The organism is Brucella sp. NBRC 12950 (genome assembly GCF_030268145.1).
Lineage (GTDB): Bacteria > Pseudomonadota > Alphaproteobacteria > Rhizobiales > Rhizobiaceae > Brucella.
Map to the genome: position 1 here is coordinate 343714 of NZ_BSQC01000001.1, position 56915 is coordinate 400628.

Below are 56915 nucleotides of genomic sequence, written 5' to 3' on the forward strand. Positions count from 1 at the left end.
TGGAGTTATCAGATTTGCTGACTGCGCGTGTCGCAATCGCATAAATTGCAAACATGGTTGTTGCAGCCATGGGAAACAGCAAGTTCAGGTCGAATTTTACATGAGTTGGATTGATGATGAGAAGAACACCGAACAAACCCACCACAATCGCGGTCCAGCGACGCCAGCCTACTTTTTCGCCAAGGAAGGGCACTGAGAGCATCGTGACGAGTAATGGGCCTACCTGAAAGATTGACTGCGCCATGGCCATGCCGACCCGGCTAAGGCCGAATACGAAGATAACGATTTCCGTTGCCAGCAAGACGCCGCGGAAGATCTGCAAAAATGGACGCTTAGTCGAAGCAGCGCGTGCAATTCCCCCGGCGCGCATCGCAAGTAGAATCACGAAAACGGCAAACGCCCAATAACGCACCATCGTTATGAAGATGGGCGAGTAATGTGATCCGAGATACTTCGAGATGCCATCTTGTGCCGCAAAAATGGCAACGGCTAGAAGTGTGAATGTGTAACCAAGGCTCTTGGGCGTCATGTGGCACACTCATAGTACCACCTTATTGGTTTCGCCATGCCTATTTGCGCACTTAGGCTGCAATATTGCTGGATATTTACAAGTAGCAAGGAAGAAGATTTTTAACGCAATTGAAACTTGAGCCGGTTCGTCCGGCTATCGTGTAATCAGCGGTAACTCTTTGAAAGAAGAGGAGAAAATGGTGGGTGATGTAGGGATCGAACCTACGACCCGCTGATTAAGAGTCAGCTGCTCTACCAACTGAGCTAATCACCCACTCGCTTCTCCGAGGCAGCGGCCCCGGTGAGGTGAGCGGTTCTATAAAGGCCGCTTTTCTGTCTGTCTAGCCTTCAGTGATAAAAAAATGAAAAAAAGTTGCGGAGATTTCAAAAAGCCCGGAAATGCGGAGTTCTTAATTAAATACTCAATGCACCTATTCCGCGTATAAGTGAAAACTAATCGTTTTGATTGCTAAAATAAATTTCTGCCAGTGGAATCATTCTTGTCATGATTCTGATTTTGAATCATTTTTTCCAAATGACGTTGTAAGTGGACGCAGGAATTTCCATATTCGCAACGCTCGATTTGGACTTGCTAATGCTTCGCTCAAGAGGGGACTGGCATTATTCGTTCGAGCTAAATGATTTGCGCAGCAAAATTCGCAGCCATGTCATCAATTTTTGATGCTTGTCTGAGATGGTTCGGCATATAAAAGACTTGATAGGCAAATAAGTTCTTTGCCATTGAGAGAATGCTGCAAGCGTTTGTTACGCGCAGGCAGGCGAGGGGTTCACGCACCGGATTGTCCTCGTTTAAGAAAACCCGAAGTCACCCCACGGTTGGGGTCTGACTTCAGAATCCGGTTCGCGGCATTTTGAGGACGGAATGGAAAGCATAATTAGCGATCTCGGACAGTTCATTTCCGATCATCGGGTATGGGCGGGTCCTATCGTAGGCATTATAGCCTTCGGCGAGTCTCTCGCTATTATCGGAATGTTCATTCCTGCCACACCTATCATGCTCGCCATTGGCGGTCTGGTGGGCGCCGGAATCGTGGAGCCTTGGCCAATTATCATCGGCGCCATCATCGGCGCGGTCATCGGCGATATCGTTTCTTATTTGCTTGGCTGGTGGCTTGGTCGCAGCATTATTCACAAGTGGCCGCTCAATAAGCACCGCACCGGCATTGCGCGGGCACGATTGCTATTTCGCCGCTATGGCTTCTCGGCTGTTTTCCTTGGTCGCTTCTTTGGGCCGGTCCGTTGTACCGTTCCGATGGTTGCAGGCATGATGTCGATGGATCAAAAGCGCTTCCAGACCGCAAACGTGCTTTCTGCGGTGGTCTGGGCGCCGCTCATGTTCCTACCAGGCTGGCTCGCTGGTCGCGGCATAGGCGTATTTGCGAAGATGGATGGCGATCACATGTTCTGGTCCGTGATAGGCATTACGGCCTTGACGATCGTGGTAACGGTGATCGGTATGCGTTATTTCAAAGGTCGTCCACGTCGTGAGCGCAAGCGCGGCGTGCATGTTTCTCCGGCTGAATAGTATATGGTCTTGCGCGTAAGCCGCGCGTCTGCATAATGCAGCCGTTCTGGAGCAGACAAAGGGTCTGCTTCGTGTCTCTTTAAAAGGTTCATCGCGCTTTATGCCCGACGACAGTTCTGACGATTCGTCTTCACGAAGTCCCGCTCCCTGTATGGGAGCATTGGACTTAAAAGGCTTTGAGCTTTCTCACGCCGTTTGCAATTCCTTCTGGCCGATCCGCTTTTCTGTGGTTCGGGAGGGAAACGCAGGCGGCGTTTTTTCTGTTTCCTCTTTTCTCTGATTTTACAGGAGCCGACAAATCATGGATTGGTCCATGGACTGGATTGCCGACCCCAATGCCTGGGTAGGACTCGTGACATTGGTGGTGCTAGAAATTGTTCTCGGCATCGACAATCTCGTCTTTATCGCCATTCTGGCCGATAAACTTCCGCCTCATCAGCGTAATCGTGCGCGTATAATCGGTCTTTCATTGGCCTTGATAATGCGTCTCGCATTGCTGGCTTCGATCTCGTGGATCGTGACGCTGCGCGAACCGTTGATTGCCGTGATGGGACTTTCCTTCTCCGGTCGCGATCTCATAATGCTGGTTGGTGGTCTGTTCCTTCTCGCTAAGGGTACGATGGAGTTGCATGAGCGCCTTGAAGGTGCGCATGGACCTAAGAACACGCGCGTTGCCCATGCGATCTTCTGGCAGGTTATCGTTCAGATCGTCGTGCTTGATGCGGTCTTCTCGCTCGATAGCGTGATCACGGCTGTTGGTATGGTGCAGCATCTGCCGGTTATGATGATCGCGGTCATTATTGCGATTGCAGTCATGATGCTGGCTTCGCGTCCGCTGATGGACTTCGTCAACAAGCATCCAACAGTGGTTATCCTCTGCCTTGGCTTCCTGATGATGATCGGCTTCAGCCTTGTCGTTGAAGGCTTCGGCTTCCATATTCCGAAGGGCTATCTCTATGCCGCTATCGGCTTCTCGGTATTGATCGAGGCGGCCAATCAGATGGCGCGTAAGAATCGCGAAAAGCTCGTGACCACAAACGATCTTCGTGAACGCACAGCGGGCGCTGTTCTGCGCCTGCTCGGTGGCCATCGCGGCGATAACCCACTTTCGGACACAGTTGACGTGATTGCGCAGCAGACGGCTGCCAGTGACGTCTTCCTGCCGGAAGAAAAGGAAATGATCCGAGGCGTACTGGATCTTGCCGATCGCCCGGTTCGTTCCATCATGTCGCCGCGTAATGAGATCGAATGGCTTGATTTGGATGAGGATGAAGCTGAGCTTCATGAAGCGATCCGTAAGCTTTCGCATTCTCGCGTAATTGTTGCCCGTCGTCAGGTTGATGAGTTTGTCGGTGTCGCTTCGGTCAAGGATCTGCTGCTTGATATGACCGACAAGAAGCAGATCAACTGGGATGAAGTGGTCAAGCAGCCGCTGGTGGTTCATGAAAATGCGAATGTGCTTCGCGTCATGGAACAGCTTCGTGTTTCGCCGGTGCAGCTTGCTGTGGTGGTGGATGAGCATGGCTCGTTTGAAGGCGTAGTCACACCGACCGACGTGCTTGAAGCCATTGCCGGTGAGTTCCCGGATGAAGACGAAGAGGCTGCTGTTGCAGAATCAGACGGACAGGGTGGCTATCTGGTTGATGGTTTCACTGATATTCGCCGTCTCAGCAGCATCCTGCAGCGCGATCTGGTGGATGATAGCGATCGTTACACAACGCTTGCGGGCTATGTGCTTTGGCACCTCGGCCATCTGCCGGTGGGCGGTGAAAGCTTTGTCGAGGATGGATACCAATTCACCATCGAAGCGATGAGTGGTCGTCATGTTGAAAAGGTCCGGATCAGGCCCGTCGACGACTACGAAGTGTAAAATAGAATAATTTTGCGAGCATCCACATGGTTGCTCGCAAAATATTTCGCGATGTTAACTCCCATAAAATAAGTGGGATATTGACTTTATCGCAGAAGCCTTCAAAATTAACACATCGTTCATTGCTGCGGCGAAAGCGTGGCCCAAATTGGGCTTCAGATTGCAGCTTGAGTGGTGAGCGTGAAATGGAGGCTCTTATGAACCGTAAAATTCAATTGCTGGCGCAAAGCATAAAAGATGCTGTGCTGCGCATGACGGCCTATCTGGAGCAGCCTTGGCGCGGCATGAAGCTAAGCGCTGATGAAATTGCAGAGCGTCGTCGTAATCGCTTGGAGCGTGGCGAGCAAAATTTTCTCTGGTGCTGGCAGCACCGTGGGTTTTGGTAACATCTAAGCAATGAAAAAAGTTTCGAAAGCCGGGAGCGAAAGCTTCCGGCTTTCTCGTTTTTATTGCGCGTTTCTGCCTGTCTTTGGAAAAATATTCTCAGACCAATTTTTCCGTTAGGCGAGGTTTCCAAGAATGGTTATGAAAGTAGTTTATATATTTAAATCAATGATTTAGATTGATTCTTGCTTGTCTCTCTGTAGATTTGTTTCCCAACAGAAGTCGATTTACGGGCGCTTTGCGCAAGCAAAGTGAGAAGGGTGCGATCTATGAAGAAAATTATTCTATATGCGGCTGTTGCTCTCGGTTTGGGCGTAGCTCCGGTCAGCGCGCAGGAGCCAAAGGAAATCCTCAACGTTTCCTATGACATCGCACGCGAGCTTTACGAGCAGGTCAACAAGGCATTCATCGCGGATTGGAAAGCCAAGACTGGAGAAGACCTCACTGTCAATCAGTCCCATGCCGGTTCATCCAAGCAGGCTCGTTCCATTCTCGAAGGTCTGGAAGCTGATGTTGTAACCTTTAACCAGGTGACGGATGTTCAGGTGTTGCACGATAAGGGCGACCTTATTCCTGCTGATTGGCAGAAGCGCCTGCCAAACAATTCTTCGCCTTATTACTCGTTCCCGGCTTTCCTTGTGCGTGAAGGCAATCCAAAGGGCATCAAGAACTGGGATGATCTCGCTCGTGACGACGTGAAGGTTGTTTTCCCGAACCCTAAGACCTCTGGTAATGCGCGCTATACCTATTTAGCAGCGACGGCTTATGCCAACGAAGCTTTCAAGGGCGATCAGGAAAAGGTTCACGAGTTCATCGGTAAGATTTTCAAGAACGTACCAGTGTTCGATACAGGCGGTCGTGGTGCAACGACGACCTTTGCTGAACGCGGTATCGGCGACGTTCTGGTAACGTTTGAAGCGGAAACGCGCGGTACAGCCAAGGTGCTCGGCGAAGACAAATATGACGTGGTTGTTCCAGAAGTCAGCCTTCTGGCTGAATTCCCGGTTACTGTCGTTGATAAGGTTGTCGACAAGCGCGGCTCCCGCAAGATTGCCGAAGCTTATCTAAACTATCTCTACGCGCCTGAAGGTCAGGAAATCCTCGCACAGAATTTCAATCGCGTGCACGACAAGGACGTGATTGCAAAGCATAAGGATATCTATCCAGATGTGCGCCTTGTAACAGTCGAAGATGCTTTTGGCGGCTGGGAAAAGGTTCAGAAAGAGCATTTTGCCGAAGGCGGCGTACTTGATAAGCTCTTTACTGCTAAGTAAACAAGACTACCCGGCGGGAGCACCCAGCTCTCGCCTTTCTTTTGGAAAAATCCAGTGTCGCTTCTGAGCATGAAACGCAATTCGGTGCTGCCGGGGTTCGGACTGACCCTTGGCTGCACTTTGCTTTATCTGGCGGTCATTGTCGCCTTGCCTCTACTGGCAATGATCCTGAAAACCGCCAGTCTTGGATGGAGCGATTTCTGGAACATCGTAACTTCGGATCGTGCATTGGCGACGTTTCGCATTACAATCAGTGCCGCAGCCGTAGCTACGGTGTTCAACGGTCTGTTTGGGCTTCTGCTTGCATGGGTTCTGTCCCGCTATCAGTTCCCTGGAAAGCGACTGATCGATGCGGCAGTCGATCTGCCTTTTGCTTTGCCTACTGCGATAGCCGGTCTGGCACTGGTGACGCTGTTCGCACCCAATGGCTGGTTTGGTCGCTTTCTTGAGCCGATTGGTATCAAGGTTGCTTATGCGCCACTTGGCATTATGATTGCGATGTTTTTTACCAGTATTCCCTTTGTCATCCGCACCGTACAGCCGGTGCTGGAAGATATGAGTGCTGATGTGGAAGAGGCTGCGCGCAGCCTGGGTGCTAGCCCCTGGCAGGTTTTCTCGCATATTATCTGGCCGACAATCTTCCCGGCGTTCCTGGCTGGCGCTTCGTTGTCCTTTGCCCGCAGTCTCGGTGAGTTCGGCTCCATCGTTTTCATCTCCGGCAATCTGCCGTTTGAAACGGAAGTCACATCACTTCTGGTTTTCATCAGGCTGGATGAATATGATTATCCAGCTGCTGCAGCACTCGCTTTCATGATGCTGCTCATGGCGTTCTTTATGCTTCTTGTGACTAATATCATTCAGGCAAGGCGGCTTCGTTATGCAGAGCGCTAGTGCAAGCGCGCAGGCGCGCAACAAGCCGGGCTCTGTGCGTAGCCTGCTGATCGGAATGGCTGCCATTTTGTCAGCAATCTGCATTGGCGCGCCGCTGGCCGTCATCTTCTCCTATGCCTTCAGCAAAGGGGTGGATGTCTTCTTTGGAGAAATTCTCAAGCCTGATACGCTTCATGCGGTGTGGCTGACGATCCTGACCGCGATTGTGGTTGTGCCGATCAATATGGCATTTGGCATTTGTGTGGCGTGGCTGGTCACAAAATTTCGCTTTCCGGGTCGCCGACTGTTGATCACATTCGTCGAAATTCCGTTCTCGGTCTCTCCGATCGTCGCTGGTGTTACGTATCTTTTCCTGTATGGCTCGCAGGGACTGCTCGGACCGTTGCTTGAGAGCTACGACGTCAAGGTCATGTTCACGGTTCCCGCGATCTTTCTGGTGAGCCTGTTCGTGACGTCGCCTTTTGTGGCACGCGAGCTGATTCCACTGATGGAAGTGCAGGGCAGCGATGAGGAAGAAGCGGCTCTTACGCTTGGAGCGAATGCCTGGCAGACATTTTTTTATGTCACGCTGCCCAATATCAAATGGGCGCTGCTTTACGGTGCTGTGCTTTGTAATGCCCGCGTGATGGGCGAGTTTGGCGCGGTGTCCGTTGTGTCAGGCGCTATTCGTGGCAAGACCAATACATTGCCGCTGCAGGTTGAGCTCTTGTTCAACGATTACAATGTCGCGGGTGCTTTTGCTGCCGCTTCGACACTGGCTGGCTTAGCGTTGCTGACGCTTGTTCTAAAAATCTGGCTTGAGCGGAAACAGCACGGCTAAAAAGAAACCGCCTGCTTTTTGAGAGGCAGGCGGCTAGCGGTCACGCTGCTTGGGAGAGCGTGTGTGTTATTGGTTCGCGTTGCAGGGATGAGGCGAGGATTGCGCCTTCCGGCCAATGCGTGAAGCCACTTGCCACGTTGATATGGCCTGCATGGCCGACGTCGACAAAGCCAGAACCCCAGACATTCGCAATGGCTTCTGCCTTGGCAAAGCGCATATATTCGTCATCGCGGCTGGCAACGACGATGGATGGAAAAGCCAATTCATGCCGAGGCAAGGGTGCAAAGCTCGCAAAGCGGCTATCGCGACGCGACATAGTTTCAACGTCTGCCGGGGCGACCAGAAGTGCGCCAGCAACGTGAGCCGCAGCCGGACGGCTTGCGAGATGCGAAACAAGAATACAACCAAGACTATGGGCAACCAGAACCGCACCGGGATTTTCGGCGAGTTTGGCTTCAAGCGCGTGCATCCAGTCGGATAGCACCGGATAGTGCCAGTCATCTTGTTCGACGAGCACTGCTGACGGATCGTCATGCAACCATTGGCGCTGCCAGTGGCCTGCTTCCGATCCCTTGTAACCGGGGATGATCAATGTCGCAGGCATGCGTTAGTTCCTCTTGGAATGTGCCTTGGGAGGCGTTTCTGCTCTGCATCGGGAGGATATGCGAAGCAATTTCCAAGATAGGGGCTATTTCATATCAATTTAAGGAATATAAATTCAAATTGAGGCGGGTGTGTAAAAATTAATCCCGCCTCAGATTGATTACTTCTTTTGTTTGTCGTTCCAGCGCAGCACAAATTGCGATTTCTCGAAAACTAGAACCACGATCAGCGACATGGCAAATGGAATGAGAAGATAAAGCAGGCGGAAGACGATAAGTGCCGCCAGAACGTCAGCCTGATCCATATCCGGCAGGCCGGTGAGGAAAACCAGCTCAAGCACACCAAGGCCGCCCGGAGCGTGCGATATAAGTGCTGCCGAGAACGATACCAGGAAGATACCGAGAATAATCAGGAAGCCCGGATTGCCTGCTTCTGGCAGTGCGAAATAGATGATGCCTGCGGCACCAATCAGTTCTAGCGGGGCTACAATCAGCTGCTGTGTAACAACTGGCAAACGCGGATATTCGAGGCGGAATTTGCCGATCTGAAGTGGGCGTAATTGCAACCAGCTGCCGAAGATATAAAGCAGTACAAAAGCCAGCATCAACAACGCGATGACTATCGACACAGTCGGCGTCAAGTCCGAGTTGAACCGCATCAAAATATGCGGTTCCAGCAGCAGGACAATGCTGGAGGTGATGATTACGCCGAGAATGAATGTGAATGAGCAGAAAGCGATAAGGACAGCGATTTCACTGCCTGGCATTCCTTGCGAGGAATATGCGCGATAACGCACCACTGCACCTGAAACGACCGACGCGCCGATATTGTGCGACAATGCGTAGGTCGTAAACGAGCAGAGGGCGATGAAGAGCCAGGAAATTTTGCGACGCAAATGGAGAAGCGCAATGCGATCATATCCGGCCAGCGAGCTATAGGCGAGGAGCGCTGCTGCTGTTGCCAGCAACCAATGATGCGCGCGGATCGCGTAAAGACTATCCAGAACGTCTTCAAGCGAGATACTGCGCAGCTCCCGATAAAGAAGCCAGGCTGAAACAATGACTGCTAGAATGCCTATTACCGGCCAGATGTAATCCTTGAACTTCATTAACCGATCACCGCACCTTCAACTCGCATCTAATTCCCCTTTATCGATCTCTCCGGTTCTTGCATCAGGTTGCTTCCGGTTCGATCCCCTTCAAATCAACCATGGTCTCGGACGAAGGGCGATGTTGCTGAAAACCCTCGTTTCGTCTCTCGTTTATAATTGCTCTCTCCATTGCTCCGGCGATTTCGGCTTCGCCCAGGATAACGGAGTCTGCACCTAGATCGTGCAGGTATTGTGCTTCAGCTGGCGAACAGGCTCGCACGATGATGCGCAGGCCCGGATTTGCAGCCCGGGCAAGTGATGTTGCGCGCCCGGCTTCAAATGCATTCGGGATAGCAATCACCAGATTGATTGCTTTCTCAGGATTCGCCGCCTCCCATATTTCAGCATCAGAGGCATTGCCCGCAATAGCTTCAATGCCGATTTCTTTCAATCTGAAATAAATCTTGGGCGAATTTTCGATCACAAGGAAAGGCATTTGCTTTTCCTGCAAGGCCGAAGCCACTCGTTTACCGATTTGGCCATAGCCCACAATGATTGTGTGAGCTATCAATTTGGTGCGCGGTAGCGGTTCGGGTTCCGAGATATCGAGGCTTGTTTCACCCAAATCATTGGTTGAGCCTTCAACGCCCAGACGCTTTTCGATCCAAGGTCGTAGTCGCTCGGCAACAATGAACATGACCGGGTTGAGGAAGATCGAAAGAATTGCACCGGCGAGGATCAGATCGCGCCCTTCAGGCGGGAGAAGGTTGAGGCCTACTCCCAACCCTGCGAGGATGAATGAGAACTCGCCGATCTGAGCAAGACTTGCGGAAATGGTAAGAGCTGTTCCAACGGGACGTTTAAATGCGCGGACAATGAAGAATGCTGCAACCGATTTGCCGACCAGAATAATCAGGAGTGTCGCAATCAGGGGCAGGGGATCACGGATGAGACTCATCGGATCAAACAACATGCCCACGGAAATGAAGAACAGAACCGCGAAAGCGTCGCGCAACGGCAGCGATTCCTCTGCGGCGCGATGGCTTAGCTCAGATTCGCTCATCACCATGCCAGCAAAGAATGCACCAAGCGCGAAAGATACGCCGAACAGATGGGCGGCGCCAAAGGCAACACCAAGCGCTATAGCCAGAACGCCAAGGCGGAACAGTTCACGCGAGCCTGTCTGAACAATGACGTTCAGAAGCCATGGGATCACCTTTCGCCCCACCACCAGCATAAGCGCTACAAAAACTGCAACCTTGGCAATGGTCAGAAGAATGATGCCGCCAATGCCTAGCCCCAGCCACTCGGCGATAGGATCGTTGGCTGCGGCATGTCCAGCTTCAGTGCCGACACTGGCTAGAGCCGGCAGAAGCACCAGCGCCATGACCATGGCGAGGTCTTCAACTATCAGCCATCCGATGGCGATGCGGCCGCGATCTGTATCGATAAGTCGCAGATCCTGCATCGCACGCAGGAGAACGACGGTACTGGCCGTTGAAAGTGCCAGCCCGAAGACAAGACCGGCTTTTACGTCCCAGCCAAGTGCAAGACCGAGAGCTGTGCCGAGTGCTGCTGCTGTCGCGATCTGTGCCAGCGCGCCGGGAACAGCAATAGCTTTCACAGAAAGCAGGTCTTTGAGAGAGAAGTGCAGACCAACGCCGAACATCAGCAGGATAACGCCGATTTCCGCGAGCTGGAGAATGAGGTCTTGATCGGCAACAAAACCTGGCGTGTGCGGGCCAGCGATGACACCAGCAAGCAGATAACCGACGAGGGGGGAGATTTTGAGACGGGTGGCAATCGCGCCGAAGATAAACGCCAGACATAACCCGATGACGATTGTCGCAATCAAAGGCGTGTCATGGGGCATAGGGGTGCCTTCCCGTTCTTCAGTCTTATAAAATTTTTATGGAGAGCCGGGCATGATCGTAACCATGCCCGGCAATGGAGTTATTTTTGTGCAGCCGTGTTGTCTTCAAGCGCCTGATGCGCTTCCCGACGATGCTGCCACCAGTTGCCCAGCAACAGCAGGATCGGTGCAGCGATGAAGATCGACGACGTCGTTGCGATGAAGATACCGAACAGCATAGGCACGGCAAAATTATGAACGGCGCTGCCGCCCCAGATTGCCATTGGCAGAAGGCAGAGGAACGTCACAACCGATGTATAGATACAGCGGACGAGTACCTGATTGATACTCATATCGACGATCTCACGCAGAGGCTTCGTTTTGTAGAGACGCATGTTTTCACGCATACGATCATAAACAACTACCTTATCGTTTACCGAGTAACCGATAGCGGTCAGAAGCGCTGCAATGGCGGTCAGGTTGAAGTCGAGCTGAAGCAGCGCGAAGAAGCCAACCATCTTGGTGGTATCGAGTATCAGTGTGATAATCGCGCCCACTGCGAAGAACCACTCGAAACGCCACCAAAGATAGATGAGCATACCGAGAGCCGAAAGCACAACCGCTATGAAGCCAGAACGGGCCAGTTCGCCGGAGACCTTTGGTCCCACAACTTCGGTACGTTCAATCTTCACACCCGGATCGATTTCAGTCACAGCGTCGCGCATCTTGTTGACCGCAACCGTTTGTGCTTCTTCGCCGCCATCCTGACGCTGAATACGGATCAGCACATCATTCGGGCTGCCAGCAGACTGCAGGGCAACTTCACCAAGGCCAAGTCCGCCGAGCTTCTCGCGCAATTGCGCCAGATCAGCAGGTTGCGACGTGGTGATTTCGGCTTGAATGCCGCCCTTGAAGTCGATGCCGTAATTCAGCCCCGGCTTGAAGAAGAGCGCGATCGAAGCAATCGATAGGACGATAGAAACGCCGATGCCGAAGAAGCGCGCATTCATAAAGCGGAAGTTAGGGTTTTCAGGCGCGATCCTTACCAGTGGCTCAATGCGAAGCACCTTGAGCTTGCGACGACGCACATACCAACCCATCGCCATGCGAACCAGCGTCACGTCGGTAAACATCGAGATCACGATACCGAGCATCATGGCAACAGCAAAGCCGCGTACCGGGCCTGTACCGAACATAAAGAGAAGCAGGGTCGAAATCAGCGAGGTAACGTTGGAGTCAACGATTGTAGCGAAAGCGCTATGGAAGCCTCGGTCGAGGGCTGCCATGGCACCAAGGCCTCTTTTGGTTTCTTCTCGAATACGTTCGTTGATGAGAATGTTCGCGTCAACCGCGATACCGATACCCAGAATAATACCGGCGATACCGGGCAGCGTCAGTGTCGCGCCGATAAGGCTCAGTGCTGCGAAGGTCAGCAACGTGTGGAGTAGAAGCGCTACGTTGGCAATCAGACCCCAGACGCCATAAAGGAGCTGGATGAAGATCGCGACGAGGATAAAGCCAGCGATACCGGTGATCAGACCCATCTTGATGGCGTCGCCACCAAGGTCAGGACCAACCGTACGTTCTTCGATAACCGTCAGCGGGGCAGGGAGAGCACCTGCACGCAGCAGTGCTGAGAGAACAACACTGTCCTGAACCGTGAAGCTGCCGCTGATCTGGCCGTTACCACCGGTAATCGGCTCACGGATGACCGGCGCGCTCAGCACCTTGCCGTCGAGAACGATAGCAAATGGGCGATTGACGTTCTTGGTGGTGATGTCAGCAAACTGACGGGCCCCGAGGCTGTCGAAGCGGAACGAAACGATTGGTTCGTTGGTGCGCTGATCAAATCCTGCACGCGCATCGGTAAGACGCTCACCGGACAGGGCAACCTGGTCTTCAATTGGGTATTTGATGTTTGGATCTTTGGAATCCGGCAGGATGCTGACACCCGGAGGCGGTGCATCATTCGGATTCGCGTCAGCCACCATGTGGAAGCTCATCTTCGCGGTGCTTCCGAGAAGCTGGCGAAGCTGTGCTGGGTCCTGAAGGCCCGGAAGCTGAACAACGATACGGTCGGAACCAACGCGCTGGATGGAAGGCTCGGCAACGCCGACCTGGTCAACACGCTGGCGAATGATTTCAAGGCTCTGCTGAAGCGCTGAATCAAGGCGATAGGTGAAACCAGCCTGTGTCAGTGTCAGACGAATCTGATTGTCGCTGGACGTGACGTCGATATCGTTGATCGCCGCGCCGAAGCCGCTCGTGTTAACCTGAGAAATCAGGGTTTTGAGCGCGGTATCGGCCTTTGCACGCTGATCGGCGTCAGGGATCGTCACGATGACGGAATCACCAACGGCGCGGATCGATTGTGGCTGAATGCGTTCAGCGCGCAGCTTGCCGCGCGCATCATCAAGCAGCGCACGCATACGATCTTTTTTGAGACCAGCTGCATCCACTTCAAGAACAAGGTAGGAGCCGCCACGCAGATCGAGGCCGAGCGTTACCTGTCGTTTAGGGAACCACGACGGCATCGCGTCGAGATGCTGCTGTGTGAAGAAATTGGGCAGGGCGATAATGACGCCGATCAGAACGATCAGGCCATATAGCACAGCGACCCATTTAGAAGTACGCATGAGTTGAAGTTCCGGATATTGAGCGCATTCAAATTTCGTAATGAATACAAAAATTTAAGGCGCATTTCTTCGTAAGTGATTCAGGATTGGCTATGACCAATCTCAATGACGACTTTCAGGCGCTCCTTGGTGGCGCGCGTACGGGAGCATATGTGCTCCGCGAAAGTCTCAAAATCGCGTTTGTCCTTGCGGATTCGACTGGTTTTGCGTCGAAAAATGCAAGATCACGCGGCATTGCCGACAAGCCTGCACCATTTCCGTCGGGATAGGTTGCCTTGATTTTAGCAGCAATCGCTTCGGCCAGAACGGCGCGTAACGGCTGCGTCGCAGGCGTGGATTGCTGGCGTCCAGGTATCGCAGGCGCGTCTTCGACCTGCTGGGCTGCCATGCTTTTGGGAACAGTGCGGCAGGCTTCATCGCCAAGGGCAGAAAGGTCCACCGCAAACATAAAGGCTGCAAACGACAGGACGCACGTTACAAACAGCATGAATCCATGCTGATGATAACGATCAGTGCGCTGATCTGTGTTGTTCATGCCCTTAATCAAAACGCTTGGACTTTCCTCTACAGTCTTTCCGCAGAAATGAGCCAGTGCCAGAGTGGTTTTCCGATTGGCCTAAGCCACTCTAGTTATTCGATTTTATGCAAAGCCCGATTCAAAAACTTTGTATTTTTATCGGGACTTAGCGTTGACACCTACAGCATCGATTCACAAATTGGAATCTATTTCTGTCACCTGCTGCCCCTCGGTTCGCATGAAAGGGTTTGCGATGGTTCCTGATCTGCTGCTCACACAACCAAAATCCTGCGTCGATTAGGCTCTGTTGGTCATAAAACCGATTTCGATTTTCGGCCCAATGTTGTAGGGCTTGCTTCCGCTTCAACGCGCTTTATGTTGAAACAGTGATCGTGAAACTGGCAGAGCTTAAATTGGCATATTTACCGACGTTCCGCGCAATTGCATTTGCAATGACCACTTTTGCTGTGTCGCTTGGGGCGCTGGATCATTCGTTTGCTCAGGATAACAAACCGCAACAGGCTCAGCCTCTCGCTCAGCAATCGGCGCCTGCTCAAGCTCCTGCACCGGTAGCAACAGAACCTGCGGCAGCTAGCACACCCGTTTCTGGTGTGGTGCAGCAACAAAAGCCGATCATCAATGATCTCAAGCAGCAGACCAAATCGATCAACGATCAGCTGCAAAAATCTTCGACCAGCGATGAGACGCTCGCAAATCTCAAGCTACAGCTTGATGGTCTTTCCAAGAAGCTGCTTGATGCGGGTGTTGCGTTTCGTCCAAGGCTGACGGAAATCAACACACGTCTGGAGCAGTTGGGTGCCGCCCCCTCCGGCGATCAACCGGCAGAGCCGCAAATAGTTGCGGATGAACGCGCACGACTGACTGCTGAAAAGGCCGAGATCAACGCCGTTATCGGCGAGACGGAAGATGCATCGCTTTCGGTCAATCAGATGTCGGCGAAAATCGGCAATATGCGCCGTGACCTGTTTGCGCAAACCTTGTCTCAGCGCGTCAATCTCGATCTTACACTCGGATCTGAAGTAACCTCGGCTGCTGGCGATCAGATGGTTTCGCTGTGGAGCATCGTGAAATCATGGTGGCGCTTTGTCTCCACCTTCAAGCTGAATTCGTTTCTGGCAGCGGCCTTTTTTGCCTTTGTCGCGGCACTGATCATCCAGCTCGGCGCGCGCCGTGTTCTCGGTACGCTTTACGAACGTGATCCGACGATTGAAACACCCTCTTATCTGAGCCGTTTGTCGGTTGCATTCTGGTCGACAGCGATCCCATCGGGTGCGGTCGGTGTGTTTCTGGCAACGACCTATTTCTTTCTCAATTACTTCAATGTTTTAAGACCTGATATTGCAGGGCTTCTACAGTCGCTCTTCGTCGTTTTGGGCATTGTGTTCTTTATCAGCCGGCTGGCGTTTGCCTGTATAAGCCCATACACACCAGCATGGCGGTTGGTGCCGGTCGCGCCACGCCCAGGTCGGGTTCTCGTCTGGCTGATCACAGGTATGGCATTGATTAACGGGCTCGACTCGTTTTTCAGCAAAGTAAACCAGGTTCTTTCCTCGCCGCTCTCTTTGACGATGGCGAAAAGCTTGCTTTCGACGGTCGTGATCGGCGTTCTGATCCTCATCGTCGCCTTTGTGAAGCCAATAGAAAAAGACGGAGAAGAGGGCGTCCGCCCCTGGCCTAAAATGTTCAGGATATTCCTGGTCGTCCTTGGTCTTTTGCCGATTATAGCAGCTGGTCTTGGCTTTATCGGACTTGCACGCTTTGCTGCACAGCAGATCGTTGTTACCGGGGCGTTCCTCGTTACGATGTATCTCGGGTTTTTGACCGGTCGTGCAATTTCGGAAGAACAGGCCTTTGCGTCCAGCCCGATTGGTCGGGTTATGCGTGACCGCTTCCATTTTGATGAAGCGACACTTGACCAAATAGGGCTTGGTGTCGGCATTCTCATCAATTTTGCGGTGGCGCTGGTCGGCATACCGCTCGTGCTGATGCAGTTTGGTTTCCAATGGTCGGAGCTGAAAAGCACTTTCTATAACTTGATGACGGGCATCCCTATCGGCAATATTTCCATTTCGCTGATGGGTATTCTGACGGGTATTGCGCTTTTCGTCGTTGTCTATCTGATGACGCGTTGGTTCCAGAACTGGCTTGATAACAGCGTTATGGCGCGTGGCCGTGTAGATTCCGGCGTTCGTAATTCGATCCGCACGGTGGTCGGCTATGTGGGGCTGGTACTTGCGGCGCTGGTTGGTGTTTCGGCAGCTGGCTTCAATTTATCCAGTCTCGCACTGATTGCTGGTGGTCTGTCACTTGGTATCGGTTTTGGCTTGCAGAACATTGTCCAGAACTTCGTTTCGGGCCTTATTCTTCTGGCTGAACGTCCTTTCAAAGTGGGCGACTGGGTCGAAGCAGGCACCGTTAGCGGTATCGTAAAAAAGATCAGCGTTCGTGCAACCGAAGTTGAGACTTTTCAGAAGCAGTCGATTGTCGTTCCAAACTCGACGCTTATCAACGGCAATGTCGGTAACTGGACCCTTCGTAACAAGCTTGGCCGAATCGATATTAATGTGCAGGCAGCCTATACCGATGAGCCGCGTCGCGTTCACACGTTGCTGCTAGAAATCATCCGCAGTCATCCTTCAATTCTAAAAAATCCGGAACCGTTCGTGGCGTTTCAGAGCATGACGGATTCTCTGCTGGTGTTCGATATCTACGCACATGTTGCAGATATTACATCGACGGGCGGTATCAAGAATGAGCTGCGATTCCAGATCGTTGAACGTTTCCACGCAGAAGGTATCGAGCTGGCTTCGTCTTCCACTGATCTGGTTCTTGGTGTTACTGAAATCGAAAAGCTTTCCGAGCTTATGAATAAAGATACCCCACGCGCTACAAAGACGCGGAAGGAAAAGCCTGCTGAGTCTGAGAAGGGCGAAAAGCCTGAACATGACGACAAAGTCTGAACGCTTTAAATTACTTCCAGTTTTCACTGAATCGTTGGAAACTCTCTATCTATTCGTTTTTGCGTGCATCCTGTTCCGAAAACTGCTTCGTACTTTTTGGGATGCGCTTTAATGCGAATTATGAATATGTCGTTCAGTTGCAGTTCAGTTTTGAAGTCTTATAAATGATTACGAAAAGAGGCAGGCGAACTGTCTTAGAGCAATGGGGCCGTATACTCGGCTTGTAGCGGGAGCAGCGGAAACGCTGAAACGATATGAACAGAACTCAGGTCAATTATGCTGGCAAGGTCGCTATCGGTGCGATGCTCGCGATTTCGTTCTCCGTACCGAGCCTTTATGCTGCAACTGTTGCCAACAACGACAGCTCGGCTCAGACCATTGTGGTGACTGAAGGCGCTTCGAAGCGTGAAATGCTGGTGGCACCTGGTGAAACAGTCGATTTCTGCAATGGCGGTTGTTTTGTAACGTTCCCGAATGGTGATCGTGAGGCGCTGAAGGGCGACGAAACCATTACGATTTCGGGTGGTAAGGCGACCATTCAATAAATAGATCAACACGAATTGAGAAAGCCGGGGCACAACCCCGGCTTTTTATTGAACTTTACGATTAGAGCGTCTCCCATCTTCATTGAACCATTGGGAATTCTCTATCTATTTGTTTTTGCGCGCCTCTTGTTCCGAGAACCGCGTCGCACTTTTCGGTCTGCTCTTTAACTGCGGGGCTTGAGATTTTCCGGGTCGTAGAGTGGCTTGTAACCAATCGATACCACTTCGACCGGATAAGTCTCGCCAAAATACTCCACATTCAACTTCCGGCCTTCCTGGCAGTAGGACCAAGGCAGATAGGCAAGTGCGATATTCTTGCCGATGGTTGGGCCGTAGGCGATGGACGACGTGAACGAGCGACGTCCGAGTTCATCAACCAATGTTGCACCCGTTTCAGGGTCGAGCACCGGCAGAATGCCGACCGGGTAGCGTTTGACGCCTTTGGAGTCGACATTCTCGCTCATAACCAGCGTGCAAAGCATGGCTGGCTGATGCTCACGAGCCTTGTACTCAAGATGCTTCGCCTTGCCACGGAAGTCTGCTTCCTTGACCTTCGGGCGAGCCAGATCAGCTTCAAGCAGATTGTATTCAGTGAGCAGATCTGCATTCTGAAGGCGTAGGCTTTTCTCCATGCGGCGTGTATTCGCATAGGTCTCAACACCGACAGCAATTGCCCCGGTTGATCGCAGCGCATCCCAGACAGCGAGGCCGTCTTCATAGCGCATGTGCAATTCCCAGCCCTGTTCGCCGACATAGGAAATACGGAACGCTGTTACGTCCTTGCCTGCAATACGGATTGGCTTGATGGCGGCAAACGCGAAGTTCTCAAGGTCAAGACCCTCCGGGTTCTCGACAACCTTTTTGAGATTGTCTCGTGCATTAGGTCCCCAAATGCCGATGGTGACATATTTCTCAGTCACATCGGTAATAGTGACATCAAAGCCCTTATCTTCAGCCACGCGGCGCATATAATGGAAATCGCGCGGACCGGCATCCGCGCCGTTGATCATGCGGATGCGGTCTGCCATGCGGATGGCCGTGAAATCGGCGCGCACCATGCCTTCATCATCGAGAAAATGCGTATAGATGCCTTTGCCGATATTGGCATCGCCGCCGATCTTGGCAGCGCATAACCATTCCATCAGCTCGACATGATCCGGACCTTCGATGTCGTACATGGCAAAATGCGACAGATTGATAATGCCGCAATCTTCACTCAGTGCGAGATGCTCAGCGTTGGAAACGCGCCAGAAATGGCGATTGTCCCACTCGTTCTCACGGACCGGAATGCGGTCGCCATATTTCTCAAGCAGATGTTCGTTGGCCGCGTAGCCGTGCGCACGCTCCCAGCCGCCCAGCTCCATGAAGTGACCGCCAAGTTCCTTTTCACGCTCATAGAAAGGTGAGCGACGAATATTGCGGCCTTTGGAAAACGGTTCGCGCGGATGCACTGCCGGATTATAGACCTTCATCGCCGTTTCGGTGCAGCGATCCCAGATGAACTGCTCGGTCATCTGATGCGGATAGAAGCGCGAATAGTCGATAGCGTGGTGATCGATTGCTGTACGGCCATCTGTCATCCAGTCAGCAATGAGCTTGCCCATGCCGGGGCCGTCTTTGACCCAGATTGCAACTGCATACCAGAGGCCGCGCACCTTCTGGCTTTCGCCCATTGAAGGACCGCCATCAGTCGTGACCTGAAGGAAACCATTGAAGGAATGGCTTTCATTGTAACCCAGTTCGCCGAGGATAGGTGTCAGTTCGATGGCGCGCTCGAGCGGTTCGAGTACCTGTTCCATGTCGAGATCGCGCTGTGATGGCGACAGACGTGCTTCGTGCTTTTCAAGCAAATCACGCGGATGGCAGAGGCGCGGATTGGTTTCTTCGTAGTAGCCCCATTCGATCTGACCGCCTTCGGCCGTCTTCGGGTCGCCGGTGTCGCGCATATAGGCTGAGTTGCCCTGATCGCGCATGAGCGGCCAGCCGATTTCCTTGCCGGTTCCTGTAAATTCATTATAGGGACCGAAGAAAGTGAGCGGATGGTCAATCGGCATGACTGGCAGGTCTTCGCCAACCATCTCGGCAATCAGACGGCCCCAGAGACCGGCACAGACCACAACATAATCCGCTTCGATCGTACCGCGATGGGTGACAACGCCCTTGATGCGCCCATTTTCAACAACAAGCGACTGTGCGGGGGTATTGGCGAAGCTCTGAAGCTTGCCAGCTGCTTCGGCTTGGTCAATCAGCTTGCCTGCAACTGTTTGCGAACGCGGAATAACGAGACCTGCATCCGGGTCCCACAAGCCTCCCTGAACGAGACTTTCTTCGATTAGCGGGAATTTTTCTTTGACTTCCGCAGGCTCCATCAGGCGGGCGCGTGTGCCGAAAGCTTTGCCGGATGCGACTTTGCGTTTCAGTTCTTCCATGCGGGAATCGTCGCCGACGCGAGCAACTTCGATGCCGCCGACGCGAGCGTAATGGCCCATCTTCTCATAGAAATCGATGGAGTAGAGCGTTGTCCAGCACGACAGAAAATCATGGCTGGTTGCATAGCAGAAATCAGATGCGTGTGCGGTGGAGCCGATATCGGTGGGAATGCCGGATTTATCAATGCCGACAATATCGTCCCAGCCACGCTCGATCAGGTGATGGACGACGGATGCGCCAACGATGCCGCCCAGCCCGACAATGACTACTTTCGCTTTCTTAGGAAACTCTGCCATTTTATGCGATCCCATTTTTCATTTGATAGAAACATAGTGATTGGCAGGAGCTTACAATTGTCATTCTACGACATAATCACGGCGTGAGGCGACCGAAGCTCAATGGCTGTTTGATCGTTTTGACGGACAGGAAATCCGGAACCTTAATGTGTTGAGAATTTGATTCACAGGGCAGGGCTATCACTATGATTTAAAAAGAAAAGCCGCATTGTGAATAATGCGGCTTTTATGCTTGTTTCTCCGATCAGGCTGCTATCAGCATTTTGCGGTCAGCCCGTTCCTGCTGCGGCGAACGCCCGTAAAGTTCGCGGTAGCACTTGGAAAAATGCGACGCGGAAACAAAGCCACAGGCAACGGCAACTTCAACAACCGGCATGGATGATTGCAGCAGCAGATGCCGGGCCCGGTCGAGACGAATTTCGAGATAATAACGCGCTGGTGAGCGACCCATTTCCTGACGGAACAGACGTTCGACCTGGCGACGCGAAAGCCCGATATTATGCGCCACATCGATAAGCGCTTCCGGTTCTGAAAGATTGGCTTCCATCATTTCGATGATCGTCAGAATCTTCGAGTTCTGGATACCAAGACGAGCGCGAAGCGGCAGACGCTGGCGATCATGCGGATTGCGCACGCGGTCCGTGAGAGCCTGTTCGCAAATGCGGTTGACCAGATTATCGTCGAAGTCATCACCGATGAGCTTTAGCATCATATCGAGTGAGGCGGTTCCGCCTGCACAGGTATAGATGTTGCCATCGACTTCGAAGAGATCGGCATAGACTTCCGCTTTTGGAAAAGCTTCGGAGAAGCCGGGCAGGTTTTCCCAGTGAATGGCGCAACGTTTACCAGAGAGAAGGCCGGCAGCCGCCAGAATGTGCGCGCCCGTGCAAAGGCCGCCAACCGCGACGCCGCGGTTATATTCTTCGCGTAGCCAGGCAAAGACTGACTTGTTGCGAAATTCTTCGACATAAACGCCCGAGCAAACAAACACCATGGAAGGGCGCTGTTCGCGCTGAAGGAAGCGTCGCTCGTCCTCCAGCGAAGCATTGACAGCGCATTCCACGCCGTTCGACGCTGTTACCGGTTTGCCGTCGGTGGATGTCAACCGCCAGCGATAGGCTTCATAGCCCAGCATTCGATTGGCAATGCGCAGCGGTTCAATTGCTGTCGCAAATGCGATCATCGAGAAGTCAGGGACCAGAAAAAAAACAATAGACCTCTTAACCGATGAAGCTTGATTCATAGCCTGATCGTTCCCATTCTCGAAAGCCCGAACTGCGGTTCCCGACGCAGTTTCCGGCTTTGTGCCTCCGTCATGACACCGGGGCTTTATCAGACCCTGTCATCCGGTCGCTTTCTGACCGGCCATCCTGTTGCTCCAGCCCGGATTTATAGGGGGTAGGCTATGACGCAAACAGGACAGACATATTGAGACATAGAACTTTCAGATTGCATAGTGCGGCTAAATGCCTGCCGTAAATTGGCATCTATATGTCGTTTAATTGAGGGCAAGGAATATCCTGCCCTCAACTGACGATGCTATCTACTTCTTTCGGCTGATGCGTGTGGAAGTTGGAAGTCGATCATCCACACAAGGCCAGCCGATATCGTGTAGAATGTGTTCCGGTAACGACTCCAGCACCCTGCGGCTTTTCTTTACGCGCCGCTGATAAGCCCATTCGGCATAGAAAGCGACGACCGAAACAATGTTCGCTTGCAGCCAGCTTGGGATGACAGATGGGCGCGAACCAGATTCGTTTTGCAGTGCTTCACATTGAATGCTCATTTTCGTTCTCCTGACAAAAAGTGAGACCAAGTGGTTGGGTGGAGATGTTCTGATCTCGATGATGAGAGCTTGCGACCATCTTGACGTTCAATCAAACGAAATATAGAAAGGTATAAGATCAGAAAAATTGAACTAACGGAAATCGCGGAGTTCAACATGACAGCGCCGGTTCAACATCCTCTGCCAATGCTCGATATTGATGTGTTGCGCACATTCGCGTCCATTGCCGATACAGGCAGTTTTTCGGCAGCGGCAAATGTGGTTTTTCGGACGCCCTCGGCTGTTTCGATGCAGATCAAGAAACTTGAAGAGCAGCTCGGGGTTGCCGTTTTTGAGCGAGATGCGCGTTCGGTTACGCTGACGAGTGATGGTGAGATATTGCTCGGCTACGCACGGCGACTTCTTGCGCTCAATCGCGAGGCCGTGGCCAAATTTGTTGCTCCGACGGTTACAGGCGTTGTTCGCTTAGGGTCGCCTGACGATATTGGCGAATGTGTTTTGCCTCTGGTTTTGAAGCGATTTGCTGAGACCCATCCGGGCGTCACTGTCGATGTCGTCATTGATCAAAGCACCAATCTGCGTAAGCGGTTGGATGAACGCCGTCTTGACGTCACGCTGGTCAATCTCTCTCATACCGTTCCGGGCAGGGGTGACGTTGAAGTGTTGCTTGATGAGGAGCTGGTCTGGGCAGGCGCAAAATGTGGTACGGCCTATCGTCGTGATCCGCTCCCGCTTTCCATATGGGAAGAGGGCTGTGCATGGCGTGGAAATGCGCTGGAAGCATTGGAAAAGTCAGGCCGGTCTTATCGTATCGCCTATATGAGTTCTCATTCTACAGGGCAGCGCGCTGCCATACAGGCTGATCTCGCTATTGCACCTTTCGGTAAAACATTGCTGGGAGAGGGAATTGTAGCGCTCGGACCTGAACATAATCTGCCGCAGCTTGGACGTTATCAGCTCGGAATGATCATTAAACCGGACGCGCGCCAGCACATTCAGGTGGTCGCTGAACATTTACGCAATGTTTTTGAAAGCTATCGCCGCAGCGGTCGCTTCGATACATTTCGCGCAGGTTGAGCCGTGCAATGAAACTTTAGCAGTTTACTAAATACCTCTCTTGCCAGCGAAAAAAGCTGCGCTAGATTTTATATGTGACAGCCGAGTAACGGCTTCACCGCCAGAATACCGGGCAGCGCGCGTCAGGTAGTTTGGGAGGCATATTTGGTTGAATTGAGCATCTCAATGGAGAGACTGTTATGAAGCTATCCCGCATTGTCCCCGTTGCCATCGTTCTGTGTGCTTTCACGCTGGCGTCTTGCGCAAATACAGTCCGCGGCGTCGGGCGCGACGTCAAAGGCACCGCACATGCGGTGCAGGAAACAGTAGAATAAAATGAAAAGGTCCGGGTAATTACCCGGACCTTTTTTATTTCTGCAGGAAGTAACTCACAGTGATGTTCATGTCTGGACGGGTTCTGTAGGCGATCTTGGTCGTTGTAATACCCGTTTCAGGAATATGAATCTGCGCCTCGTTTATAAGCGCCGATACACGCTCATTTGGAACTGCATCTCCGAACCACATAACCAGCGTAGGTCTCGCTGCATTGGCCGCACCAAACGGTGTTTCAGGATGAATAATCTGGAGAGACGGGTCGAAGAGACGGAAGTTACCGGGGATCTGTGCGTTGTCCGTCAAGATCGTTTTAAACTCGCCCTGCTGTCTCACTTCATCGTAAAGACGCTGATATTCCAGCTGGCCATAGGGCGGCGTGCTTGAGCCATATGTGAGATAATAGGCAAGGACAGGTGGCACGATTAGGGCCGCAACGATACTTACAGTCGCGAAATCTATCAGTGCTCGTGTTCCGGTTCGATAATGTGCAAACCAGGCAGCGGTGGCTGCAGGCAGAAGGAAAAGAACCGGCTGCAACCAGCGGTCTTTGATATTGCTGACACCGGCCAGCACGACACCGGCAAAAACAATTCCCATTCCGATGATAAGCAGGCGACGCATAAAAATCTCGCCTGAAGTGAACGGTTTATTTGGTGATGTCCGTGCTTTCGAGTGGATAAGCGCAATAATGCCCGCAACCGCGAGTGCTACAATCGAAAATAGAAAGGCTGCTTCAATAAAGCTGCCGACACCGTTGAGGCGGTCAATAAAGAGATTTCCCGAAGCGCCTATCTGGAGTTTGCCAGAGCGAGCAATGACGCTCGATTTATGCGCGAGCATCCACATGCCCGTGGGGGCGAAAGCCGCGCCAAAGGCAATGATTGTGACGATAGAGAGCTTTGAAAGGAGAATTTTTCTATATTCGGGGACTGAAAGAGCGGTGACAATCAGCATAATTATGAAAAGCGAGGCATTGAACTTGCCCAGAATCGCTGCAGCCATAGTAATGCCAAGTACGGCCGCCGAACCCACATGACGGGCGCGCATGTGCCAGGCAAGAGCCAAAAAGGCCCAACCACAGCCCGCTGTGCCTGCAACAGAGTGTGTGAGTGCGCGCTGCGATTCCCATCCAATCTGCGGAATGAGAAAAAGCCCAAGCATTGACGCCGAGGCAACGATACGTGAAAACCCGAGCAGCCGCATTGCGGCGAATACACTTAGAAAAAGGCTTGCGAGTACACCGAACTTGACGATCTGCAACGTCAGCATAGAAGTGCCTAGCACCGACGCCGTAATATTTGTTATCCAGGTGTAAAGCGGTGGCTGAGAGCCGCCGTAACCCCAATCAAGATAGCCGATATTGGCGAGCTGTTCCGCATCGTCGAGACCTGCACCGTTTGATACAAACGTGACCAATATTGCCTGGAAGGCGAAATAACAAAGGACAAAAAGCACCGCCGCCGGTAAACCGAACGTGTTTTTTTCGGCTGGAAGTGCCGTTATTGGTCGTGTTGCACTCAAAATCTATAGATCCCAGAAAAAATTACGCTTTATCTGCGTACCAAGCAGCGGTTAGCTTTCACAGGATTATGGCCAGAATTCAATCTTTGGGACCAGATCTAATATAAAAATCACGCATAATTTATGAAATGAACAATGGCAAAAACCGCGCTGCCTCTGAAGGTGCACGGTTTTGCCAAAAACGCATGGCGTTCCCGCCAAACAATACACAGGCGGGAGAGACTGAAGCTCCGGTACGCAGTACCAGATCCGGAGCGTCGAGAAGGTTTGCACCGTCTCTGGCTCCTTTTTAGCGCAACATCGTTACCGGACAGTTATCAGATACTTAAGCAAATCTAAACAAAGCAAGTTTTTCGCTGCTTTGGCGAAGAATTTCTCAATTGCCTGCTTTGGTTGAGCGCAAGAAATTTATTATGCCCGAAAAGTCGGCTCCGCCGTGCCCTTCATTGTCGAAGCGGCTGTAAAGTTCTTCTGCATGAGCGCCCAACGGCGTTGCAGCACCCGAGCTTTTTGCCGCTTCCTGCGAAAGCTTGAGGTCTTTGAGCATCAGAGCTGCTGCAAATCCGGGCTTATAATCCCGGTTGGCAGGCGATGTTGGTACTGGTCCGGGCACCGGGCAATAGGTCGTCAGCGACCAGCATTGCCCCGATGAGGTGGATGCCACATCAAACAGTGCCTGATGCGAGAGGCCTAATTTTTCAGCTAACACAAAGGCCTCGCTGACGCCGATCATCGAAATGCCGAGAATCATGTTGTTGCAAATTTTTGCAGCCTGACCTGCGCCATCGCCGCCGCAATGCACGATCTTACCAGCCATCGGCTGAAGAAGCGGCTCAGCCTTTGCAAAGGCATTATCGCTGCCGCCCGCCATAAAGGTGAGGGTACCTGCTGCGGCGCCACCTGTGCCGCCCGAAACCGGTGCATCAATGGAGAGGTGGCCATGGCGGGCTGCGATTTCGTGAGCTTTGCGCGCCGAATCAACGTCAATCGTCGAGCTATCGATGAAGAGTGAGTCTTTACGAGCCTTAGGGGCAATGTCTTCATAAACAGAAAGAACATGTTTACCAGCAGGCAACATGGTTATAACCGCGTCTACATCGCTGACCGCTTCTGCAGCATTTGCCGCGATCTGAAGGCCGTTGGCTTTAGCTTCTTCAAGATGAGCATGCAGCAGATCAAAGCCTATGACCTTGTGTCCAGCCTTCACCAGATTGGCGGCCATTGGGCCGCCCATATTACCGAGGCCGATAAACGCGATAGTGGCCATGATTTCCTCCCATTCAATATTTGTATCAGCGTCCGATCAGCTGGCGAGCAATGATGACGCGCATGATCTCGTTGGTGCCTTCGAGAATCTGATGAACGCGCAGATCGCGGACAAGTTTCTCGATGCCGTAATCATGAAGATAGCCATAGCCACCCAGAAGCTGCAGCGCGTCATTGGTGACGTTAAAGCCTGTGTCGGTGACAAAGCGTTTGGCCATCGCTGACCATTTGCCGGCATCATGCGTTTTGCGGTCAAGCTTGCTCGCAGCAGTGTAAAGAAGCTGTCTTGCTGCTGAGAGCTCGGTCTCCATATCAGCAAGGCGGAACTGCAACGCCTGAAACCGGTCAATTGTCTGGCCGAAAGCCTTGCGCTGCCCCGTATATTCCAAAGCTTTATTGAGTGCAGATTGTGCACCACCGAGCGAGCAGGCGGCGATGTTTAGTCGTCCACCATCAAGGCCGGCCATGGCGATTCGGAAGCCCGTACCTTCGTCACCCAGACGGTTGGCGACAGGCACGCGGCAATTGTCGAAAATCACTGTGCGGGTGGGCTGCATATTCCAACCCATCTTGTGCTCATTGGCGCCAAACGACAGGCCGGGCGCATCTTTCGGCACAACGATGGTAGAAATTCCTTTCGGACCGTCCTCGCCGGTACGCACCATAGTTACATAAAGATCGGTAGCTCCCGCACCGGAAATAAACTGCTTGGTGCCGTTAAGTACATAGTGATCGCCATCCCGCTCTGCGCGGGTGCGAAGTGCGGCTGCATCGGAGCCTGAACCGGGTTCAGTCAGGCAATAGCTCGCAAGCCATTCCATCGACGTAAGTTTAGGCAAAAATGTCTGACGCTGGCTTTCATTGCCAAACGTATCGATCATCCATGCTGCCATATTGTGGATGGAAATAAACGCTGAAAAAGCTGGGCAAGCCTCGGCAAGCGCCTCGAAAATAAGGACCGCATCAGAGCGTTTAAGTGCCGATCCACCTACGTCTTCGCGAACATAAATGCCACCCATGCCAAGCGGTCCGGTTTCCTTTATAACGTCAATCGGGAAATGTTTGTCGCGATCCCATCGCAGTGCATGAGGCGCAACAAAATCCGATGCGAAGCCGCGCGCCATATCTTGAATGGCGAGTTGATCTTCATTGAGTTCAAACTGGTTCTGGTCGGCAGTATCCATGGTTTCCTCCCTATGAGCACCGCACCCTCCTGAGGCGACTAGATCACAATGGCGCGTGGCTGCCAACGCTCCATTGGAATAATGTTGCTCACTTTTGTAATAAACTGATGCGCATTTTTGCATATAAGGTTGCCGCAACTGCTGGCGATTGCCAGTCACATGAAGTTGGGATAGGCAAGCTCGCATGACACGCGCAATCATGTTTCAGGGAACGGGTTCGGATGTCGGCAAAAGTGTGCTTGTTGCCGGTCTTTGTCGCGTTGCACGCAATCGCGGGCTGAAAGTTCGGCCGTTCAAACCGCAAAACATGTCGAATAATGCAGCCGTCAGCGATGATGGCGGCGAGATTGGGCGCGCGCAATGGCTTCAAGCTCTGGCTTGCGGCGAACCGTCATCGGTTCATATGAACCCGGTTCTACTGAAGCCACAGACTGACATGGGCAGTCAGGTGGTTGTGCAGGGTAAAGTGCGTGGCGAGGCGCGTGGGCGCTATTATCAGCAGTTAAAGCCGCAACTGATGGCGGCGGTGATGGAATCCTTTGATGTTGTCAGTGAAGGCGCCGATCTGGTGTTGATCGAAGGTGCGGGGTCGCCTGCCGAAATCAATCTGCGCGCCGGCGATATCGCCAATATGGGCTTTGCCACGCGTGCAAATGTGCCAGTCGTCTTGGTGGGTGATATTGATCGCGGCGGGGTGATTGCCTCGCTGGTCGGTACGCATACAATTCTTCCAGATGAGGATCGCGCCATGGTGCGCGGCTTCCTGATCAACAAGTTTCGCGGCGATATTTCGCTGTTCGATGACGGTCTGGAAGCGATTACCCGCTTTACGGGCTGGCCTTCTTTTGGGGTCGTTCCATGGTTGAAAGCCGTGTCACGACTGCCTGCTGAAGATTCGGTCGTTCTGGAACGAGCAACGCGCGGCGATGCCAAGGCGTTGAAAGTAGCAGTCCCCATGTTGCCGCGTATTGCGAATTTCGACGATTTTGATCCGCTGAAAGCAGAAAACCAGGTTGAGGTTGTCATGGTTCCGCCGGGACAGCCTTTGCCGCATGATGTAGGGCTTGTGGTTTTACCGGGAACAAAATCGACGATTGCCGATCTGATTGCATTTCGCGAAAACGGATGGGAGCGTGATTTGCAGCTCCATGTGCGGCGTGGCGGGCATGTGCTTGGTATTTGTGGTGGGTTCCAGATGCTTGGCAACCGGATAAGCGATCCGGGCGGTATCGAGGGTCAGGTGCGCGACATTGACGGGTTGGGGCTGCTGGACGTCAACACTGTGATGGAACTGGAAAAAGTCGTGCGCAATGTTGCGGCTCACTCGCAACTTTATGATGCAGCACTTGATGGATACGAGATTCATATAGGGCGTACAAATGGTCCCGATGCTATCCGCCCATTCGCGCGGATCGGCGATCACGATGACGGTGCAGTCTCGGCGAACGGTCGGGTGATGGGCACCTACCTGCATGGTGTTTTTGGTGCGGATGAGTTCCGTCGGCAATTTCTTGCAACGCTCGGCGTGAGCAGTTCAGGCGAGAATTATCGTGCTGGCATTGAAGAGGCACTTGATGAGCTGGCCGACGGCCTTGAAAACTGTCTTGATATTGATGCGTTGTTTGCACTCGATTGACGCCGCATTGGCGAAAGCCTAGTGTCGATTTACACAACAGGTTTTGCCGGGACGAATCCCGGCGATACCAAAAGGGAATGCGACGGACGGACCCAATCCGGGCGTCTTTATCGCAGCCGACCCCGCGACTGTAGAGCGGAGAGGGATGAGGCAAGCCGGTTAACCGGCGGCCACTGGAAACATCAGCGTTTCTGGGAAGGCAGCTTCAAACCCTACGACCCGTGAGCCAGGAGACCTGCCTGTTGCGTGAAGGACATTTTGTCCGCACCCCATGGGAGGTCTTTCCCGGCTGCCTGCACGGAGGTTGTCATGGCTGCACGTACACAAAATTCTGTTCCCAACACTTTAGCTATGCCACTCGCAACGCGTCTTGGTACGGCTGTCGTCTCGCTCCTTCTCGGTGCATTTCTGATCTATGGGGTCGGTCTTGCTCATTCCGATGCGCTGCACGATTCTGCGCATGATACGCGTCATTCATATGGGTTCCCCTGTCACTGAGCACTTAAGTCATTTTCGCACGATTTGATGCTTTGTAGCGACCGGTGGTGGACGGCCATCGGCGTGGATTGTTGTTGAGGGACGCAATATGTTAATTCGTTATCTTTTGGCCACGCTTGCTGCGGGCCTTCTGGCGGGGCTTCTTGTAACGCCTGCCATGTATTTGAAAACCGTGCCGCTTATTCTGCAGGCTGAAACCTATGAACAGGCCAATGGCGGTCATAGTCATGGAGCAGAAGCCGCTGCACCACATGATCATGGTAGCGCAGAGGCACAGCCACATGATCAAGCCGCATCTGTTGCGAGCGAAGGCGAAGAGGCGGGGGCCGAGCTACCGTTTGGCCGTTTAGGCAATACTATTCTCGCCAATCTCGTTGCGGGCGCAGGTTTTGCATTGCTGCTGGGCGGTGTCGCTTTGTTGCTTGGTCGCCGTATTACGCCGCAGAACGGTATTTTCTGGGGTGTGGCCGGTTTCTTTGCGGTCGCTTTCCTGCCAGCTTTGGGGCTTTCGCCGGAACTGCCTGCGATGCCCGCCGCTGATTTGGCGCAGCGCCAGCTCTGGTGGGTTTTGACCGTGGTGTTAAGCGGTGTCGGCATTTATCTGCTGGTTTTGCGTAATGAGATCATCTCCAAAATCCTCGGGCTTGTGCTGATTATCGCTCCACATCTTTATGGTGCACCGCATCCGGAAGATATTGCATCGCCAATCCCATCGCTGCTTGCTTCGCAATATGCTGTCGCATCGCTTGCGACAAACCTGTTCATGTGGGCGGTCATTGGTCTTGCACTGGGCTGGTTCATTCAGGCTTATGCGAAGTCGGATATTGAAGGCTGATACCTATGGCTCCGCCCAGAAATGAAAATGCAAAAATTACATTCGTTCTTGGCGGAGCCCGTTCTGGTAAGTCGTCGTTTGCGGAGAAACTGGTTGAGGACACATCGAAAGAGCTTGGACTTCAGCCAGTTTACCTCGCAACAGGACGTGCATTCGACAAGGAAATGGAAAGCCGTATTTCTATTCATCGCGACCGTCGCGGGAGTGAATGGCAGACGGTGGAAGAACCACTAGACCTTGTTGGGGCGCTTGAAAAACACGCGGGGTATGACCGCTTCATGTTGGTCGATTGCCTGACGCTCTGGATCACCAATTTGATGATGGCAGAGCAGAATATCGCTGCTGAAACTAAGACACTGATAGCGGCATTGCCAAAGCTTTCAGGTCCGGTTGTTTTCGTTTCCAACGAAGTTGGCTTGGGCATTGTGCCGGAAAATCGGATGGCGCGGGAGTTTCGCGATCATGCCGGTTTTTTGCATCAAGCCGTGGCATCAGTGGCGGATGAAGTCTATTTTCTGGCGGCAGGCTTGCCGCTCAAAATGAAGGGATAATTCGATGCAGGGAGAAAAGATTCCAGCGACCGTCATCACCGGCTTCTTAGGTTCCGGCAAGACGACGCTGATCCGCAATCTGCTGGAAAACGCCAATGGCAAGCGCATCGCGCTTATCATCAATGAGTTTGGTGATCTGGGCGTTGACGGTGGGATTCTGAAAGGCTGTGGTATTGAAAGCTGCCGTGAGGAAGACGTGATCGAGCTTAACAATGGTTGCATCTGCTGCACTGTTGCCGATGACTTCATTCCGACCATGACCAAGCTTCTGGATCGTGCGGATCGTCCTGATCATATCGTGATCGAAACTTCTGGCCTGGCACTGCCTCAGCCGCTGGTCGCTGCTTTCAACTGGCCTGAAATCAAGACGCAGGTGACGGTCGACGGCGTGGTGACAGTTATCGATGCTGCTGCCGTTGCCGAAGGTCGTTTTGCTGACGACCACGACAAGGTGGATGCACAGCGCGCGGCGGACGAATCTCTTGATCATGAAAGCCCTTTAGAGGAACTTTTTGAGGATCAGATTCATGCGGCTGACCTTATCGTTCTGAACAAGGCCGATCTCGTTGATCCGGCCAAACTCGATAGCGTGAAGGCCGATGTGGCTGAACGCTCAACGCGCCGCGTCAACATGGTGCCAGCAAGCTTCGGCAAGCTTGGTGCGGATGTTCTGCTCGGCCTTGGCGTGGGTACGGAAGACGATATCGCCAACCGCAAGTCGCATCATGAAATCCATCATGCTGATGGTCACGAGCATGATCACGACGAGTTTGAAAGCTTTGTGGTGGAAGCAGGTTCGGTTGCTGATCCAAAGGCATTTACCGAAAAGCTCAAGGCCGTGATTGCGGAACATGATGTTCTGCGTCTCAAAGGTTTTGTCGATGTGCCGGGCAAGCCGATGCGTCTCGTTGTGCAGGCCGTTGGTCCACGGATTGAGCATTATTTCGACCGCCCGTGGGGCAAGGATGAAGCGCGCAATACGCGTCTTGTCGTCATTGGCCTGCATGAGATCGATGAACAGGCAATCACCAAAGCCGTGAAAGACGCTGTTTCGTAATGCATCTTTTACTTGCCCAGAAAGGAACGATAAGCGACGGCAATGAGGCCGTCGACCTCGGCCAGACGCCGGGTGACATATTGTTCCTTTCCGCTGCCGATACGGAACTGGCAAGCCTTGCTCAAGCACATAAGCTTGGGCAAAGCGGGCCAAGTCTCCGACACAGTGTGCGACTGGCCAACTTTCTAAGCCTCACGCATCCCATGTCGGTCGACGCTTATATCGAGCGCACGGCACAACATGCGAAGCTTATCGTCGTGCGGATTATTGGTGGCGAGACCTATTGGCCTTATGGGCTTGAGGCGCTTCATGCCTGTGCGGTTTCGCACGGCATCAAGATCGCCGTGCTGCCGGGTGATGATAAGCCCGATTACGGGCTGACAAGGTTTTCGACCGTGCCAGCGCAGGAGCGGGATGCTCTCTGGCAATATCTGATCGAAGGCGGGGCCGCCAATACGTCGCGCTTTCTCGATTATTGTTGCGCACTGATTGATGAGAGCGAAAAGCCGGAAGAGGCGGCACCGCTTCTAAAAGCTGGGCTGTGGTGGCCCAATATGGCCGCGCCTTCGCTTGATCTCATCCGCCAGCAATGGAAGGTCGCTGATGCGCCTGCTGCGGCAATCATTTTTTATCGTGCGCTGGTGCAGAGCGGACAGACACAGCCGGTCGAAGCACTGATCAGGGCATTGCAGGCCAAGGGCCTGAACCCGGTTCCGATCTTTGTTTCCAGCCTCAAGGACAGACTTTCGGCAGCAGTTGTCGATGGACTGTTTGAAGATTGCTCGCCGGATATTGTGCTCAATGCAACCGGCTTTGCGATTTCGTCGCCGGGTGCCGAGCGTAAACCGACCGTGCTGGATAAGCGTGGCAATATGGTTTTGCAGGTGATCTTTTCCGGTACGCCAAAAGCGACATGGAAGGCCTCGCAGCAGGGGCTACTGGCGCGCGATCTCGCGATGAATGTGGCGCTGCCGGAAGTGGACGGTCGCGTGCTGTCACGTGCGGTGTCGTTTAAATCTGCAAAGCAATTCGATAGCGCCGTTGAAGCCAATATTGTTACCCACGAGCCGGATGCCGGTCGCGTGGCTTTTGTCGCGGAACTGGCGGCAAACTGGGTGCGCCTTAAGCGCAAATCGCGGCAAGAACGCCGCGTTGCGTTGATCCTCGCCAATTATCCAAACCGCGATGGCAGGCTGGGCAATGGTGTTGGGCTTGATACGCCTGCGGGAACGGTGGAAGTGCTCCTGGCTATGGCGGGCGAGGGCTATCAGGTGGGCGATGTGCCTGCCAATAGTGATGCTTTCATGCAGCTTTTAATGGCTGGCCCAACCAATGCCGCGCGTGACGGGCGTGTAATCCGCGAAGTCATTTCTCTGAATCAATACAAGGCTTTCTTTGCAAAGCTTCCGAATGTGATTCAGAATGAAGTGACAATGCGCTGGGGAGCGCCGGAAGGTGATCCATATTTCGCAAATGAGCTTAATGTTTTTGCACTGCCGCTGATGAAACTGGGCGAAACCATTGCCGGTATTCAGCCAGCACGCGGCTATAATATCGATCCGAAAGAGACCTACCATTCGCCTGATCTGGTGCCACCGCATGGCTATATCGCATTCTACGCCTATCTGCGTGACGTGGCGAAGATCGATGCCATCGTGCATATGGGCAAGCATGGCAATCTGGAATGGCTGCCCGGTAAAGCCTTAGCGTTATCGGAGAACTGCTATCCCGAAGCGGTCTTCGGTCCAACACCGCATGTCTATCCGTTTATCGTCAATGATCCGGGTGAAGGCACGCAGGCCAAGCGCCGTGCGGGTGCGGTGATCATCGATCATCTGACACCGCCGCTTACACGTGCCGAAAGCTATGGCCCGCTTAAAGATCTGGAAGCGCTGGTTGATGAGTATTACGAGGCTTCGGGCGTTGATCCGCGGCGTCTGTTGCGGTTGAAAGCGCAGATTCTTGATCTGGTGCGCGATATTGGTCTCGACCGCGACGCGGGCATTCACGACCATGACGATGAAGATATGGCGCTGCAAAAGCTTGATGCCTATCTCTGCGATCTCAAGGAAATGCAGATCCGTGATGGGCTGCATATTTTTGGGCTGGCCCCTGAAGGGCGTTCGCTCACTGATTTGCTGGTAGCACTGGCACGCGTTCCGCGTGGCATTCCTGTTGCGCTGGGTGGTTTGCCGGGCGAACAGAGCCTGCAACGGGCAATCGCAAAAGATGCAGACCTTGGCGAAGAATTTGATCCGCTTGATTGTGCAATGGCTGATCCGTGGATCGGGCCGAAGCCTGCACTGCTGGTGGCTGTAAGTCCTGCAAGCTGGCGTATTGCGGGCGATACCGTTGAACGTATTGAATTGCTTGCTGCTCAGTTTGTTGAGGGCGAAGTTGAGTGCCCGGCAGATTGGATGCAGACCAATGCCGTGTTGCAATCGATCAATGATCATTTGCGCCCAATGGTGACATTCTGCGGACCTTCAGAGATCGAAGGTTTTCTGTCTGCTATTTCAGGGCGCTTTGTGCCGCCGGGGCCATCGGGTGCGCCAACGCGTGGACGGCCCGATGTCTTGCCAACCGGGCGTAATTTCTTCTCGACCGATAGCCGTGCCGTGCCTACACCAGCGGCGTGGGAATTGGGGCGCAAGTCGGCGGAACTGCTCATCACGCGTTATACGCAGGATCACGGCGAGTGGCCGACCTCGTTTGGTCTCACCGCATGGGGAACCTCCAACATGCGCACTGGCGGCGATGATATTGCGCAGGCGCTTGCGCTCATCGGTGTGAAACCTGTCTGGGATATGGCTTCGCGGCGCGTCACCGGCTACGAGATCGTGCCGATTGCCAAGCTTGGTCGCCCGCGTGTGGATGTGACTTTGCGTATTTCCGGCTTTTTCCGTGATGCATTCCCTGAGCAGATTGCGCTGTTTGACAAGGCCGTTCGTGCAGTGGGCGCACTTGACGAAGAGGCGGATGATAATCCGATTGGTGCACGGATCAAAGCAGAGCAAGCACGGCTTATCGCAACGGGTGCCGATGAAAAGACCGCCGAGCGTCGCGCAGGCTATCGTGTGTTTGGATCAAAACCCGGTGCCTATGGTGCTGGATTGCAGGCACTGATTGACGAAAATGGCTGGGCTGGTCGCAACGATCTGGCAGAAGCCTGGCTCGTCTGGGGTGGCTATGCCTATGGCGCGGGCGAAGAGGGGCAGGCAGAACGCGGGCTGCTTGAAGAGCGGCTTCGCTCTGTTCAGGCAGTGGTGCAAAATCAGGATAATCGCGAGCACGATTTGCTCGACAGCGACGATTATTATCAGTTCGAAGGTGGAATGGCTGCGACTGTTGAGAACCTGACGGGCGCGATGCCGACCGTCTATCACAACGATCATTCAAAACCTGAGAAGCCGGTTATCCGTACGCTCGAAGAAGAGCTGGCGCGGGTTGTGCGTGGCCGTGCGGCAAACCCTAAGTGGATCGCGGGTGTTATGCGTCACGGCTATAAGGGCGCTGCGGAAATTGCTGCTACCGTCGATTATCTTTTCGCTTTCGCGGCAACGACTGGCAAAGTCGGCAATCATCATTTCGAGGCTGTCTATCAGGCCTATATCGCTGATAGAGCGGTGCATGATTTTATGCTTGAGAAAAATCCGGCTGCGCTGAGTGAAACCGCTTCAAAGCTCAACGATGCAATTGAACGTGGCTTCTGGGTGCCACGTTCCAATTCAGCACGGTTTGAGCTGGAAAACCTTATGGAGTACCGCACGAAAACGATGATGTGACGTGCCACTCTTTGTTTGTAAGCAAAGTCCGATCTGGAAGATCTGTCATCTTCCATGGACCTTGCTAAACTTAAAAAACTGATTCCGGAAAGGGCATTAAATGGCTGAGAAATCTGCGAAACTTCTTTCGATGACGGAAGAGGAATTGAATGCCCGTCATGCGGATAAGATGCGCAAGAAGAAAGCGGCGCGTGATAAGATTCAAGCCACTAAGACCGACGAAAAAGGTTTGGTCATTGTCCATACAGGCAAAGGCAAGGGTAAGTCGAGCGCAGGCTTCGGTATGGTTTTCCGCGCACTTGGCCATGGTATGAAGATTGGTGTCGTGCAGTTTGTCAAAGGTTCATGGGATACCGGCGAGCGCTGGGTACTGGAGAAGTTTCCGGAGCAGGTGACGATCTCGGCACTCGGTGAAGGCTTTACATGGGAAACGCAGGATCGTGCCCGCGATATCGCCATGGCGCGCGATGCATGGGAACAGGCTAAGGCCCTGATCCTCGATGAAAGCTATGACATGGTGCTTTGCGACGAGCTCAATATCGTGCTTCGCTATGATTATCTGCCTGTCGAGGAAATCATCGAAGTGCTTGCCGCCAAGCCTGAGATGAAACACGTCATCATCACTGGCCGCAATGCCAAGGATGAGCTGATCGAGTTTGCTGATCTTGTCACCGAGATGGAAATGATCAAACATCCGTTCCGTTCAGGCGTGAAGGCGCAGAAGGGGATCGAGTTCTGATTATGATAGCGAGCTGGCAATTCTGGGCATTGATGTCGGCAGTTTTCGCTGCCTTGACGGCGATATTCGCCAAGGTCGGCATTCAAGGCATCAATTCTGACTTTGCCACGCTGGTTCGCACGCTGGTGATTATCGGCGCACTGTGTCTTTTTCTGACCGTGACAGGCCAATGGCAGAAGCCCGGCGAAATTTCCGCAAAGTCTTGGGTGTTTCTCGTGCTATCCGGTCTTGCGACCGGTGCGTCATGGCTTGCCTATTTCCGGGCGCTGCAAATTGGTGATGCGTCACGCGTCGCCCCTGTCGATAAACTGTCAGTCGTATTAGTCGCGCTTTTCGGTGCAGTATTTCTTGGCGAACGCATGTCTACGATCAACTGGCTTGGAATTGCGCTGATCGGCTGTGGTGTTGTGCTGGTAGCGCTGAGGATTTAGAGCGCATCCCGAAAAGTGCGAAGCGGTTTTCGGATATAGATGCGCGTTGAAACAAATAACTAGAAACCTATCATCTGGCGAATGGGATTGCTCGGCTCCATGAGAAGCCGCACGGCAAGCGCGAGGCTCACCACAATCAGCAGGGGCTTTATGATGCGTGAGCCAATCTTCATGGCAAGGCTTGCACCGATCTGAGCGCCGATGAACTGTGCAATCCCCATACAGATGCCTAGTTTCCAGTTGATCGTGCCAACGAGCGCAAAAGTGGCAAAGCCGCCGATATTGGATGCGCAATTGAGCAGCTTGGTATGAGCGGTTGCTTTCAGTACGCCGTAGCCTGCCAGTGCGACGAATGCCAGCATGAAGAATGAGCCGGTTCCCGGACCGAACAGCCCGTCGTAAAAGCCAATCAATGGAACCAGCGTGACGCCAAACAGGAAGGGTCCTATCCGACGTGCGCGATCCACATCACCAAGGCTTGGTTTCACCGCAAAGTAAATGGCAATCGCGATCAGCAGAATTGGCAAGGCTGCCCGCATGATATCGACTGGCAGGACAGTTGCCAAAAGCGCACCAAAAACTGAACCGACCAGCGATGCAATGGCTTCGGGCCATTGTTCCTTGATGTTCACATGGCCTTTGCGCGCGTAGGCAATGGTTGCAGAGGAAGAGCCGAACAGGCCTTGCAACTTGTTTGTGCCAAGCGCTTCGACAGGTGGCACACCTGCCAGAAGCAATGCCGGGATCGTAATCATACCGCCTCCGCCTGCGATAGAATCGATAATGCCCGCAATGAAAGCGGCCATGGTCAGGAGGAGCGTCAATGTATCGAAAAATTCAAGCATGGAGGGGGTCCGGCAAAAGTTGATGCAACATAGAGCAGACAACCTGATTGCGCCAGACGCGTTTCTCCTGCTTTTTCGGGTAAAGACGAGGGCGGGAACTTGCTGGCGCTTGCGTTGTTTTTTTGTTCAGGCATCATTATTGATGCAGGTCAGGTTGGTAACAGGAGACGGTCATCCATGAGCGAAAGCATTTTCGAACGCATTACTGCGTTTCTCAGCAAAAAGAGTGCTGTGCAGCGTGTCGCCGAAGATCCGGCACTCGCTTCGGAACTGCTTCTTCTGCTTCATGTGGTTTTTGCCGATGGCGATCGTCATCCGGCAGAAATTGCAGCTTTCAGAGATATCGTTTCCGAGAATTTTGGTATTTCGGCGGAAGAGCTGCCGGAAGTTACCGAGTATCTTAAAGACTTCGGCTATGAGACCACCACCAAGCAGGCGGCTTCTATGCTGGCTGAAATGGCCCCTGAACGCCGTGCATCACTACTGCGCGATCTGATGCGCATTGCGCGTGCAGATAATCATGTTGATCAGTCCGAAACAGCGATGATCAAGCGCATTGCCGACATCCTTGGCGTTACAGCGGATGATTTGCGGCAGGCTCAGCAGCTGGCCCCGCAGTCGGCACCTCGTGCAGTCTAAGGAAAAATGGGCTGCGCTTGGGATGGGAAGTTCGTCAGGCGTAAGTCTCGAGGAACTCGTTTCATTAGCAGACAAGGTTTTGCTTAAAGCCGGTTTGAAGCGACCTTCTGTCATAGCGACAATTTCCACTAAGCAAGGTGATCCGGTCTGGGCCAAGCTTGCTCAACATTATGGTAGCGAGCTGCTCTTCTTTGATGCCGTGCGGCTTGAAGAAGAAACGCCAAAGTTGAAGCACCCGTCGGACGTGGTTTTCGCTACGGTCGGATGCCATGGCGTTGCAGAATCTGCAGCGCTTGCTGCGGCCGGAGATGATGCAGAATTGCTGATCGGAAAAACGACCAGTGAATGTGCCACCGCAGCGATTGCGGTGACACGGAGCGTATGAATTACGCGATCTTCACCTTGCGACGTTGCACGATGTAGGTTGCAACAGTCGCAACGAGCAGCAGGGCAGCGGTTGCAACGATGACAGCCACATAGGCATTTTCGAATGCCTGCGATGCGAGGGTAGTCAGAGTATAGGCATCCGCTTCCGGCATCGATTGTGCAGCGAGAAGCGCTTCATCCAGGCTGTCGCGGACAACAGATGGAATGCTTGAGCCTGCAGGCAGGATAAGGCTGGCGGTATAGAATGCCGACAGGATACTGCCGAAGATCGTCACACCCAGCGCATTGCCAAGTTCAAACGAAACTTCCTCGACAGATGCCGCCATGCCAGCCTTTTCGGCCGGTGCATTACCCATGATTGACGAGGATGCGCCGGTCATTGCACAGCCAACACCAAAACCGAGGACAGCAAGCCCTGCCAGATAGAAATGCGTCGAGAGCTTATAGGTCAGGATATAGATCACCACACCGAGAGCGGTGATGCCGAGCGACGCCCAAAGCACCTTGCCTGCGCCAAGGCGCGGCAACATCATGCCAGCCAGCGGTCCAGCTACAAAGGCCGCAAGCGGAATAGGCAAGATCATCAGGCCAGCCTGCAAAGGCGTCATGCCTTCGATCAGCTGCATGCGCTGGCTGAACACCAGTTCCATACCAGTCATCGAACCTGATGCAACGAGAGCCGCAAACACACCTGTTGAGAACAGCCTGTTGTTAAAAAGCGAGAAGTCGATGAGCGGCTCCTTGCTTGAAAACTGACGGCGCACGAAAATGGTCGTTGCGATGAGGCCGAGAATCAAAGCGCTCGCAAAGACAGTCATCGATGCATCGCGCTTGGCAAGTTCCTTGACGGCATAGGTCAATGCGATCAGGCCGATCATAATCTGGATCGAGCCGACGAGATCCCATTTGCGCTTGGAGCCAAGGGGACGATTTTCAAGGTTGAAGGCTGAAAGTGCCAGGGCCACCAGTACAACAGGCACGTTAATCAGGAACACTGAGCCCCACCAGAAATATTCGAGCAGTACACCGCCCGCGACAGGGCCGATGGCAGCGCCACCCGAAGCAATCGCCGCCCAGATGCCAATGGCAAGCGAGCGTTCTTTTTCATCGGTGAAGGTCAGTCGAATGATGGAAAGCGTAGCAGGCATCATCATCGCCGCGCCACAAGCGAGAAATGCGCGGGCTGCGATCAGCACTTCCGGGTTTGGCGAATAGGCTGCGCAAAGCGAAGCAAGGCCAAACACCACCAGGCCATTCATGAACATGTGCTTGTGGCCGAGCTTGTCACCCAGCGTGCCGAGGCCCGGCAGCAGGCCTGCCACCACCAGCGGGTAGATATTCATGATCCAGAGCTTTTCGGAAGCACTTGCCGCCAGATCATGGGTGAGGCGTGGCAGCGCTGTGTAAAGCACTGTCATATCCACAACGATCAGGAACAACGCGCTGGAAACAATTGCGAGAACGAGCCAGCGATTTTGCGGCAACATCGGATTATACCTTTTCAATACGAGCGTATTCAAACTTGTCAGGGTGGCTGACATAATATAAATCCGTCCGTATGGAAAGTAAGAAATTGCAGAAAACCGGCCGTCCGCGCTCAATCGACCGTGACCACGTCCTGGATATGGCCGAGAAGCTGGTTGCCGAAGGTGGTATCGTTGCGCTGACCATGGATGCGGTGGCACAGGCCTCCGGTGTTACCAAGGGCGGCGTCCAATATTGCTTTGGTAACAAAGACGGGCTGATGAAAGCTATGATCGAGCGGTGGGGCGACCGGTTCGACGATTTGGTGACAGCGCGCAAACAGCACAGACAAGATGCGATTTCACATATTGCTGCCCATATCGCGGTGACGCGCGAAAGCGATGCTGAGGACGATTCACGATTTGCCGCCATGATGGCGAGCCTTATTCCCAACTCCCATTATCTCGATGAAACGCGGACCTGGTATCGCAAGCAGTGGGATGGACTTGATGTTTCGACACCTGCAGGCAGGCGCGCGCGACTTGCTTTCATTGCCAATGAGGGTGCATTTCTGCTCAGAAGCTTCAACTTCTTCGAGCTGACACCGGAAGAGTGGCAGTCGATCTTCAATGATATTCAAGGACTTTTGCCTGAAAAAGATTGACTCTTCTGCCACCTGAAAGGCATTCGAAACGCCTGAACAGAGGAAGAAAACGTGACAGTTCATTTCATTGGAGCCGGTCCCGGTGCCGCCGACCTCATCACCGTGCGTGGTTTGCGACTGATCGAAAGCTGTCAGGTCTGCATTTATGCAGGATCGCTGGTGCCAAAAGAAGTTGTTGCATCTGCACCCAAAAATGCGCTGCTGATTGATAGTTCCTCTCTGACCCTATACGAAATCATTGCGGCGATTGAGGCGGCGCATGCCGAAGGTCATGATGTTGCACGCGTGCATTCAGGCGATCCGTCGATTTATGGCGCGATGGCCGAGCAGATGCGCAGGCTTGATGCGCTCGGCATCCCTTATGACGTGACGCCGGGTGTCCCGGCTTTTGTAGCGGCTGCAGCTGCAATGAAACAGGAACTGACAATTCCGGAAGTTAACCAGAGCATTATTCTGACGCGGACTTCGGTAAAATCATCTGCTATGCCGGAAGGTGAGGATCTCGCCACACTGGGTAAATCTGGCGCGACATTGGTCATTCACCTGTCGATCCGGAACCTTGCGAAGATCGAAACCGAGCTGACGCCACTATACGGTTCTGATTGTCCGGTGGTCGTTGCATACCGAATTGGGTGGCCAGACGAGCAGATATTGCGCGGAAAACTGTCTGATATTACCGAGAAAGTGGAGCTTTCTGGCGTCAAAAGAACGGCGATGGTGTTCATTGGACGTAGTCTTGACCCGAAGAACTTCCGGGATTCAGCGCTTTATCATGAAGCGCATAGCCATGTTGCGCGCTCAAAACCTTAAAGCTGAACGCGCAAATTCAATTGCTTTATCCGCAGTGGCGACAACAGTTTTGGCTTCAACGGGTGGGCGTGCGATCATCAGTATAGGTAAGGCGAGATCGCGCGCTGCCTCGATTTTCGCATAGGATATGTTGCCACCAGAATTGCGGTTGACAATCAGGCCGATCTTTCGCCCGCTCAGGAATTGCTTCTCAGATTCATAGTTTCCGGGTTTTGCCAGAACGATTTCACAATCGCGTGGAAGTGTTACTTCCGGCGGGTCGATCATCCTTATGATGAAGTGGACATCGCCACGATCTGCAAAGGGTTTGATATGTTGGCGGCCCAGTGCGAGCAGAACACGCTCACCAGCGGGGATCAAGGTTGCAGCCTGCGCTTCGTTCTCGACCTCAATCCAGCTATCGCCGCTTGCCTTTTCCCATGCTGGACGTTCAAGCCGCAGTAGCGGAATATTTGCCATATCGGATGCCACGACAGCATTGTGTGAAATGCGCGTTGCATAGGGATGCGTCGCATCGATCAGAAGATCGATTTTCTCGATTGCCAGAAAATTGGCCAGACCTTCTGCGCCTCCAAATCCGCCAATCCGCAGCTTGCCGCTGACTGGAGCAGGGTTGGCCGTTCGGCCTGCAAGCGAGGTGATAGCTTCGACGGGGAGGGCCTCCAGTAAGGAAGCAAGCTTTGATGCTTCAGCAGTGCCGCCAAGAATGAGTATTTTAGAGGCAGGCAAGGATATTGCCTTTGCGATCCGTCACAATGATTTCGACCTCAACAGGTGCGCCGCGCAGGGTTTCGAGCGCCACCTGCTTAGCTTTTTCAGCGATCGGTGTAGCCATGTCGATGTCAACGCTTTGAGTCATTTCAAGCACTTCCAGTGCAGTGTTCGCAAAAAGAATCCGGTCCTTCATGTCGCTTGGCGCGCCAGCCTTTTCAGCAATAGTCCAGAGGAAGCTTTTATCGACCTGTGAGCGCGCGGAATGAAGATCAAGTTCACCCTGAGCAAGTTTTGTCAGCTTGGCGAATCCGCCTGCAAGGGTAAGTTTATCGATGGGATGCGCTCGCAGATATTTGAGTACGCCACCGGCAAAATCACCCATGTCGAGAATTGCAAAATCCGGCAGATCATAAAGTGCTTGTGCTGCGTCTTCAGAGGTTGAGCCGGTCGCAGCGAGTACATGTTTTTGCTTTTCAGCACGCGCTACATCTATGCCGCGATGGATAGAATGGATCCATGCTGAACACGAAAATGGATGCACAACGCCTGTCGTACCCAAGATGGAAATACCGCCAACGATACCAAGGCGCGGGTTCCACGTTTTCTGCGCAATTTCTTCGCCGCCCGGAACGGAAATCGTAATCACCAGATCAGCAGGCAGACCATATTCCGCACATATCTGTTCGCAGATCTCTGTCATCATGCGGCGCGGAGTTGGATTGATTGCCGCTTCGCCCGGCTGAATTTGCAAGCCGGATCGGGTTACGGTGCCTACGCCTTCACCAGCCTGAAACACAATGCCTGTGCCGGGAGGGGCAGGGAAAACGGTTGAAATGATTGTTGCGCCGTGCGTGACATCTGGATCGTCACCCGCATCCTTGACGATACCCGCCATGGCATAGCCTTCACCCAGCCCTTCATATTCAAGCTGGAAATAGGGAACTTCGCCTTTGGGTAGGATGATGCCGACAGGATCGGGGAATTCACCGGTGATGAGCGCAGTCAGCGCTGCCTTGGTGGCAGCTGTGGCACAGGCGCCCGTCGTCCAGCCGCGACGCAGTTCGGCTTTTTCTGGTAGTTTATTAGTAGGGGCGGTTTCATCGTTCATGGACGCCTTATAATGTATCTGATAGCTGTGCCGCTAGTGGATTGAATTTTACGTTTGTATTTCTGCTGAAATAGGCGTCGTAACAAACGTTAAATTCGAAAAATCCACTAGATAGAATTATGGTTGATGACGATGAATAAGCCTGAACATGCGCCGGAATGTATTGTTGCGAAGAGCAAAGTCAGCTTGCCGGCGATACAGCCCGGGCATGTCTGGCTTGTTGGTGCCGGTCCGGGTGATCCGGGCCTTCTCACATTGCACGCGGTGAACGCGCTGCGAGACGCGGATGTTATTGTCTATGATGCGCTGGTTGATGAAGCCTGTCTTTCACTCAAGCGCGATGACGCAATTGTTGAATACGCAGGCAAACGAGGTGGCAAGCCTTCACCAAAGCAGCGCGATATTTCGCTGCGACTGGTTGAGCTAGCTCAGGAAGGCAAGAAGGTTCTGCGCCTGAAAGGTGGTGATCCATTCGTCTTTGGGCGCGGAGCCGAGGAAGCGCTGACGCTTGTTGAACATGGCGTGCCGTTTCGCATTGTGCCAGGCATTACAGCGGGTATCGGCGGTCTTGCCTATGCAGGAATTGCGGCCACGCATCGCGATATCAACCAATCAGTTACATTCCTCACGGGCCACGATGCAACAGGGCTGATGCCAGATCGTATTAATTGGGAGGGCATTGCTCAGTCTTCTCCGGTTATTGTGATGTATATGGCGATGAAGCATATCGACCTCATCACAGAGCGTCTGATGACAGCAGGACGCTCGCCAGATGAGCCGGTCGCATTTGTCTGCAATGCCAGCTTGCCTGAACAGGTGGTTCTGGAGACAACATTGTCACGCGCGGTTGTAGATGTAGAAGCATCGGGTCTCAAGCCACCGGCAATCGTGGTTGTGGGAGAGGTAGTGAAGCTACGTGCTGGGCTTGACTGGGCCGGTGCATCTCAGGGTCGAAAACTGACAAGCGATCCGCTTCATCTTAGCAGAGAGAAGAGCGCATGAAGGGTTTCATGATTGCAGCGCCGGCTTCCGGTTCAGGCAAAACCACTTTGACGCTTGGGCTGCTGCGCGCTCTAAAGCGGCGCGGCGAGGCGCTTGCACCCGCGAAAGCTGGCCCTGATTACATTGATCCTGCCTACCATAAGTCTGCGAGCGGTGTGGATTGCTTCAATCTTGATCCATGGGCCATGCGGCCAGAGCTTATCAGTGCCATTTCATCCCGCATGACTGAGGGCAACAAGCTGCTGGTTGTCGAAGGCATGATGGGGCTTTTCGACGGAGCGCTCGATGGAAAGGGTTCGTCAGCAGATTTGGCGCGAACTCTTGATCTGCCAGTGGTTCTGGTGGTCGATTGCGCCCGCCAATCCCATTCCATTGCTGCACTCATTTCGGGTTTCAGCCAGTTTCGCAAAGATGTGCTGATTGCCGGGGTCATCCTCAACCGGGTTGGCAGCGGCAGACATGAGACCATGCTGCGCGAAGCGATCAAACCGCTCGGTATTGCCGTTCTGGGCCTAATTCCGCGAGATGAAGCGCTGGTTCTGCCTTCAAGGCATTTGGGTCTCGTTCAGGCCGGTGAACATGCCGATCTGGAGCGTTTCCTAGAGCACGCTGCGGATGTGGTTGATGCGCATATTGATTTAAGCGCATTAGAGCATATCTGGTCGCGGCCAAAGCATCATGAGGCTATGGCGAATGTTCCTCGCCTCACGCCGCTTGGAAACCGCATTGCAGTCGCGCGAGACGACGCCTTTGCCTTTGCCTATGCGCATCTGCTTGCAGGCTGGCGCAGGCGTGGTGCGGAGCTTTCATTCTTTTCACCGCTCGCTAATGAAACGCCCGATGAAAGCGCTGACGCCATTTATCTGCCGGGAGGCTATCCTGAGCTTCATGCCGGAAAATTAAGCCAAGCGAAGTGTTTCCTGCAGGGCATGAGGCGCGCTGCGGATCGTGGTGCGCGCATTTACGGCGAGTGTGGCGGCTATATGGTGCTGGGTGAGACGCTGGAAGATTCGTCATCGGTTAAGCACGCTATGCTTGGGCTGCTTCCGCTTGAAACAAGCTTTGCCAAACGCAAAATGCACCTTGGTTATCGCAAACTGGAACCTTTGTCGGGTTCGCCATGGCCATTGCCGCTTTCGGCTCATGAGTTTCACTATGCCAGTATTGTGCTTGAAGGTAAGGCCGAACGGCTGTTCCGCGTCCGCGATGCGTTGGGTGAAGAGTTGGGAGAGGCGGGACTTCGCGTTGGTTCAGTTGCTGGCTCCTTCATGCATGTGATTGATTTTTCCGGAGAGAATGCCTGAACATGACTATTGAGCATGGCGGAGCGCTGGATAAGGCTATTGCGCGCTTTGGTGGCAAGGCCGAAGACTGGCTTGATCTTTCAACGGGTATCAATCCCGAACATTTTCCTCTGCCGGAACTGGCTGCGCCCTTGTGGAACCGTTTGCCGGATGAGGGGCTATTGTTGCGGGTTCTGACTGCGGCGCGTTCCTATTACGAAGCGGGTCAGAATGCGCCAATCGTTGCCAGCTCGGGAACGCAGGCGCTTATTCAGCTTATTCCGACATTGCTTGAACCTGCGACGGTCGCCATTTTGGGCCCGACCTATCAGGAACATGCGGCAGCTTTTGAAGCGGCAAACTGGAATGTGATCGAATGTGCGACGCTCGACGACATCCCAGAGAATGCGCTGGTGGTCACAATCGTCAATCCGAACAACCCGGATGGCCGGACTATTGCGCGGCCTGATTTGCTGGGGCTTGCGCGAAAGTTGGGCGAGCGGGGTGGTTTTCTGGTTGTGGATGAGGCTTTTGCCGATCCGCATCCGGAGGTGAGCATTGCAAGACATGCTGCGAATGCGCCGCTGGTCGTGTTGAAATCCTTCGGCAAGTTCTTTGGCCTTGCAGGCGTCCGGCTTGGGTTCCTGCTTGCAAATGATGAGCTTGTGAAGCGCGTTGCAGACAGGCTCGGTCCATGGGCTGTGGCGGGACCAACACTTGCGATTGCACTCCATGCTTTCGAAAGTGGTGTTGAGCTTGAGGCCTTTCACGGACGCATTGATACAAGACGGGCTGAACTTGCCGCGACGCTCGCACATTGTCAGCTCTTGGAAGTAGGTGGCACAGCGTTGTTTTCGCTCGTTGAACATGAAAATGCTCATGCAATTTACGATGCACTTTGTGAGCAGCATATTCTTGTCCGAAAGTTTGCCTATGCACCAAGCTGGCTGCGCATCGGACTCGCGCCTGATCAGGCGGGCCTTATGAGATTTGAACAGGCATTGCGGGATATTCTCCGCTTGAAAAAGTGATTCAGGAAAGCGCATCAAGTCCATGGAAATAAAGCTGATTATTCTTGCTTTAGCGCTTGTTCTGGACCGGGTGGTGGGTGATCCGCCACAGCTCTGGCAGAAAGTTCCGCATCCGGTGGTTCTGTTTGGCAAGGCAATCAGCTGGGGTGAAAAACGTCTCAACGATCACAGTCTTTCCGTCAATGCACTGCGCAGCAATGGCATGTGGCTGATAATCGGACTGGTAATTTCATGTGTTGTGGTGGGGTTGGTGCTAGACTATTTGCTGCCTTATCTGGGGACAGCGGGCGCGCTGGTTGAAATCACCATCGTCGCAGTGTTTCTGGCTCAGAAAAGTCTTGCCGATCATGTGCGGGCGGTGGCCTCTGGGTTGCGTGAAGACGGTATTGAAGGTGGTCGCAAAGCGGTTTCGATGATTGTCGGACGTAACCCGGATCAGCTCGATGAAGGCGGTATCAGTCGCGCAGCGATCGAAAGCCTTTCCGAGAATGCGTCGGATGGCATTGTTGCTCCTGCTTTCTGGTTTCTCGTCGGCGGATTGCCGGGGCTGTTTGCGTATAAACTCATCAACACGGCAGACTCGATGATCGGGCATCTCAATGACCGCTATCGTCATTTCGGGCGCTTCGCTGCCCGTCTTGATGATGTTGCAAACTATATTCCAGCACGATTGACTGGTTTGCTGACTGCAATAGCTGCTGCGTTTACGGTTGATAAAAAAGCCGGGAAAAGAACACTATCCGTCATGTGGCGCGATGCGCGGCTGCACCGTTCGCCCAATGCTGGATGGCCGGAATCGGCCTTTGCAGGTGCGCTTGAGCTGGCACTTGCCGGACCGCGCCAATATGGATCGGAAAAGGTCGAAGCACCACTGTTTTATGGTGAGGGTAAGCGGGAAGCTGATGCAGACGATATCGATGCTGCGCTTTCGCTTTTCTGGTCGAGTATGAGCGTTATGACCGGGATTATTATCGCTGCAAGCCTGATCGGGCTTATCAGTCAGCTGTTATAAAATGCGTTCCATCATAGCGCTGCAGGCGATTTGGATTATCGCTGCGCATACCGTTACCATCGAATTTGATTGTGCCAAGTGCGGTTTCAAATGAGCTGTCGCGCAAGATATCAATAAGCGGCTGCTTTTGTTCCGCAGCTTTGCTGATCGCGGAAGTCGCGAGTTCAATGCTAGCAAAACCGGTGACGGAATAAGCTTCCGGCAGTTTGCCTGCCTGACTGATGGCCTCGACTGCCGTTTTTGCCGTCGAAAGATCCTGCGGCTTCAGAGGTGCAATCATCAGGGTTTCAGTGCTCAGTGGTTGAGCGCCCGGCGCTGCATTGAGGACGCTGCCGCCCGCGATCACCAGTGGATATTTAAGTGCCACGGCACTTGTGCCAATAGCTGCAATGTCGTCGCGTTCCCCACCGACATAAACATGCGTTGCTCCTGCACGACGCAGGCGCGCAACAAGCGCGTTTTGGTTTTCGAGGCCGGGGCGATATGTATCCGTGAAAACTGGCTGAAGCTGCTGGTCCTTCAGGTGAGCCAAAACCTGTCCAGCACGTTCGCGACCTTCAATCGTACCATCGTCTATGACCGCGAAGGGCTGGGAGCGCCATAGGCTTGCCAGAAAGCTACCCGTAGCACGCGTTTCCTTGTCCAGCCCCGTCGTAATGCGGTAAACCGGAAAAGGCGTTGCTGCACGCTTTTCTGTAAGGGTTTGTTCGCTGACGCCTGAGGCGATAACAGGGATATTGCGCTGGCCCAAAACGGGAAGTGCTGCTTCCAGCGCTTCCGAACAGAGAAACCCGGTTACGATCTGGACGTTTTCTTTGATGAAGGTTTCTGCGGCGGCTTTGCCACCTTCTGCATCACAGCGATCATCTGCAACGACGAGCTGCGCGTTTTTCGCACTGGCCGCCACGCGGGCGCCTTCGATCAGCTGGTTTCCAAGCGGGGCAAAGCCGCCACTCAAAGGCACTGCCATTCCAATGCGAATTTCAGTCGCATTTTCCTGCGCTGATGCTGGAAGGCAAAGCATTGTGAAAGCCGATAGCGCGAGGGCGAAGAGTTTCGTCCGGTTGAGAACGCGCAATTCCGGGCGGAAAACCGCTTCATGTCTATCCGGTAATTGCTCTGGCTTGATCACGCGATTTATCTTCTTCAAACATTTCATGGCTAATTGAACGAAAAGTGGGTAGCGGTTTCCTCGCCTTTGTGCAATGCCCGTATATGTATACAGGCAATCAGATATTGATTTCAGGAAGCCTGTCAGACAATACGGATGCTTGCTGACGTGCAAACGGATAAAAACACTACCTCAAATACTGTATCGCTCGAGCCGAAGACTTACCGCGATGCGATGAGTCATTATGCAGGTGCGGTGCAGGTTGTTACCACCGCAGGTGCTGCCGGAAGGCGCGGACTTACTTTAACTGCGGCCTGTTCAGTTTCGGATAACCCGCCAACTCTGCTGATATGCCTGCAGAAAATGCACGAAGAGAATCTGCTTTTCATCAAGAACGGCGTGTTTGCGGTTAATACGCTGGCAGGCTCACATCAGCAGCTTGCCGATGCGTTTTCAGGGCGCATAGGGCTTACGCAAGACGAGCGTTTCGAGCTGGCACAATGGGACATAATCGATACGGGTGCACCTGTACTCAAAGGCGCGCTGGCAGCTTTTGATTGTCGTGTGACAAGTGTGCAGGAGCATTCCACGCATCATGTACTGTTTGGCGAGGTCGTTGGCTTGCGTTCGAATGCAGACGAAGAAGCGCTGATTTATCTCAATCGCCGCTATCATACGCTGGAACTCTGAAATTGTTTGAGGGAGGGAGAATGAACAAGCGGGCTGGATTATTGGTGGGTTTGTTGCTGTTGACTGCAACATCCGCTTTTGCCCAAGGATCGCTCCCCCCGTTCAAGGATGACTATTTCGCCTATCCGGGCGTGCTAAGCAGCGCCGATAATGGCGACTATAAAGTCATCGATTACAACGAAATGCGCGATATCAATGGTCGCGATTCCGTGCCTGAAAAGCGCGTTAAAGACGCTTATGTTTCGCTAAAAGCGCGTGCATATCAGAAAGATGTCGTCTTCCAGACGGCGGCAGGGCCGGTAAAGGCCATGGCTGCTGGAAAGCAGAGCGGTGCGTCGTTTATCGTCATTTATCTGCACGGGCGCGGCGGTAATCGTCTGCAAGGCATGAATGATTTTACATTTGGCGGCAATTTCAACCGCTTGAAGAACCTTGCGGCGACCAATGGCGGACTTTATCTGACGCCGGACTTCAAGGATTTTGCGGCAACGGGCGAAGCGCAAGTTGCAGGGCTCATCGAAGCGGCGAAAGCGACTTCACCATCTGCACCACTTATACTGGCTTGTGGGTCGCAGGGTGGGGCGCTTTGCTGGCGTATCGCATCGAATGATAATGCGGGCAATCAGCTCTCCGGCCTGATACTTTTAGGTTCACTGTGGGATGAGGGCTTTTTCAAATCGCCGGCTTTCAAAAAGCGTGTGCCGGTGTTTTTCGGCCATGGCAGTCGCGATCCGGTTTTCGCAATCGATAAGCAGGAAGGCTTCTATCGAGAAATCCGCAAGCGCTCGCCCGGTTATCCCGTTCAGTTCCGTCGTTTTGAAAGCGGCAATCATGGAACGCCGATCAGAATGAGCGACTGGCGCGAGATGTTGAACTGGATATTCACGAAACAATGATGACGTCGTTGGGGATGCTCAACGAAAAACCGGCATTGTGGCCTTCCTGCCACTCGACAATCTGTCAAAAGCGAATAGTTATCTCAGTTAAAATTTTACCTAATCAGCAGATCGTAAGAGGTTGATCATGTACGGACGCACCCGCAACGGAGCCCGTTTGTTTGTTATTGCCATGCTGGCTCCTTTGGCTGCCGCTTGTACAACAACTACGCAGAATGCGACGGTTCCAGGCAAGTCTGAAGCGCCAGTAACAGCTTCGACTGTTTCGCTGCCACGTTTCATTCCAACGTCGACGGTCGATTCATCTTTGGCACAGCCTTGCATCACTGCTGCTGCCAATAAGTATTTCTTGCCTGAACGCGTGATCAGCGCAGTTAATTCGCGTCCGGGCGCCGGTGGTGGTACGGATGTTGACCTGAAGGTCGACCTGCGCACTGCAGTTTGTCAGGTTTCTGCAAATGGCTCGGTTCGTTCGGTTGTCGATACGTCGCCAAAGAGCGCAGATCAGATTGCAGCGGAAGCTGCTGCTGCTCAGGCTGCATCGGCTGCACCAGCACCGAAAAAGTCGAAGAAGAAGTGATTCAATAAAACTTCATAGCTTACTAAAAAGGCAGGGATTTCCCTGCCTTTTTGTTTTTCATTTATTTGGTCTTTTCGCCATACCAGCGCGGCGTGTAAACCCACTCTCCGCCTCCCGCGCGTGGAAAGCGGGCAGTGTGCGATGAGCCGACAATCACCACAGTTCGCATGTCGACATCGTCAGGTCTGAGTTGCCCGAGCGAAACAACGCGAGTTGTTTCCGCAGGCCTGCCAATGTCGCGACCAAGCACGACTGGCGTTTCAGCATCGCGATACTGCCGGAGGATTTCCAGCGCTCGACCAAGCTGATGCGGGCGGGCTTTGGAAATCGGATTATAGAAAGCCATGGCGAGATCGGCTTGAGCTGCCAGTGCGAGACGCTTCTCGATCACATCCCAGGGCTTGAGATTGTCCGAAAGCGAGATGATGCAGAAATCGTGCCCAAGCGGTGCACCGATGCGGGACGCCGCTGCCATCGCCGCCGAAATACCGGGCTGGATAACCAATTCAACGCCGTGCCACGCCACATCAGATGATTCATGCAGTGCCTCAACAACCGCTGCAGCCATTGCAAATACGCCCGGATCGCCGGACGACACCATCACGACGTCGCGGCCTGAAGCTGCAAGTTCAAATGCATGGCGTGCGCGCTGCATTTCTTCGCGATTGTCGGTCATGTGAATGATCTGATCGTCGCGGAAGGGTCCTGCCATGCGAACATAGGTTTCATAGCCGAGTACGTCTTCGGCCTGTTCAAGATCACGCTGCACTGCTGGGGTCATTAGATCACGGGTACCGGGGCCAAGTCCAATAACCGTGAGCTTGCCCCGCTTGCGACCGATAAAAAGAACATCGGCAGGTGCTGATGCAACAGCCAGCTTTAGGTTTTCAGTCGCTATGTGTCGAACAGGGTTTTCGACCGAGGCGGCTGAAAGATCGGCATCACCTGCAACAAAGCGCAATGGCGCTTTCAGTGCTTTTGATGCCTGATGAATGTGCGGTGATGCGCAATCTTTCTCGTGAGCCAGAAGCAAAGCAAGTGAGTCTATAGACAGGCCCGCATCGTCAAAGGCTTTCCCGATGAGGCTTGTCAGTTCTTCAGTCGGCTTTTCGATAGCGATGGCAATTGTTCGCGGATGATAGATCAGCTCATTTGCCTGTGGCGTGCGGGTTTCGGGCGTGATGCTGATTGTGAGCTTCCCATCGTCGGCAAGCGGCAGCTTTGATGCCGTGAGCCAACGAGAATTACCATTGATTAGTAATGATTGACCTGCCAGCAGGTCGGACATGAAAGTCTTGGCGTCGTCCTGATTGGCGAGTTTCAGTTCTGCCGGAGGATGAAGCAGGTTGATGCCAAAGCGCAACTCGCCAGTCGTGGTGATCGCGGGCGCGACTTCCAATGCATGAGCTATTGTCCGCGCCAGGTCGTTGACACCCGACAGACCGCCAAGCAATGGCACGACGGCGCTGCCATCTTCTGCAACGGATAGAACTGGCGGTTCGATGCGCTTGTTTTGCAGAAGGGGTGCAAGGGCGCGGATGATGATGCCTGAAGCGCACAAGGCGATCACAGGTCGGCCTTCTTCATAAAGTGCGCGGATTCCATCGCCAAAATGAGCAAAGCTTTTGTCGGCGCTTTGAACTCGGTTTTCCAGTCCCAGCACTTCCGCATTTCCAAGTGCTGATTGCACGTTCCGCGCCGTGGAAATTGCAGCTTCGCTCAAGATCAGAATAGCAGGCTTCATGCGCCGTTCCATTTGCTGCCCGGAACGAGAATGATCGAGAAATAAGGGCAATCGCTACCACTTACCTCGGTCAATGGTGCAATACGCTGGTTTTGCATGGTTGCACGCTCGATATAGAGGGCACGATCCATCAGCCCAAGCTCGTTCAGCACATCACGCACCTTGTCGAGATTTTTGCCGAGTTTCATGATGGCTGCGGCCTCAGTGCCAGCGAGACGTGTTTTGAGTTCTTCTGCGCTCGTGACGCCCGAAAGGATCGACAGGGTCTGGTTGCGATAGACCAACGGTGCGCCAAGCACGGCAGCAGCGCCCAGAACAGAACAAACGCCAGGCACGACTTCCGTTTCATATTTTTCGGCCAGTCGGTCGTGGATATACATGAACGAGCCATAGAAGAACGGATCACCTTCCGCGATCACGGCCACGTCGCGGCCCGCATCGAGATAGCTGGCAATCGTTGTAGTGATCTCGGCATAGAAATCGCTGACGATCTGCTCATAATCCATGTGATCGGGCAGTTTTTCCGTTGTTACCGGATAGATGAGCGGAACCAAAGTCTGTTCTGAAGACAGATAGGTTTCGACGATCGTCAGTGCGTTGCCCTTTTTGCCCTTGGCTGCGTGGTAGGCGACCACAGGAGCGGATTTGAGCAGTCGAAGCGCTTTGAGTGTGATGAGTTCGGGATCGCCGGGGCCTACACCCAGACCATAGAGCTTGCCTTTGAGGGCCATTATTCGCGCTCCGAAGCAAGTGCATTAACGGCAGCTGCGGTCATAGCGCTACCGCCACGACGGCCGCGCACAATGACGAAAGGGACACCACGGCTGTTCTCAGCCAGCTCGTCCTTGGATTCGGCAGCACCCACAAAGCCGACCGGCATACCAATGATAAGGGCAGGTTTGGGCGCGCCATTGTCAAGCATTTCAAACAGGCGGAAGAGGGCGGTTGGCGCGTTGCCGATAGCAACGATGCTGCCTTCAAGGTGTGGAAGCCAAAGGTCGAGGGCTGCGGCAGAGCGTGTATTGCCGATCTTTTTCGCCAAATCCGGAACCGATGGATCGTTCAGTGCGCAGATAACATTATTATTGGCTGGCAGTCGCGAACGGGTAATGCCTTCTGCAACCATGCGCGCATCGCAGAGGATTGGTGCTCCTTTGAGCAAAGCATCACGTCCGGCCTGTCCTGCGCCATCTGAGAAGACGATGTCTTCAACGATATCGACCATGCCAGATGCGTGAGCCACGCGCACGGCGAGCTTTTCGAGATCCGCAGGTATGCGGCTCAGATCGGCTTCGGCGCGGATGATGGCGAAGGAGCGGTCATAAATGGCCTGCCCGTCGCGGATGTAATCTGTCATGGCGTCCGCTTTTGCTATTTGTTCAGCAGCTTTGCTGCCTCATCAATGGTGATGTTTGACGCAAATAGCCGTCCGAAGCGTGCTGGTCCAGCTTTGTCTTGCAAAAATAGGTCGTAATGCATTGGGGAGCGGGCGAGAAGCGTGTGTGGCAAGGGAGAAAGTGCGGCGCAGGATTTGGCGCAGCCCGTGATGTGAATCTGTGCGGTGTCGCTGCGTAGCTTACGCGCAAGCTTTTCACTGTCTGCCTGTGTATCTGCGAGAGCCGAGGCGCAGCCTTTGGAACCGGAACAGGCCCGAAGGCGGGCGGCAGGTGAGGTAGGATCGGAGGAGAACCCAAGGGCATGTAGGTGGCTGATGATGCTCTTGCCTTCAGCTTCCACAATATGTGGGATCAGAATGCCTTGCCATGGGGTGAGATGCAGTTCTTCGTTTGCAAGCTTTGTAAGTCCACGCAGTTGCTGCGGTGTCAGGCGACCAAGCAGCGGCATGGCACCGACATAGAAGTTGCCGTCGAGCTGGCGATTTAAGCCAAGATGGGCGTGAGCGGTGGGTGCTTTGCGCTGCCAGCTTGCTGATGCATCAAATGCGAACGGAAGTGTTTGCAGAAACTCTGCGACTGGCATCACCTCGAAGAGGTGCTTCATGCGAGCAATGCCTTTTTGGCTCGCGCCAAGGAAATGCTGTAGCAGAGCTTCGATAAAAGGCAGGGCGTGGTCGTTTGAAATTGTGCCAAGCGCCTGTTTGTCAGGCGAGGAAGCCAGTCCAAAAGCATAGGCCTTGCCACCTTCAATTGCTGAGAGCCAGATATCGCCTGGATGCGAAACCATAGCGCAACCTTCGCCACCGTCGATCTGGAGCGAGAATTTGGGCGACAGCGCGTGATAAGTTTCGTTGTCCTGCAAAACGGAAAGCAGCTTAGCCGCTAACCCGGTCACATCACTGATTTGGTTGGGGTCAATACCAGCAGTGGGGCTTACCATGACATTACGAACATCATCAGCCGCCGCGTTTTCTGGACCAAGTCCGGCCTCATAAAGTGCGCTAATTACATTCGGCCAGACGTCGGGATGAATGCCGCGAAGCTGAATGTTGGAGCGAATCGACAATTCAATCGCGCCCGTTTCAAATCGTTCGGCGATATCTGCGATAGCATGAGCCTGTGCCACGCTGAGCCTTCCGAGCCGGAGCTTGATGCGGGCGATTGCGCCATCCTTGCTCATCACCATGCGCGAAAGTCCCGGACAGGCGCTACGCCGGTCGGGTCTGATAGTAATGGTCTGGCTATTTTGCTGGCTCAACATATTGGCCTTATACGCCTTCGCGCTTGCACTTGCTACTGCCCCGCCATACGAACAAAGAAAAGGAGCAATGCTTATGAGCTGCTGGCTGACGGTTATCGGTATTGGTGAGGACGGGCTGGCGGGTCTTGGAAAGAACGCTCGCGACGTACTCAACCGTGCTGATGTGATTTTCGGCGGCAAGCGGCATCTGGCCTTGCTCAATCCTGACGTTGAAGCCGAGCAGATTTCATGGCCGTCACCGTTCGATAATGCATTTCCAATGATTGAAGCCCAACGCGGCAGGCAAGTTGTGGTGCTGGCTAGCGGTGATCCGATGTTCTTTGGCATGGGCGCATCGCTGAGCCGTCATTTCTCGACACAGGATATGCAGATCATCCCGTTTCCATCGTCATTGTCGCTGGCGGCAAGCCGTATGGCGTGGCCTTTGCAAGAAGTACGCATAGTCAGCGTGCATGGTCGTCCGTTTGAACTGCTGGCACCGTATATCCTGCCGGGCGAGAAGATCCTCGTATTGAGTAATGATGGTACGACGCCTGCGAAAGCTGCAGCACTTCTAAAGGCCAAAGGCTTTGGCCAAAGCCGTCTGACAGTGCTTGAGCATCTCGGCGGAACAAAGGAAAAATCTATCATTGGCAGTGCTGATGGCTGGTCACATGAAAACTGTGCCGATCTCAATGTTTTGGCAATTGAATGCATCGCGGCGCCAGATGCGGTTGTTTTTTCGCCTGTCAGCGGATTGCCAGATCATGCTTTTGAAAATGACGGGCAGCTGACAAAGCGCGATATACGTGCAGTGACACTGTCACGGTTGCAGCCGCTGCCGCATGAGCTTTTATGGGATGTAGGTGCTGGTTGTGGCTCGATTGGCATTGAATGGATGCGTGTTCATCCTTCTTGTCGGGCTATCGCAATCGAAGCTGATGAAACGCGGCAAGCGATCATTGAGCGCAACGCGCGTGCTCTGGGCGTGCCCGGTCTGCAGCTTGTGAAAGGCGAAGCGCCTGAAGCGTTGAGTGGCCTCGAAGCACCGGATGCGATTTTCATTGGTGGTGGTGTTACAGATGCGGGCGTGATCGAAGCTTGCTGGAAAGCCCTAAAGCCCGGCGGGCGCTTGGTTGCCAATGCTGTTACATTGCAAAGCGAAATGCAGCTTTTCAACTGGCAGCAGCGATATGGCGGTGAACTGACCCGGTTGCAGGTTGCGCAAGCAGGGGCGCTTGGTTCCTTTGATGCATGGCGTCAGGCACTGCCCGTCACGATTTATTGCGGCGTTAAAGTTAAATGATGACTTGAACCCTCATGTTAAATTCGGGTATGGCTGGCTCACATTCCATGATGAGGAGAACAGGCA

53 protein-coding genes, 1 tRNA gene and 1 riboswitch (2 of these 55 only partly in view) are annotated in these 56915 nt (G+C 53.3%); of the genes, 31 read left to right on the forward strand and 23 right to left on the reverse strand.

Features of this window, described 5'->3' with window-relative positions; translation table 11 throughout:
- The 3 genes from QSJ70_RS01605 to QSJ70_RS01615 all read right to left on the reverse strand — a co-directional run.
- Window positions 1-529: the 5' portion of a DMT family transporter gene (locus QSJ70_RS01605; RefSeq protein ID WP_105518693.1), read on the reverse strand. 341 nt of this gene lie to the left of the window's left edge; 529 of the gene's 870 nt are visible here — the first part of the coding sequence; it begins with the start codon at window positions 527-529; the stop codon falls past the left edge of the window.
- A 179-nt stretch (window positions 530-708) separates the two neighbouring features.
- A tRNA-Lys gene (locus QSJ70_RS01610) sits at window positions 709-784 on the reverse strand.
- Window positions 785-1144: 360 nt separating this feature from the next.
- On the reverse strand, window positions 1145-1306 hold the full coding sequence (locus QSJ70_RS01615) for a hypothetical protein (protein ID WP_153222971.1): 162 nt from the start codon (window positions 1304-1306) through the stop codon (window positions 1145-1147).
- Between the two features lie 87 nt (window positions 1307-1393).
- On the opposite strand from QSJ70_RS01615, the gene QSJ70_RS01620 reads away from it, so the two are divergent.
- The 6 genes from QSJ70_RS01620 to cysW all read left to right on the forward strand — a co-directional run bounded on the left by QSJ70_RS01620 (window position 1394) and on the right by cysW (window position 7295).
- On the forward strand, window positions 1394-2056 hold the full coding sequence (locus tag QSJ70_RS01620; RefSeq protein ID WP_007875629.1) for a DedA family protein: 663 nt from the start codon (window positions 1394-1396) through the stop codon (window positions 2054-2056).
- Window positions 2057-2357: 301 nt separating this feature from the next.
- A complete protein-coding gene (locus tag QSJ70_RS01625; protein ID WP_285534579.1) occupies window positions 2358-3926 on the forward strand; it encodes a TerC family protein in 1569 nt (522 codons plus the stop codon).
- A 197-nt stretch (window positions 3927-4123) separates the two neighbouring features.
- On the forward strand, window positions 4124-4312 hold the full coding sequence (locus QSJ70_RS01630) for a hypothetical protein (protein ID WP_039859886.1): 189 nt from the start codon (window positions 4124-4126) through the stop codon (window positions 4310-4312).
- A 267-nt stretch (window positions 4313-4579) separates the two neighbouring features.
- Entirely contained in the window at window positions 4580-5584 is a 1005-nt protein-coding gene (gene cysP / locus QSJ70_RS01635) for a thiosulfate ABC transporter substrate-binding protein CysP (RefSeq protein WP_079212036.1), read from the forward strand.
- Between the two features lie 69 nt (window positions 5585-5653).
- The gene (gene cysT / locus QSJ70_RS01640) at window positions 5654-6475 is read left to right on the forward strand and encodes a sulfate ABC transporter permease subunit CysT (RefSeq protein WP_051063921.1); all 822 of its coding nucleotides are present in this window, start codon (window positions 5654-5656) and stop codon (window positions 6473-6475) included.
- Complete coding sequence (cysW, locus tag QSJ70_RS01645; RefSeq protein ID WP_285534581.1) at window positions 6462-7295, forward strand: sulfate ABC transporter permease subunit CysW; 834 nt, start codon at window positions 6462-6464, stop codon at window positions 7293-7295. Before cysT ends, cysW begins: the two co-directional genes overlap by 14 nt.
- 40 nt (window positions 7296-7335) lie before the next feature.
- On the opposite strand, the gene QSJ70_RS01650 is transcribed toward cysW, so the two are convergent.
- The 5 genes from QSJ70_RS01650 to QSJ70_RS01670 all read right to left on the reverse strand — a co-directional run bounded on the left by QSJ70_RS01650 (window position 7336) and on the right by QSJ70_RS01670 (window position 14011).
- A complete protein-coding gene (locus QSJ70_RS01650; protein WP_064320780.1) occupies window positions 7336-7899 on the reverse strand; it encodes an alpha/beta hydrolase in 564 nt (187 codons plus the stop codon).
- Between the two features lie 159 nt (window positions 7900-8058).
- Window positions 8059-9006: a lysylphosphatidylglycerol synthase domain-containing protein gene (locus QSJ70_RS01655; protein WP_007875615.1), complete on the reverse strand. Its 948-nt coding sequence runs from the start codon at window positions 9004-9006 to the stop codon at window positions 8059-8061.
- A 64-nt stretch (window positions 9007-9070) separates the two neighbouring features.
- The gene (locus QSJ70_RS01660) at window positions 9071-10861 is read right to left on the reverse strand and encodes a cation:proton antiporter domain-containing protein (RefSeq protein WP_285534582.1); all 1791 of its coding nucleotides are present in this window, start codon (window positions 10859-10861) and stop codon (window positions 9071-9073) included.
- An 80-nt stretch (window positions 10862-10941) separates the two neighbouring features.
- Window positions 10942-13476 (reverse strand): protein translocase subunit SecD, encoded by a 2535-nt coding sequence (secD, locus tag QSJ70_RS01665; RefSeq protein ID WP_064320778.1) that lies wholly within the window; start codon window positions 13474-13476, stop codon window positions 10942-10944.
- A 115-nt stretch (window positions 13477-13591) separates the two neighbouring features.
- Window positions 13592-14011: a hypothetical protein gene (locus QSJ70_RS01670; protein WP_105518691.1), complete on the reverse strand. Its 420-nt coding sequence runs from the start codon at window positions 14009-14011 to the stop codon at window positions 13592-13594.
- A 434-nt stretch (window positions 14012-14445) separates the two neighbouring features.
- Between QSJ70_RS01670 and QSJ70_RS01675 the strand changes: the two genes are divergently transcribed.
- A complete protein-coding gene (locus QSJ70_RS01675) occupies window positions 14446-16974 on the forward strand; it encodes a mechanosensitive ion channel domain-containing protein (RefSeq protein ID WP_502871659.1) in 2529 nt (842 codons plus the stop codon).
- A 254-nt stretch (window positions 16975-17228) separates the two neighbouring features.
- Window positions 17229-17519, forward strand: a complete 291-nt coding sequence (locus QSJ70_RS01680) for a hypothetical protein (RefSeq protein WP_007875611.1) — start codon at window positions 17229-17231, stop codon at window positions 17517-17519.
- Between the two features lie 164 nt (window positions 17520-17683).
- Here QSJ70_RS01680 and QSJ70_RS01685 read toward each other — a convergent pair whose 3' ends face one another.
- The 3 genes from QSJ70_RS01685 to QSJ70_RS01695 form a co-directional block, all read right to left on the reverse strand.
- Window positions 17684-20245, reverse strand: a complete 2562-nt coding sequence (locus tag QSJ70_RS01685; protein ID WP_285534584.1) for a GcvT family protein — start codon at window positions 20243-20245, stop codon at window positions 17684-17686.
- Window positions 20246-20489: 244 nt separating this feature from the next.
- Window positions 20490-21488, reverse strand: coding sequence for a GlxA family transcriptional regulator (locus QSJ70_RS01690; protein ID WP_064320775.1), 999 nt, complete (start codon window positions 21486-21488; stop codon window positions 20490-20492).
- Window positions 21489-21788: 300 nt separating this feature from the next.
- Window positions 21789-22031: a DUF1127 domain-containing protein gene (locus QSJ70_RS01695; RefSeq protein ID WP_285534586.1), complete on the reverse strand. Its 243-nt coding sequence runs from the start codon at window positions 22029-22031 to the stop codon at window positions 21789-21791.
- 156 nt (window positions 22032-22187) lie between these two features.
- Between QSJ70_RS01695 and QSJ70_RS01700 the strand changes: the two genes are divergently transcribed.
- Window positions 22188-23108, forward strand: coding sequence for a LysR family transcriptional regulator (locus QSJ70_RS01700; protein ID WP_007875606.1), 921 nt, complete (start codon window positions 22188-22190; stop codon window positions 23106-23108).
- 179 nt (window positions 23109-23287) lie between these two features.
- Window positions 23288-23422, forward strand: coding sequence for an entericidin A/B family lipoprotein (locus tag QSJ70_RS01705; RefSeq protein WP_007875604.1), 135 nt, complete (start codon window positions 23288-23290; stop codon window positions 23420-23422).
- A gap of 34 nt (window positions 23423-23456) precedes the next feature.
- On the opposite strand, the gene QSJ70_RS01710 is transcribed toward QSJ70_RS01705, so the two are convergent.
- The 3 genes from QSJ70_RS01710 to QSJ70_RS01720 form a co-directional block, all read right to left on the reverse strand.
- Window positions 23457-24839, reverse strand: a complete 1383-nt coding sequence (locus QSJ70_RS01710; RefSeq protein ID WP_247645059.1) for an ArnT family glycosyltransferase — start codon at window positions 24837-24839, stop codon at window positions 23457-23459.
- 481 nt (window positions 24840-25320) lie between these two features.
- On the reverse strand, window positions 25321-26211 hold the full coding sequence (gene mmsB / locus QSJ70_RS01715; RefSeq protein WP_285534589.1) for a 3-hydroxyisobutyrate dehydrogenase: 891 nt from the start codon (window positions 26209-26211) through the stop codon (window positions 25321-25323).
- Between the two features lie 25 nt (window positions 26212-26236).
- Entirely contained in the window at window positions 26237-27394 is a 1158-nt protein-coding gene (locus QSJ70_RS01720; protein ID WP_079212028.1) for an isobutyryl-CoA dehydrogenase, read from the reverse strand.
- Window positions 27395-27578: 184 nt separating this feature from the next.
- Here QSJ70_RS01720 and QSJ70_RS01725 point away from each other — a divergent pair, with 184 nt between their 5' ends.
- The 8 genes from QSJ70_RS01725 (at window position 27579) to QSJ70_RS01760 (ending at window position 36926) form a co-directional block, all read left to right on the forward strand.
- A complete protein-coding gene (locus QSJ70_RS01725; RefSeq protein WP_215775463.1) occupies window positions 27579-29030 on the forward strand; it encodes a cobyric acid synthase in 1452 nt (483 codons plus the stop codon).
- A 21-nt stretch (window positions 29031-29051) separates the two neighbouring features.
- Window positions 29052-29287: riboswitch (cobalamin riboswitch) on the forward strand.
- Between the two features lie 52 nt (window positions 29288-29339).
- Window positions 29340-29528, forward strand: coding sequence for a CbtB domain-containing protein (locus QSJ70_RS01730; protein ID WP_285534590.1), 189 nt, complete (start codon window positions 29340-29342; stop codon window positions 29526-29528).
- A gap of 88 nt (window positions 29529-29616) precedes the next feature.
- Window positions 29617-30363 (forward strand): CbtA family protein, encoded by a 747-nt coding sequence (locus QSJ70_RS01735; RefSeq protein WP_285534591.1) that lies wholly within the window; start codon window positions 29617-29619, stop codon window positions 30361-30363.
- Window positions 30364-30368: 5 nt separating this feature from the next.
- Window positions 30369-30914 (forward strand): bifunctional adenosylcobinamide kinase/adenosylcobinamide-phosphate guanylyltransferase, encoded by a 546-nt coding sequence (gene cobU, locus QSJ70_RS01740; protein ID WP_285534592.1) that lies wholly within the window; start codon window positions 30369-30371, stop codon window positions 30912-30914.
- Window positions 30915-30918: 4 nt separating this feature from the next.
- Window positions 30919-31971 carry a cobalamin biosynthesis protein CobW gene (gene cobW, locus QSJ70_RS01745; RefSeq protein ID WP_285534594.1) on the forward strand — a complete coding sequence of 351 codons (1053 nt, stop codon included), beginning with the start codon at window positions 30919-30921 and terminating at the stop codon, window positions 31969-31971.
- Window positions 31971-35756 carry a cobaltochelatase subunit CobN gene (gene cobN / locus QSJ70_RS01750; protein WP_285534596.1) on the forward strand — a complete coding sequence of 1262 codons (3786 nt, stop codon included), beginning with the start codon at window positions 31971-31973 and terminating at the stop codon, window positions 35754-35756. The genes cobW and cobN overlap by 1 nt, the downstream gene beginning before the upstream one ends.
- A gap of 100 nt (window positions 35757-35856) precedes the next feature.
- Complete coding sequence (cobO, locus tag QSJ70_RS01755; protein WP_064320764.1) at window positions 35857-36495, forward strand: cob(I)yrinic acid a,c-diamide adenosyltransferase; 639 nt, start codon at window positions 35857-35859, stop codon at window positions 36493-36495.
- A 2-nt stretch (window positions 36496-36497) separates the two neighbouring features.
- Window positions 36498-36926 carry an EamA family transporter gene (locus tag QSJ70_RS01760; protein WP_285534597.1) on the forward strand — a complete coding sequence of 143 codons (429 nt, stop codon included), beginning with the start codon at window positions 36498-36500 and terminating at the stop codon, window positions 36924-36926.
- Between the two features lie 59 nt (window positions 36927-36985).
- Here QSJ70_RS01760 and QSJ70_RS01765 read toward each other — a convergent pair whose 3' ends face one another.
- Complete coding sequence (locus QSJ70_RS01765; RefSeq protein WP_064320762.1) at window positions 36986-37771, reverse strand: TSUP family transporter; 786 nt, start codon at window positions 37769-37771, stop codon at window positions 36986-36988.
- A 177-nt stretch (window positions 37772-37948) separates the two neighbouring features.
- On the opposite strand from QSJ70_RS01765, the gene QSJ70_RS01770 reads away from it, so the two are divergent.
- Window positions 37949-38410, forward strand: a complete 462-nt coding sequence (locus QSJ70_RS01770; protein ID WP_007875568.1) for a tellurite resistance TerB family protein — start codon at window positions 37949-37951, stop codon at window positions 38408-38410.
- Window positions 38411-38432: 22 nt separating this feature from the next.
- On the forward strand, window positions 38433-38795 hold the full coding sequence (locus QSJ70_RS01775; RefSeq protein ID WP_105518680.1) for a cobalamin biosynthesis protein: 363 nt from the start codon (window positions 38433-38435) through the stop codon (window positions 38793-38795).
- Between the two features lies 1 nt (window position 38796).
- On the opposite strand, the gene QSJ70_RS01780 is transcribed toward QSJ70_RS01775, so the two are convergent.
- Complete coding sequence (locus tag QSJ70_RS01780) at window positions 38797-40338, reverse strand: MFS transporter (RefSeq protein WP_285534598.1); 1542 nt, start codon at window positions 40336-40338, stop codon at window positions 38797-38799.
- Window positions 40339-40370: 32 nt separating this feature from the next.
- Here QSJ70_RS01780 and QSJ70_RS01785 point away from each other — a divergent pair, with 32 nt between their 5' ends.
- Window positions 40371-40925, forward strand: coding sequence for a TetR/AcrR family transcriptional regulator (locus tag QSJ70_RS01785; RefSeq protein WP_235820833.1), 555 nt, complete (start codon window positions 40371-40373; stop codon window positions 40923-40925).
- A gap of 51 nt (window positions 40926-40976) precedes the next feature.
- Complete coding sequence (gene cobM, locus QSJ70_RS01790) at window positions 40977-41735, forward strand: precorrin-4 C(11)-methyltransferase (RefSeq protein ID WP_285534600.1); 759 nt, start codon at window positions 40977-40979, stop codon at window positions 41733-41735.
- Here the strand turns inward: cobM and QSJ70_RS01795 are convergent.
- Both QSJ70_RS01795 and QSJ70_RS01800 read right to left on the reverse strand, forming a co-directional pair.
- Window positions 41724-42464, reverse strand: a complete 741-nt coding sequence (locus QSJ70_RS01795) for a cobalt-precorrin-6A reductase (RefSeq protein WP_285534601.1) — start codon at window positions 42462-42464, stop codon at window positions 41724-41726. The two genes, cobM and QSJ70_RS01795, sit on opposite strands and share 12 nt — an antisense overlap.
- A complete protein-coding gene (locus tag QSJ70_RS01800) occupies window positions 42451-43557 on the reverse strand; it encodes a cobalt-precorrin-5B (C(1))-methyltransferase (RefSeq protein WP_285534602.1) in 1107 nt (368 codons plus the stop codon). Before QSJ70_RS01800 ends, QSJ70_RS01795 begins: the two co-directional genes overlap by 14 nt.
- 132 nt (window positions 43558-43689) lie before the next feature.
- Between QSJ70_RS01800 and cobA the strand changes: the two genes are divergently transcribed.
- Genes cobA through cbiB form a run of 4 tightly spaced genes read left to right on the forward strand, consistent with a single transcriptional unit; the run spans window position 43690 to window position 47885 of the window.
- On the forward strand, window positions 43690-44559 hold the full coding sequence (gene cobA, locus QSJ70_RS01805; RefSeq protein WP_285534724.1) for a uroporphyrinogen-III C-methyltransferase: 870 nt from the start codon (window positions 43690-43692) through the stop codon (window positions 44557-44559).
- A complete protein-coding gene (locus QSJ70_RS01810; RefSeq protein ID WP_064320755.1) occupies window positions 44556-45863 on the forward strand; it encodes a cobyrinic acid a,c-diamide synthase CobB in 1308 nt (435 codons plus the stop codon). Before cobA ends, QSJ70_RS01810 begins: the two co-directional genes overlap by 4 nt.
- Window positions 45860-46873 carry a threonine-phosphate decarboxylase CobD gene (gene cobD / locus QSJ70_RS01815; RefSeq protein WP_285534726.1) on the forward strand — a complete coding sequence of 338 codons (1014 nt, stop codon included), beginning with the start codon at window positions 45860-45862 and terminating at the stop codon, window positions 46871-46873. Before QSJ70_RS01810 ends, cobD begins: the two co-directional genes overlap by 4 nt.
- A gap of 22 nt (window positions 46874-46895) precedes the next feature.
- The gene (cbiB, locus tag QSJ70_RS01820) at window positions 46896-47885 is read left to right on the forward strand and encodes an adenosylcobinamide-phosphate synthase CbiB (RefSeq protein ID WP_285534603.1); all 990 of its coding nucleotides are present in this window, start codon (window positions 46896-46898) and stop codon (window positions 47883-47885) included.
- Here cbiB and QSJ70_RS01825 read toward each other — a convergent pair.
- Window positions 47869-49044: a branched-chain amino acid ABC transporter substrate-binding protein gene (locus QSJ70_RS01825; RefSeq protein WP_502871658.1), complete on the reverse strand. Its 1176-nt coding sequence runs from the start codon at window positions 49042-49044 to the stop codon at window positions 47869-47871. The genes cbiB and QSJ70_RS01825 overlap by 17 nt on opposite strands.
- 108 nt (window positions 49045-49152) lie before the next feature.
- On the opposite strand from QSJ70_RS01825, the gene QSJ70_RS01830 reads away from it, so the two are divergent.
- The 3 genes from QSJ70_RS01830 to QSJ70_RS01840 all read left to right on the forward strand — a co-directional run bounded on the left by QSJ70_RS01830 (window position 49153) and on the right by QSJ70_RS01840 (window position 51162).
- Window positions 49153-49686, forward strand: coding sequence for a flavin reductase (locus tag QSJ70_RS01830; protein ID WP_064320752.1), 534 nt, complete (start codon window positions 49153-49155; stop codon window positions 49684-49686).
- 20 nt (window positions 49687-49706) lie between these two features.
- Window positions 49707-50582 carry an alpha/beta hydrolase gene (locus QSJ70_RS01835; protein ID WP_113498081.1) on the forward strand — a complete coding sequence of 292 codons (876 nt, stop codon included), beginning with the start codon at window positions 49707-49709 and terminating at the stop codon, window positions 50580-50582.
- Window positions 50583-50709: 127 nt separating this feature from the next.
- Complete coding sequence (locus QSJ70_RS01840; RefSeq protein WP_007875549.1) at window positions 50710-51162, forward strand: hypothetical protein; 453 nt, start codon at window positions 50710-50712, stop codon at window positions 51160-51162.
- A 61-nt stretch (window positions 51163-51223) separates the two neighbouring features.
- On the opposite strand, the gene cobJ is transcribed toward QSJ70_RS01840, so the two are convergent.
- Genes cobJ through cobG form a run of 4 tightly spaced genes read right to left on the reverse strand, consistent with a single transcriptional unit; the run spans window position 51224 to window position 55564 of the window.
- Window positions 51224-52906, reverse strand: a complete 1683-nt coding sequence (gene cobJ / locus QSJ70_RS01845) for a precorrin-3B C(17)-methyltransferase (RefSeq protein ID WP_285534604.1) — start codon at window positions 52904-52906, stop codon at window positions 51224-51226.
- Complete coding sequence (locus QSJ70_RS01850) at window positions 52903-53637, reverse strand: precorrin-2 C(20)-methyltransferase (protein ID WP_285534605.1); 735 nt, start codon at window positions 53635-53637, stop codon at window positions 52903-52905. The genes cobJ and QSJ70_RS01850 overlap by 4 nt, the downstream gene beginning before the upstream one ends.
- Entirely contained in the window at window positions 53637-54263 is a 627-nt protein-coding gene (locus QSJ70_RS01855) for a precorrin-8X methylmutase (protein WP_285534606.1), read from the reverse strand. The genes QSJ70_RS01850 and QSJ70_RS01855 overlap by 1 nt, the downstream gene beginning before the upstream one ends.
- A gap of 14 nt (window positions 54264-54277) precedes the next feature.
- Complete coding sequence (gene cobG, locus QSJ70_RS01860; RefSeq protein ID WP_285534608.1) at window positions 54278-55564, reverse strand: precorrin-3B synthase; 1287 nt, start codon at window positions 55562-55564, stop codon at window positions 54278-54280.
- Between the two features lie 73 nt (window positions 55565-55637).
- Here cobG and cbiE point away from each other — a divergent pair, with 73 nt between their 5' ends.
- Together cbiE and QSJ70_RS01870 are read left to right on the forward strand one after the other, a co-directional pair.
- The gene (cbiE, locus tag QSJ70_RS01865) at window positions 55638-56849 is read left to right on the forward strand and encodes a precorrin-6y C5,15-methyltransferase (decarboxylating) subunit CbiE (protein ID WP_285534609.1); all 1212 of its coding nucleotides are present in this window, start codon (window positions 55638-55640) and stop codon (window positions 56847-56849) included.
- Between the two features lie 65 nt (window positions 56850-56914).
- Window position 56915, forward strand: partial view of a siderophore-interacting protein gene (locus QSJ70_RS01870; protein ID WP_285534610.1) — a 1-nt sliver only. It continues 1109 nt past the right edge of the window; only 1 of the gene's 1110 nt is visible here; its start codon straddles the right edge of the window (only 1 of its three bases is visible, at window position 56915); the stop codon falls past the right edge of the window.

What these genes read in the sequence shown, in the direction of transcription:
- QSJ70_RS01620 (WP_007875629.1), top strand. Translation starts at nt 1,394, where the DNA reads ATGGAAAGCATAATTAGCGATCTCGGACAGTTCATTTCCGATCATCGG.
- QSJ70_RS01625 (WP_285534579.1), top strand. Translation starts at nt 2,358, where the DNA reads ATGGATTGGTCCATGGACTGGATTGCCGACCCCAATGCCTGGGTAGGA.
- QSJ70_RS01630 (WP_039859886.1), top strand. Translation starts at nt 4,124, where the DNA reads ATGAACCGTAAAATTCAATTGCTGGCGCAAAGCATAAAAGATGCTGTG.
- cysP (WP_079212036.1), top strand. Translation starts at nt 4,580, where the DNA reads ATGAAGAAAATTATTCTATATGCGGCTGTTGCTCTCGGTTTGGGCGTA.
- cysT (WP_051063921.1), top strand. Translation starts at nt 5,654, where the DNA reads ATGAAACGCAATTCGGTGCTGCCGGGGTTCGGACTGACCCTTGGCTGC.
- cysW (WP_285534581.1), top strand. Translation starts at nt 6,462, where the DNA reads ATGCAGAGCGCTAGTGCAAGCGCGCAGGCGCGCAACAAGCCGGGCTCT.
- QSJ70_RS01650 (WP_064320780.1), bottom strand. Translation starts at nt 7,899, where the DNA reads ATGCCTGCGACATTGATCATCCCCGGTTACAAGGGATCGGAAGCAGGC.
- QSJ70_RS01655 (WP_007875615.1), bottom strand. Translation starts at nt 9,006, where the DNA reads ATGAAGTTCAAGGATTACATCTGGCCGGTAATAGGCATTCTAGCAGTC.
- QSJ70_RS01660 (WP_285534582.1), bottom strand. Translation starts at nt 10,861, where the DNA reads ATGCCCCATGACACGCCTTTGATTGCGACAATCGTCATCGGGTTATGT.
- secD (WP_064320778.1), bottom strand. Translation starts at nt 13,476, where the DNA reads ATGCGTACTTCTAAATGGGTCGCTGTGCTATATGGCCTGATCGTTCTG.
- QSJ70_RS01670 (WP_105518691.1), bottom strand. Translation starts at nt 14,011, where the DNA reads ATGAACAACACAGATCAGCGCACTGATCGTTATCATCAGCATGGATTC.
- QSJ70_RS01675 (WP_502871659.1), top strand. Translation starts at nt 14,446, where the DNA reads ATGACCACTTTTGCTGTGTCGCTTGGGGCGCTGGATCATTCGTTTGCT.
- QSJ70_RS01680 (WP_007875611.1), top strand. Translation starts at nt 17,229, where the DNA reads ATGAACAGAACTCAGGTCAATTATGCTGGCAAGGTCGCTATCGGTGCG.
- QSJ70_RS01685 (WP_285534584.1), bottom strand. Translation starts at nt 20,245, where the DNA reads ATGGCAGAGTTTCCTAAGAAAGCGAAAGTAGTCATTGTCGGGCTGGGC.
- QSJ70_RS01690 (WP_064320775.1), bottom strand. Translation starts at nt 21,488, where the DNA reads ATGAATCAAGCTTCATCGGTTAAGAGGTCTATTGTTTTTTTTCTGGTC.
- QSJ70_RS01695 (WP_285534586.1), bottom strand. Translation starts at nt 22,031, where the DNA reads ATGAGCATTCAATGTGAAGCACTGCAAAACGAATCTGGTTCGCGCCCA.
- QSJ70_RS01700 (WP_007875606.1), top strand. Translation starts at nt 22,188, where the DNA reads ATGACAGCGCCGGTTCAACATCCTCTGCCAATGCTCGATATTGATGTG.
- QSJ70_RS01705 (WP_007875604.1), top strand. Translation starts at nt 23,288, where the DNA reads ATGAAGCTATCCCGCATTGTCCCCGTTGCCATCGTTCTGTGTGCTTTC.
- mmsB (WP_285534589.1), bottom strand. Translation starts at nt 26,211, where the DNA reads ATGGCCACTATCGCGTTTATCGGCCTCGGTAATATGGGCGGCCCAATG.
- QSJ70_RS01720 (WP_079212028.1), bottom strand. Translation starts at nt 27,394, where the DNA reads ATGGATACTGCCGACCAGAACCAGTTTGAACTCAATGAAGATCAACTC.
- QSJ70_RS01725 (WP_215775463.1), top strand. Translation starts at nt 27,579, where the DNA reads ATGACACGCGCAATCATGTTTCAGGGAACGGGTTCGGATGTCGGCAAA.
- QSJ70_RS01730 (WP_285534590.1), top strand. Translation starts at nt 29,340, where the DNA reads ATGGCTGCACGTACACAAAATTCTGTTCCCAACACTTTAGCTATGCCA.
- QSJ70_RS01735 (WP_285534591.1), top strand. Translation starts at nt 29,617, where the DNA reads ATGTTAATTCGTTATCTTTTGGCCACGCTTGCTGCGGGCCTTCTGGCG.
- cobU (WP_285534592.1), top strand. Translation starts at nt 30,369, where the DNA reads ATGGCTCCGCCCAGAAATGAAAATGCAAAAATTACATTCGTTCTTGGC.
- cobW (WP_285534594.1), top strand. Translation starts at nt 30,919, where the DNA reads ATGCAGGGAGAAAAGATTCCAGCGACCGTCATCACCGGCTTCTTAGGT.
- cobN (WP_285534596.1), top strand. Translation starts at nt 31,971, where the DNA reads ATGCATCTTTTACTTGCCCAGAAAGGAACGATAAGCGACGGCAATGAG.
- cobO (WP_064320764.1), top strand. Translation starts at nt 35,857, where the DNA reads ATGGCTGAGAAATCTGCGAAACTTCTTTCGATGACGGAAGAGGAATTG.
- QSJ70_RS01760 (WP_285534597.1), top strand. Translation starts at nt 36,498, where the DNA reads ATGATAGCGAGCTGGCAATTCTGGGCATTGATGTCGGCAGTTTTCGCT.
- QSJ70_RS01765 (WP_064320762.1), bottom strand. Translation starts at nt 37,771, where the DNA reads ATGCTTGAATTTTTCGATACATTGACGCTCCTCCTGACCATGGCCGCT.
- QSJ70_RS01770 (WP_007875568.1), top strand. Translation starts at nt 37,949, where the DNA reads ATGAGCGAAAGCATTTTCGAACGCATTACTGCGTTTCTCAGCAAAAAG.
- QSJ70_RS01775 (WP_105518680.1), top strand. Translation starts at nt 38,433, where the DNA reads ATGGGAAGTTCGTCAGGCGTAAGTCTCGAGGAACTCGTTTCATTAGCA.
- QSJ70_RS01780 (WP_285534598.1), bottom strand. Translation starts at nt 40,338, where the DNA reads ATGTCAGCCACCCTGACAAGTTTGAATACGCTCGTATTGAAAAGGTAT.
- QSJ70_RS01800 (WP_285534602.1), bottom strand. Translation starts at nt 43,557, where the DNA reads ATGAACGATGAAACCGCCCCTACTAATAAACTACCAGAAAAAGCCGAA.
- cobA (WP_285534724.1), top strand. Translation starts at nt 43,690, where the DNA reads ATGAATAAGCCTGAACATGCGCCGGAATGTATTGTTGCGAAGAGCAAA.
- QSJ70_RS01810 (WP_064320755.1), top strand. Translation starts at nt 44,556, where the DNA reads ATGAAGGGTTTCATGATTGCAGCGCCGGCTTCCGGTTCAGGCAAAACC.
- cbiB (WP_285534603.1), top strand. Translation starts at nt 46,896, where the DNA reads ATGGAAATAAAGCTGATTATTCTTGCTTTAGCGCTTGTTCTGGACCGG.
- QSJ70_RS01825 (WP_502871658.1), bottom strand. Translation starts at nt 49,044, where the DNA reads ATGAAATGTTTGAAGAAGATAAATCGCGTGATCAAGCCAGAGCAATTA.
- QSJ70_RS01830 (WP_064320752.1), top strand. Translation starts at nt 49,153, where the DNA reads ATGCTTGCTGACGTGCAAACGGATAAAAACACTACCTCAAATACTGTA.
- QSJ70_RS01835 (WP_113498081.1), top strand. Translation starts at nt 49,707, where the DNA reads ATGAACAAGCGGGCTGGATTATTGGTGGGTTTGTTGCTGTTGACTGCA.
- QSJ70_RS01840 (WP_007875549.1), top strand. Translation starts at nt 50,710, where the DNA reads ATGTACGGACGCACCCGCAACGGAGCCCGTTTGTTTGTTATTGCCATG.
- cobJ (WP_285534604.1), bottom strand. Translation starts at nt 52,906, where the DNA reads ATGAAGCCTGCTATTCTGATCTTGAGCGAAGCTGCAATTTCCACGGCG.
- QSJ70_RS01850 (WP_285534605.1), bottom strand. Translation starts at nt 53,637, where the DNA reads ATGGCCCTCAAAGGCAAGCTCTATGGTCTGGGTGTAGGCCCCGGCGAT.
- QSJ70_RS01855 (WP_285534606.1), bottom strand. Translation starts at nt 54,263, where the DNA reads ATGACAGATTACATCCGCGACGGGCAGGCCATTTATGACCGCTCCTTC.
- cobG (WP_285534608.1), bottom strand. Translation starts at nt 55,564, where the DNA reads ATGTTGAGCCAGCAAAATAGCCAGACCATTACTATCAGACCCGACCGG.
- cbiE (WP_285534609.1), top strand. Translation starts at nt 55,638, where the DNA reads ATGAGCTGCTGGCTGACGGTTATCGGTATTGGTGAGGACGGGCTGGCG.